General features: G+C 74.2%; 46 protein-coding genes and 1 pseudogene (2 of these 47 running past the window's edge). 30 read left to right on the forward strand and 17 right to left on the reverse strand.

The window, feature by feature from the left end:
- The 3 genes from ACHZ99_RS17910 to ACHZ99_RS17920 all read right to left on the reverse strand — a co-directional run.
- A protein-coding gene (locus ACHZ99_RS17910; RefSeq protein ID WP_420305602.1) for an AfsR/SARP family transcriptional regulator crosses the window boundary here: on the reverse strand, positions 1–1279 show its beginning. Its footprint begins 2195 nt before the window's first position; the window shows 1279 of its 3474 coding nt (coding positions 1–1279); it begins with the start codon at positions 1277–1279; its stop codon lies beyond the left edge, outside the window.
- A 97-nt stretch (positions 1280–1376) separates the two neighbouring features.
- A complete protein-coding gene (locus ACHZ99_RS17915; protein WP_420305603.1) occupies positions 1377–2231 on the reverse strand; it encodes a geranyl diphosphate 2-C-methyltransferase in 855 nt (284 codons plus the stop codon).
- Between the two features lie 179 nt (positions 2232–2410).
- Positions 2411–3592 carry a family 2 encapsulin nanocompartment cargo protein terpene cyclase gene (locus tag ACHZ99_RS17920; RefSeq protein ID WP_420305604.1) on the reverse strand — a complete coding sequence of 394 codons (1182 nt, stop codon included), beginning with the start codon at positions 3590–3592 and terminating at the stop codon, positions 2411–2413.
- Between the two features lie 251 nt (positions 3593–3843).
- Here ACHZ99_RS17920 and ACHZ99_RS17925 point away from each other — a divergent pair, with 251 nt between their 5' ends.
- Both ACHZ99_RS17925 and ACHZ99_RS17930 read left to right on the forward strand, forming a co-directional pair.
- Entirely contained in the window at positions 3844–4467 is a 624-nt protein-coding gene (locus ACHZ99_RS17925) for a TetR/AcrR family transcriptional regulator (RefSeq protein WP_420305605.1), read from the forward strand.
- A gap of 55 nt (positions 4468–4522) precedes the next feature.
- Positions 4523–6040 carry an MFS transporter gene (locus tag ACHZ99_RS17930; protein WP_420305606.1) on the forward strand — a complete coding sequence of 506 codons (1518 nt, stop codon included), beginning with the start codon at positions 4523–4525 and terminating at the stop codon, positions 6038–6040.
- Between the two features lie 50 nt (positions 6041–6090).
- Here ACHZ99_RS17930 and ACHZ99_RS17935 read toward each other — a convergent pair whose 3' ends face one another.
- The 3 genes from ACHZ99_RS17935 to ACHZ99_RS17945 form a co-directional block, all read right to left on the reverse strand.
- On the reverse strand, positions 6091–7059 hold the full coding sequence (locus ACHZ99_RS17935) for a zinc-binding dehydrogenase (protein ID WP_420305607.1): 969 nt from the start codon (positions 7057–7059) through the stop codon (positions 6091–6093).
- A gap of 157 nt (positions 7060–7216) precedes the next feature.
- Positions 7217–8329, reverse strand: coding sequence for a flotillin family protein (locus ACHZ99_RS17940; protein ID WP_420305608.1), 1113 nt, complete (start codon positions 8327–8329; stop codon positions 7217–7219).
- A gap of 10 nt (positions 8330–8339) precedes the next feature.
- Positions 8340–8588 (reverse strand): hypothetical protein, encoded by a 249-nt coding sequence (locus ACHZ99_RS17945; RefSeq protein WP_420305609.1) that lies wholly within the window; start codon positions 8586–8588, stop codon positions 8340–8342.
- A gap of 148 nt (positions 8589–8736) precedes the next feature.
- Between ACHZ99_RS17945 and nth the strand changes: the two genes are divergently transcribed.
- From nth to ACHZ99_RS17960, 3 genes are all read left to right on the forward strand, one after another.
- Positions 8737–9567 carry an endonuclease III gene (nth, locus tag ACHZ99_RS17950; protein WP_420305610.1) on the forward strand — a complete coding sequence of 277 codons (831 nt, stop codon included), beginning with the start codon at positions 8737–8739 and terminating at the stop codon, positions 9565–9567.
- Between the two features lie 251 nt (positions 9568–9818).
- Positions 9819–10460 (forward strand): NUDIX hydrolase, encoded by a 642-nt coding sequence (locus ACHZ99_RS17955; protein ID WP_420305683.1) that lies wholly within the window; start codon positions 9819–9821, stop codon positions 10458–10460.
- Positions 10461–10472: 12 nt separating this feature from the next.
- A complete protein-coding gene (locus ACHZ99_RS17960) occupies positions 10473–11672 on the forward strand; it encodes a MarP family serine protease (RefSeq protein WP_420305611.1) in 1200 nt (399 codons plus the stop codon).
- A 323-nt stretch (positions 11673–11995) separates the two neighbouring features.
- On the opposite strand, the gene ACHZ99_RS17965 is transcribed toward ACHZ99_RS17960, so the two are convergent.
- The 5 genes from ACHZ99_RS17965 to ACHZ99_RS17985 all read right to left on the reverse strand — a co-directional run bounded on the left by ACHZ99_RS17965 (position 11996) and on the right by ACHZ99_RS17985 (position 19818).
- On the reverse strand, positions 11996–12922 hold the full coding sequence (locus ACHZ99_RS17965; RefSeq protein ID WP_420305612.1) for an alpha/beta fold hydrolase: 927 nt from the start codon (positions 12920–12922) through the stop codon (positions 11996–11998).
- The gene (locus ACHZ99_RS17970) at positions 12919–13419 is read right to left on the reverse strand and encodes a phage holin family protein (protein WP_420305684.1); all 501 of its coding nucleotides are present in this window, start codon (positions 13417–13419) and stop codon (positions 12919–12921) included. Before ACHZ99_RS17970 ends, ACHZ99_RS17965 begins: the two co-directional genes overlap by 4 nt.
- A 116-nt stretch (positions 13420–13535) precedes the next feature.
- Positions 13536–14936, reverse strand: coding sequence for a Na+/H+ antiporter NhaA (gene nhaA, locus ACHZ99_RS17975; protein ID WP_420305613.1), 1401 nt, complete (start codon positions 14934–14936; stop codon positions 13536–13538).
- 308 nt (positions 14937–15244) lie between these two features.
- On the reverse strand, positions 15245–17200 hold the full coding sequence (gene acs / locus ACHZ99_RS17980) for an acetate--CoA ligase (protein WP_420305614.1): 1956 nt from the start codon (positions 17198–17200) through the stop codon (positions 15245–15247).
- Positions 17201–17334: 134 nt separating this feature from the next.
- Positions 17335–19818 (reverse strand): SulP family inorganic anion transporter, encoded by a 2484-nt coding sequence (locus tag ACHZ99_RS17985; protein ID WP_420305615.1) that lies wholly within the window; start codon positions 19816–19818, stop codon positions 17335–17337.
- Positions 19819–20248: 430 nt separating this feature from the next.
- Between ACHZ99_RS17985 and ACHZ99_RS17990 the strand changes: the two genes are divergently transcribed.
- The gene (locus ACHZ99_RS17990; RefSeq protein WP_420305616.1) at positions 20249–21424 is read left to right on the forward strand and encodes a hypothetical protein; all 1176 of its coding nucleotides are present in this window, start codon (positions 20249–20251) and stop codon (positions 21422–21424) included.
- Here ACHZ99_RS17990 and ACHZ99_RS17995 read toward each other — a convergent pair.
- Positions 21412–22422: an ATP-binding protein gene (locus ACHZ99_RS17995; RefSeq protein ID WP_420305617.1), complete on the reverse strand. Its 1011-nt coding sequence runs from the start codon at positions 22420–22422 to the stop codon at positions 21412–21414. The two genes, ACHZ99_RS17990 and ACHZ99_RS17995, sit on opposite strands and share 13 nt — an antisense overlap.
- An 86-nt stretch (positions 22423–22508) precedes the next feature.
- Between ACHZ99_RS17995 and ACHZ99_RS18000 the strand changes: the two genes are divergently transcribed.
- Entirely contained in the window at positions 22509–23414 is a 906-nt protein-coding gene (locus ACHZ99_RS18000) for an oxidoreductase (protein ID WP_420305618.1), read from the forward strand.
- A 380-nt stretch (positions 23415–23794) separates the two neighbouring features.
- Here ACHZ99_RS18000 and ACHZ99_RS18005 read toward each other — a convergent pair whose 3' ends face one another.
- Complete coding sequence (locus tag ACHZ99_RS18005; protein ID WP_420305619.1) at positions 23795–24628, reverse strand: HAD family hydrolase; 834 nt, start codon at positions 24626–24628, stop codon at positions 23795–23797.
- Between the two features lie 645 nt (positions 24629–25273).
- On the opposite strand from ACHZ99_RS18005, the gene ssd reads away from it, so the two are divergent.
- The 8 genes and pseudogenes from ssd (at position 25274) to ACHZ99_RS18045 (ending at position 31757) form a co-directional block, all read left to right on the forward strand.
- A complete protein-coding gene (gene ssd, locus ACHZ99_RS18010) occupies positions 25274–26341 on the forward strand; it encodes a septum site-determining protein Ssd (RefSeq protein ID WP_420305620.1) in 1068 nt (355 codons plus the stop codon).
- Between the two features lie 254 nt (positions 26342–26595).
- A complete protein-coding gene (locus ACHZ99_RS18015; protein WP_420305685.1) occupies positions 26596–27741 on the forward strand; it encodes a TadA family conjugal transfer-associated ATPase in 1146 nt (381 codons plus the stop codon).
- Positions 27738–28595 carry a type II secretion system F family protein gene (locus tag ACHZ99_RS18020; RefSeq protein ID WP_420305621.1) on the forward strand — a complete coding sequence of 286 codons (858 nt, stop codon included), beginning with the start codon at positions 27738–27740 and terminating at the stop codon, positions 28593–28595. The genes ACHZ99_RS18015 and ACHZ99_RS18020 overlap by 4 nt, the downstream gene beginning before the upstream one ends.
- Positions 28579–29400, forward strand: coding sequence for a type II secretion system F family protein (locus ACHZ99_RS18025; RefSeq protein ID WP_420305622.1), 822 nt, complete (start codon positions 28579–28581; stop codon positions 29398–29400). Before ACHZ99_RS18020 ends, ACHZ99_RS18025 begins: the two co-directional genes overlap by 17 nt.
- Positions 29401–29438: 38 nt before the next feature.
- The gene (locus ACHZ99_RS18030) at positions 29439–29639 is read left to right on the forward strand and encodes a DUF4244 domain-containing protein (RefSeq protein WP_420305686.1); all 201 of its coding nucleotides are present in this window, start codon (positions 29439–29441) and stop codon (positions 29637–29639) included.
- A gap of 202 nt (positions 29640–29841) precedes the next feature.
- Positions 29842–30165, forward strand: coding sequence for a TadE family type IV pilus minor pilin (locus ACHZ99_RS18035; protein WP_420305623.1), 324 nt, complete (start codon positions 29842–29844; stop codon positions 30163–30165).
- A gap of 52 nt (positions 30166–30217) precedes the next feature.
- Positions 30218–30415 (forward strand): annotated as a pseudogene (locus ACHZ99_RS18040) (Rv3654c family TadE-like protein); the annotation flags it as partial.
- Between the two features lie 355 nt (positions 30416–30770).
- Complete coding sequence (locus ACHZ99_RS18045; protein WP_420305624.1) at positions 30771–31757, forward strand: aldo/keto reductase; 987 nt, start codon at positions 30771–30773, stop codon at positions 31755–31757.
- Between the two features lie 147 nt (positions 31758–31904).
- Here the strand turns inward: ACHZ99_RS18045 and ACHZ99_RS18050 are convergent, their stop codons facing one another.
- Positions 31905–34601, reverse strand: coding sequence for a DEAD/DEAH box helicase (locus tag ACHZ99_RS18050; protein ID WP_420305625.1), 2697 nt, complete (start codon positions 34599–34601; stop codon positions 31905–31907).
- Positions 34602–34759: 158 nt separating this feature from the next.
- Between ACHZ99_RS18050 and bldG the strand changes: the two genes are divergently transcribed.
- The 5 genes from bldG to ACHZ99_RS18075 all read left to right on the forward strand — a co-directional run bounded on the left by bldG (position 34760) and on the right by ACHZ99_RS18075 (position 41158).
- Positions 34760–35101 carry an anti-sigma factor antagonist BldG gene (gene bldG / locus ACHZ99_RS18055; protein WP_018835875.1) on the forward strand — a complete coding sequence of 114 codons (342 nt, stop codon included), beginning with the start codon at positions 34760–34762 and terminating at the stop codon, positions 35099–35101.
- Between the two features lie 120 nt (positions 35102–35221).
- Positions 35222–35698, forward strand: a complete 477-nt coding sequence (locus tag ACHZ99_RS18060) for an ATP-binding protein (RefSeq protein WP_420305626.1) — start codon at positions 35222–35224, stop codon at positions 35696–35698.
- A gap of 601 nt (positions 35699–36299) precedes the next feature.
- The gene (locus ACHZ99_RS18065; protein ID WP_420305627.1) at positions 36300–38702 is read left to right on the forward strand and encodes a sodium-translocating pyrophosphatase; all 2403 of its coding nucleotides are present in this window, start codon (positions 36300–36302) and stop codon (positions 38700–38702) included.
- Positions 38703–38882: 180 nt separating this feature from the next.
- Positions 38883–39446 (forward strand): small secreted protein, encoded by a 564-nt coding sequence (locus ACHZ99_RS18070; RefSeq protein WP_420305628.1) that lies wholly within the window; start codon positions 38883–38885, stop codon positions 39444–39446.
- Between the two features lie 53 nt (positions 39447–39499).
- Positions 39500–41158 (forward strand): DUF7059 domain-containing protein, encoded by a 1659-nt coding sequence (locus ACHZ99_RS18075; RefSeq protein ID WP_420305629.1) that lies wholly within the window; start codon positions 39500–39502, stop codon positions 41156–41158.
- Positions 41159–41185: 27 nt separating this feature from the next.
- Here the strand turns inward: ACHZ99_RS18075 and ACHZ99_RS18080 are convergent, their stop codons facing one another.
- Positions 41186–41575 carry a DUF2752 domain-containing protein gene (locus tag ACHZ99_RS18080; RefSeq protein ID WP_420305687.1) on the reverse strand — a complete coding sequence of 130 codons (390 nt, stop codon included), beginning with the start codon at positions 41573–41575 and terminating at the stop codon, positions 41186–41188.
- A gap of 139 nt (positions 41576–41714) precedes the next feature.
- Complete coding sequence (locus ACHZ99_RS18085; RefSeq protein ID WP_420305630.1) at positions 41715–42185, reverse strand: TM2 domain-containing protein; 471 nt, start codon at positions 42183–42185, stop codon at positions 41715–41717.
- Positions 42186–42570: 385 nt separating this feature from the next.
- On the opposite strand from ACHZ99_RS18085, the gene topA reads away from it, so the two are divergent.
- Together topA and tmk are read left to right on the forward strand one after the other, a co-directional pair.
- Entirely contained in the window at positions 42571–45423 is a 2853-nt protein-coding gene (gene topA / locus ACHZ99_RS18090; RefSeq protein ID WP_420305631.1) for a type I DNA topoisomerase, read from the forward strand.
- Between the two features lie 279 nt (positions 45424–45702).
- Entirely contained in the window at positions 45703–48648 is a 2946-nt protein-coding gene (gene tmk, locus ACHZ99_RS18095) for a dTMP kinase (RefSeq protein WP_420305632.1), read from the forward strand.
- 482 nt (positions 48649–49130) lie between these two features.
- Here the strand turns inward: tmk and ACHZ99_RS18100 are convergent, their stop codons facing one another.
- On the reverse strand, positions 49131–49637 hold the full coding sequence (locus ACHZ99_RS18100) for a 2,4'-dihydroxyacetophenone dioxygenase family protein (RefSeq protein ID WP_420305633.1): 507 nt from the start codon (positions 49635–49637) through the stop codon (positions 49131–49133).
- A 204-nt stretch (positions 49638–49841) separates the two neighbouring features.
- On the opposite strand from ACHZ99_RS18100, the gene ACHZ99_RS18105 reads away from it, so the two are divergent.
- From ACHZ99_RS18105 to ACHZ99_RS18140, 8 genes are all read left to right on the forward strand, one after another.
- Positions 49842–50786: a LysR family transcriptional regulator gene (locus ACHZ99_RS18105; protein ID WP_420305634.1), complete on the forward strand. Its 945-nt coding sequence runs from the start codon at positions 49842–49844 to the stop codon at positions 50784–50786.
- A 155-nt stretch (positions 50787–50941) separates the two neighbouring features.
- Positions 50942–51712, forward strand: a complete 771-nt coding sequence (locus ACHZ99_RS18110) for an SDR family oxidoreductase (protein ID WP_420305635.1) — start codon at positions 50942–50944, stop codon at positions 51710–51712.
- 49 nt (positions 51713–51761) lie between these two features.
- The gene (locus tag ACHZ99_RS18115; protein WP_420305636.1) at positions 51762–52418 is read left to right on the forward strand and encodes an RraA family protein; all 657 of its coding nucleotides are present in this window, start codon (positions 51762–51764) and stop codon (positions 52416–52418) included.
- Positions 52419–52509: 91 nt separating this feature from the next.
- Positions 52510–53466, forward strand: a complete 957-nt coding sequence (locus ACHZ99_RS18120) for a sugar kinase (protein WP_420305637.1) — start codon at positions 52510–52512, stop codon at positions 53464–53466.
- Between the two features lie 22 nt (positions 53467–53488).
- Entirely contained in the window at positions 53489–54634 is a 1146-nt protein-coding gene (locus ACHZ99_RS18125) for an ABC transporter substrate-binding protein (RefSeq protein ID WP_420305638.1), read from the forward strand.
- Complete coding sequence (locus tag ACHZ99_RS18130) at positions 54622–55530, forward strand: ABC transporter permease (RefSeq protein WP_420305639.1); 909 nt, start codon at positions 54622–54624, stop codon at positions 55528–55530. The genes ACHZ99_RS18125 and ACHZ99_RS18130 overlap by 13 nt, the downstream gene beginning before the upstream one ends.
- On the forward strand, positions 55530–56432 hold the full coding sequence (locus tag ACHZ99_RS18135) for an ABC transporter permease (protein ID WP_420305640.1): 903 nt from the start codon (positions 55530–55532) through the stop codon (positions 56430–56432). The genes ACHZ99_RS18130 and ACHZ99_RS18135 overlap by 1 nt, the downstream gene beginning before the upstream one ends.
- On the forward strand, positions 56429–56974 hold the 5' portion of the coding sequence (locus ACHZ99_RS18140; RefSeq protein ID WP_420305641.1) for an ABC transporter ATP-binding protein. It continues 279 nt past the right edge of the window; 546 of the gene's 825 nt are visible here — the first part of the coding sequence; it begins with the start codon at positions 56429–56431; the stop codon falls past the right edge of the window. Before ACHZ99_RS18135 ends, ACHZ99_RS18140 begins: the two co-directional genes overlap by 4 nt.

Below are 56974 nucleotides of genomic sequence, written 5' to 3' on the forward strand. Positions count from 1 at the left end.
CGGATGAGACGAGGTGCTCGCAGTTGTCGAGGACGAGGGTGGTGGGCGCGGCGGCGAGGGTGTCGGTGAGCCGGGTCAGGACGTCGCGCGGGGGGAGGTGGCGGTTGTCGAGTACGGCGGTCTCGCGCTGGCCGAGGGCGCCGAGCACGGCGAGGGGCACGTCGTCGCCGCCGGTCACCGGCGCGAGTTCGACGAGCCAGACGCCGCCGGGGGAGGTGTCGAGCAGCGTTTCGGCGACGGTCGTGGCGAGGCGGGTCTTGCCGGCGCCGCCGGGGCCGGTGAGGGTGACGAGCCGGGAGCCGCCGAGCAGCGCGCGCACCCGGCGCAGCTCGTCGTCGCGGCCGACGAAGCTGGTGAGGGCGGCGCGCAGGTTGGTACGGGCCGGGGGCGCGGGTTCGTCGGGGGCGTCGACGCCGCCCGGCCCGGTGGTGGCCGTACGGTACGGGCCGCCCGCGCGGCCGGCGCCGCCCGAGCCGCCGACGCCGCCCGGCTCATGCGAACCGCCCGGCCCGCCCGCACCACCCCGCCCCGCCGCGTCGCCCCGCAGCACCGCCACGTGCAGCTCCCGCAGCCCCTCCGACGGATCCACGCCCAGCTCCTCCGCCAGCAGCGCGCGGTACTCCTCGTACGCCGCCAGCGCCTCCGGCTGCCGCCCCGCCGCGCACAGCGCGCGGATCAGCAGTGCGCGCGGGCGCTCGCGCAGCGGGTGCGCCGTCGTGAGCGCCTCCAGCTCGGGGACCGCGGCATCCGGACGCGCGTCCGCCGGGCCGCCCGCGGCGAGGCCCGCCTCGGCGCGGTCCTCGGTCGCCGTCAGCCGCAGCTCCTCCAGCCGGTGCGCGGGCGCCGTCGCGAACGGCGCGTCCGCCACGTCCGCGAGCGCCGGCCCCCGCCACAGCGCCAGCGCCTCGTCCAGCCGCCGCCGCGCGGCCGCGGGGTCGCCCGCCGCCAGCGCCGCACGCCCGGCGTGCGCCAGCCGCTCGAAGCGCACGGCGTCCACCGCCTCCGGCGGCACCGCGAGGCGGTAGCCGGCGGGCCCGTACCCGATGGCGTCGGCCCGGCCGAGGGCGCGGCGGAGCCGGGAGACGAGGGATTGCAGCGCGTTGCCGGGGTCGGCGGGGACGGCGTCGCCCCAGAGGCCGTCGGCAAGCAGCGCCGTGCCGACGTACCGGCCGGGGTCGAGCGCGAGCCGGACGAGCAGGGCGCGCAGCCGGCCGCCGGCGATCTCCACCGGCACCCCGTCGACCGCCGCCTCAAGCGGACCCAGCACTCCGACGCGCACGCAGGCCAGCCTCTCACGTACCCCGTGAGCGGCCGATTTCCCTTTACCCGCCCCTGAACCACGGGGCCCTTCCCGGGCCGGACCCGACCGGGCCCGGTCAGACCCGGTCCGCGGCGATCAGCAGGTACTGGAAGCTGCCGCTGCGGTAGGCCGTGAGGAACGCCTCCTCGATTCCCGTGGCCACCGACGACTGCGCCCGCAACTCCCAGTACGGGATCGTCGCCTCCGTCAGGTCGATGACCTCCGCGGGCACGAGCCGGTGCGCCGCCAGCTCCTTGAAGTACGTCGACCGCGGGTGGACGTTGCAGATGTAGTGCGCGTTGATCTGGCTGACGGCGCGGGACGGCAGCCCGTACGCGTCGTTGTAGCAGCCGGTGATGGTCACGTACCGGCCGCCGCGCGTGAGCAGCCGGGAGTGCTCCTCGAAGAGCTGCGCCAGCTCCACGTACATGGTGCTCTCGTTGTTCCAGATGCCGCGGAACGCGCCCTTCTCGAAGCCCGTGTCGAGCATGTTCTTGAGGTGGAACCGCACGGCGCCGCCCAGCGCGCGGCGCTGCACCTGGTCGTTGGCGAAGGAGACCTGGGACTGCGAGATGGAGATGCCGTCGACGCGGCAGCCGAACCGCTCGTGCGCCATGAAGCTCGTGCCGCCGCGGCCCGAGCCGGCGTCCAGCAGCCGGGCGGCGGCGTCGGGCTCGCCGAGGTGGTCCAGCAGGAGCGTGGCCTGCGCGGTCTCCAGGCGGTGCATCTCCGCGATGATCCGCGCCTCCCGGGTCTCCTCCGGGCCCTCCAGCACGGACCGGTCGACCTCGCCGATGCCGTAGTGGTGGTGGTACGTCCCGCTGACGTCCCCGAGCCGCAGGTTGACCGGGTCCTTCTCCCGGTTCCAGTAGTCGGCGACGGAGTGCTGGTAGGGGCTGGTGAGGACGTTCGTGTCGGCGGGTGCCGCCATGGGCGTTCTCCTTCTGAGGGCGTGCCGAAGCGTGTTGCGGCTGCTGAGGTGGGGTCGGGCGCGCGCCGTGGTCGGAGGCGCGCGGGACGGGTCGGCTGACGGATCGACGGGCGGGTCGACGGACGGGTGGGGCGGGCCGGGGCCGGGAGAGGGCCGGGAGGGGGGCGGACGCGCGCGCGTCAGCGAGGCTGATAGCGCGCGCTGGTGGCGTGCCACTCCCCGCACCCGCCCATCCAGGCCCACACCCCGGCCAGGAAGCGGCCGAGCTGTGGCGAGCCGGCCGCCGTCAGGGCCGCGGCCTCCGTCTCGTAGGTGTGCATCAGCTCGTCGTGGATCAGGGCCGTCCGGTCCACCGCCTCCTGGAGGGTGCAGCCTTCCTCGGCGACGATCAGGTTGGGCAGGTTGGTGTCGGTGGGGTCTTCCTTCCCCATCGAGTACAGGTCGTTGAGGAGCACGCTCGCGGTGCCGGCGTAGAGGTACGTGCGGCGGACCCGGGCGTCGGCGAACTCGTCGGGCGGCAGCTCGTACCCGCCGACCGGGTCCGTGAGGACCATGCAGGGGAAGAACGCGTTCTCGTAGCGGTGCAGCAGGTACTCCCACACCGCGGGGGTGCGCTCCGAGGCGCGCCACTCGGCCTCCTGGCCGTACGCGACGAACATGACCGCCAACTCGTGCCGCAGGCGGGCGACCTGGGTGGGGCTCGCGTACCGCGAGAGGTGGGCGAGGGCGGAGCGGAAGGCGCGCAGCACCGGCTCGCGCTGGACCGTCTCCTCGAACCGCGGCAGGTAGCGCGCGGGCAGGCGCACGGGGTCGACGACGGCGTGCGCCAGCGCCAGCCGCGGGCCGAGCAGGGCGGGGTCCGGGTCGTCCCCCTCGTCCACCCAGTGATCGTCGACGGACCACTCCGACAGGCCGCACTTGGCGGCGGCCAGCAGCCGGTCGGGGTCGTCGCAGTCGGGGTGGGCGAGCATGAAGAGGCGGCCGAACTGGTGGGAGCGCAGCCGCTCGATGCGGCCGGTGAAGATGCCGATCTCCTCGGCCCACTCGACCAGGCGCTCGTTGACCTCCTCGCCGAGCGCGGGGTCGTCGCGGAGGGCGCCGGGGCAGTGCAGCGGCGGGATGCGGACACCGCCGCGCTCGGTGCCCCCGTCGGGCGGGTCCGCGGGCGCGGGGCCGTCCCCCGGGGGCGGCGCGGCGGGGGAGCCGGCGCCGGGCCCGGCCCCCGGCGGTGCGGCCTCCGGCGCGTACCCCGGCAGCGGGCGGGCGGCGGCGGTGCCGAGGCCGGTGGGGCCGGTGGCCAGGAGGGCGCGGAACACGTCGGTCGCTGCCTCGGTCGTTGCTCCGGTCGTTGCTCCGGTCATGCGCGGCACCCGGTCTCCGCTTGAGCCGGCGGGGAGATCGTCATACCCCGACGCTAGGCAGCTGCGCGGAGTGCGGCAATCGCTCGAAAGAGTAGGCATAAAAGGGGGATTGGCAGGGTGGAGGGGCGTTCGCGAAACTCGCCGGGTGGAACGGTTGCGTTTCTCCCGCCCGCGATCTAGCGTGAAAGTACGAAACCGTTCCGTACGATAACGGCCCGGACGGCAGGGGCCGGCGACGACAAGGACAAGCCATGCCCGGCAGGAACGTCGACCAGCTCCCCGGCCAGACCTCCGACGCCCGGATCCGCCGCCCCCGGATGACCCCCGAGCGCGAGCGTGAGCTGCTCGAAGCCGTGCTGGGCGTGCTGCGCGAGGCGGGGTACGAGGCGCTGTCGATGGACCTCGTCGCGACGCGCGCGCGGTGCAGCAAGGCAACCCTGTACCGGCAGTGGCACAGCAAGGCGGAGATGGTCGCCGCCGCGATGATCGCGAACCGGCCCGTGGACCCCGAGGCGGTCGACACCGGCTCGCTCCGCGGTGACCTGCTCACCCTCGTCGAGGAGCTGTCCGCCACCGCGGAGAAGGACACCGCGCTGATCGCGGCGATACATCACGCCGCGCTCACCGACACCGACCTCGCCGCCACCCTGCACACCTCGCTCGCGGAGTACGAGTTCACGCACCTGTCCGCGCTGCTCGACCGGGCGGTGGAGCGCGGCGAGCTGGAACGGCGCCCGGGCGCCGCCGAGTTCCTGCCCCAGATGCTCTTCGGCGCGGTCGTCACCCGCCCGCTGATCGACGGGGCGTACGCCGACGCCACCTACCTCGTCCGGTTCGTCGACCTGGTGGTGCTGCCGGCGCTGCGCCACTCCTGAGCCCTGCCCGTACGGCACCCGCCACCCGGCCGCCCGACCCCACACGGAGCCCGCCATGTCCCGTACCCGCGCCGAGGCCGCGAGCGGCCCCGGCCCGACAGGCCCCGACGACACCTCCCACGCCGAGCGCGCCCACCGCCACCGCTGGCTGATCCTCGGCGTCCTCGGCCTCGCCCAGCTGATGGTCGTCCTCGACGTGACCATCGTGAACATCGCCCTGCCGTCCGCCCAGGCCGACCTCGGCTTCTCCGACGGCGACCGGCAGTGGGTGGTCACGGCGTACTCGCTGGCGTTCGGCAGCCTCCTGCTCCTCGGCGGCCGCATCGCCGACCTCTTCGGCCGCAAGGTCACCTTCCTCGCCGGCCTCGTCGGCTTCGCCGCGGCCTCCGCCGTGGCCGGCGCCGCCGTGAACTTCGACATGCTCATCGTCGCCCGCGCCCTCCAGGGCGCGTTCGGCGCGCTCCTCGCCCCCTCCGCGCTGTCGCTGCTGACGACGACGTTCACCGACCCGGGCGAGCGGGCGAAGGCGTTCAGCGTCTACGGCGCCGTGTCCGGCGCGGGCGGCGCCATCGGGCTGCTGCTGGGCGGCGTGCTCACCGAGTACCTGGACTGGCGCTGGACGCTGTACGTGAACCTGGTCTTCGCCGCCGTCGCCTTCGCCGGCGCCGTCGCGCTGCTGGCCCGTACCGCGCGCGACCGCAGCGTCACGCTCGACGTGCCCGGCACGGCCCTGGTCACCGCCGGCCTGTTCGCCGTCGTCTACGGCTTCTCCAACGCCGAGCACCAGGACTGGGGCGCGCCCGCCACCTGGGGGCTGCTGATCGTCGGCGGCGTGCTGCTCGCCGCGTTCGCCTGGTGGCAGACCCGCAGCCCGCACCCGCTGCTGCCGATGCGCATCGTCGCCGACCGCAACCGGGGCGCGTCCTTCCTCGGCATGCTGATCGCCTCCGGCGGCATGTTCGGCGTCTTCCTGTTCCTCACGTACTACCTGCAGACCGGCCTGGACTACACCCCGATCGAGTCCGGCCTCGCCTTTCTGCCGATGGTCGGCGGCCTGGTGATCGCCGCGACGCTCGCGACCAACGTCGCCGTGCCGCGCATCGGGCCGCGGCTGGTGGTGCCGGTGGGCATGGCGATCGCGACCGCCGGCCTGGTGTGGATGACGACGCTGGACCTGAGCAGCTCGTACGCGGGCCACATCCTGCCGATGACCGTGGTGGCCGGCTTCGGGCTCGGGCTGGTCGTGGCGGCGGCCATGAGCCTGGGCACGCTCGGCGTCTCGGTGCACGACGCGGGCGTGGCCTCCGCGACCGTCAACGCCATGCAGCAGGTCGGCGGCTCCATCGGCATCGCCCTGCTCAACACCCTGTCGGCCAGCGCCGCCACCGACTACCTGTCCGGGCGCGACCCCAGGGACCCGGCCGTGCGGGCGCAGGCGGCGCTGGAGAGCTACCACACCGCGTTCTGGTGGTCGGCGGGCATCTTCGCCGTCGGCGCCGTGGTGACCGTGCTCCTGTACCGGCGGGGGGCGCCCAAGGAACTGTCGGGCGGGGCGCCCACGATCCACATGTGAGCCCCGCCCGCGCCCGGTTCACGCGCCCGCGCGCCCGCGTGTTCCCGCGCTCAGACGACGAGCAGCGACTTGCCCACCGTCGCGCGCCGTGCGAGCGAGGCGTGCGCGTCCTCGGCGCGCGCCAGCGGGTAGGTCGCGCCGATCACCGGCCGGATGCGGCCCGCGGCGGCGAGGTCGAGGGCCTCGACGAGCGCGGCGTGCGCCACGGACGGCGCGGGCGGCCCGCCCGCCAGGAGGTTCGTCGCCCGTACGCCCCGCTCCTCCGCCGTGCGCTGGTCGATGTCGGCGAGGCTGCCGTCGGACGTTCCGTACGTCACGAACCGGCCGCCCCGCGCCACCGTCCCGAACACCGCCTGGCCCAGCTCGCCCCCGGCGCCGTCGAAGGCCAGGTGGACGCCGTCGCCGCCGGCGGCCTCGCGGACCCGCTGCTGCCAGCCGTCCTCGGAGTAGTCGACGGCGTGCTCCGCGCCCAGTTCGCGGGCGAGGGCGAGCTTGCGCTCCCCGCGCGCCGCCGCGACGACGCGCGCCCCGGCGCCCCGCGCCAGTTGCAGCACGAGCGAGCCCGCCCCGCCGGCCGCCGCCGCGACCAGCACTGTCTCGCCCTTGTGCGGCTCCGCGGCGCGGGTGAGGAGCACCGCGGTGGTGCCGTCGTGCAGCACGGCCGCCGCCTCGGCGAAGCCGAGCCCGTCGGGGATCGCGGCGATCTTCGACTCGTCGGCGACGATCTGCTCCGCGTACCCCCCGGACCCCTGCGCGACGACGCGCCGCCCGACCCACGCCTCGTCGACGCCCTCCCCGACGGCCAGCACCGTCCCGGCACCGCCGCCGCCGGGCACGTACGGGGGCCGCACCGGGAAGTACTCGCCGCCCCAGCCGCTGCGCAGCAGGGTGTCCAGGAAGATGACGTCGGCCACCGCCAGCTTCACCACGACCTGCCCGGGCCCGGCCACCGGCTCGGGCACGTCCGCCGGCGTGAGTACCTCGGGCCCGCCGAACTCCCGTATTTCGATCGCACGCACCGCGACCACGCTCCTGTTCAGATTGGCTACCTGGCCAAACGTAAAAGTTGAACAAGGGTTCAGGTCAATCCGCCCGCCCGGCCTCCCCGGCCGTACGAGACGGCGGCCGGGGAGGCCGGGCGGGCGGGCCGGGGCCGGCACCCGGCGGGCGGCGCGTCTAGCGACCCGCCTGTTCGTCGACCGCGGCCCGGGGCTGGGGCATCGTGTTCCGGACCGAGTCCAGGATGGTCAGCCCCTGGCCGACCAGCCCCGCGGTGAGCTGGCCGAGGCCGTCGGCCCCGTTGAGCACGTTGATGTTCGCGCCCTTCAGCCCGGCCGCGGCCTTCTCGACGATCTTCGGCAGCTGGTCGATCAACTGCTGGTCCAGCGCCACCCGTTCGTGCGAGGACGCCGCCTCGGCCTGGATCTTCATCCTCTCCGCCTCGGCCAGGGCCAGCACCCGGACCCGTTCGGCCTCCGCCTCCGCGGGCTTGACCACCTCGGCCTGCAACTCCTGCTGCCGCAGCCGGGCCGCGCGCTCGGCCAGCTCGGTCTGCGCGGCGAGCACGTCCTGCTGGGCGTGCGCCTGCGCGAGCGGTCCGGACTGCGCCGCCTCCGCCTCGACCCGGCTGACCTCGGCCTGGTACTGCGCCCGCAGGATGGAGGTCTCCCGGGCGTACTCGGCCTGCCGCCGCGCGGACTCCTGCTCCGCCTCGGACGCCTTCTGCGCCGCCTGCGCCTCGGCGATCTTCGCCTCGCGCTGGATGGCCGCCTGGTGCGGCGCGGACATCGCCCGGATGTAGCCGGTGTCGCCGTCGTCGATCGACTGGATCTGGAAGGAGTCGACGATCAGGCCGATCCGGCCCATCTCGCTCTTGGAGGTCTCCACCACCTCGGAAGCGAGCTTCTGCCGCTCGGTGACGATCTCCTCGACGGTCATCGAACCGATGATCGCGCGGAGGTGGCCGGCGAAGATCCGCCCGGTCAGCACCGACATCTCCTTCTGCTCGGAGAGGAAGCGCTGTCCGGCGTTGACGATGCTCTCGATGTCGTTGCCGACCTTGAAGGCGATCACCGCCCGCACCGTCAGCGGGATGCCCTGCCTGGTCACGCAGTGTTCGGCGACCTCCGCCTCGTGCATCGCGAGCGACAGGAAGCGGGTCTTGCGGAAGATCGGTAATACGAACTTGCCGTGTCCGACGATGACGCGGAACGGTGCGCCGTCCCGCCGGCGCCTGCCGCCCGACACCAGCATGGCCCGGTCGGGGGCCGGAACGCGATAGCCGAACATGCCTACCTCCTCAATCGACGGGACCGACGTCGGTCAGCTCGTCCAGCGGGTCGGTCCACGCGATCACGGTGACCTGACGGCCTCCGCAGTCCTCGGTGACCAGCACCTCCGCCCTCTCGGGCAGCGGCTCGGCGGACCAGGCGAGAAAGGTCTCGGAACCGCCCCTGACGCGCACCAGGACCTCGCCCGGGCCGGCGGAGCCACGGGTGGCGGTGACGAGAACGCCGAGACGGCCGATCACGGCGTCGTCAGGCACCATCGATGGATCCCCCTCCATCACCCTGCTCGCGGCGGTCATGCGTACCCTACTCACGACGACGGCCCCTCAATCTTCGTTTCATCCCCTCGGGAGGGGGCCCGGGCGGTTTCCCTCCTGGGTGTCGGTGGCGGCCCGTAGGCTGGCCCCTATGGCGAAGAGTGGCGAGGCAGCGCCCGCGGCCGGGGGCCGCGCGGTGGTGCGCAGGGCGAAACCGGCTCCGACGCGGACGGGGCTGGTGCGGCAGGCGCGGCGGATCTACCGCGAGCTGGCCGAGGTGTATCCGTACGCGCACCCGGAGCTGGACTTCGAGAACCCGTACCAGCTCCTCATCGCCACGGTGCTGTCCGCCCAGACCACCGACCTCCGGGTGAACCAGACGACGCCGGCCCTCTTCGCGGCGTACCCGACGCCCGAGGACCTGGCCGCGGCCAACCCGGAGGAGGTCGAGGAGCTGATCCGGCCGACCGGCTTCTTCCGCGCCAAGACCAAGTCGATCATGGGCCTGTCGCAGGCCCTCCGGGACGACTTCGGCGGCGAGGTCCCCGGGAACCTGAAAGACCTGGTCACGCTGCCGGGCGTGGGCCGGAAGACGGCGTTCGTCGTCCTCGGCAACGCCTTCGGGGTCCCCGGCATCACGGTCGACACGCACTTCGGCCGGCTGGTGCGGCGCTGGAAGTGGACCGAGCAGACCGACCCCGACAAGATCGAGCAGGAGGTCGGGTCCCTCTTCCCGAAGAAGGACTGGACGATGCTCTCGCACTACGTGATCTTCCACGGCCGGCGCATCTGCCACGCCCGCAAGCCCGCCTGCGGCGCCTGCCCCATCGCCCCGCTCTGCCCGGCGTACGGCGAGGGGGAGACGGATCCGGCGAAGGCGGAGAAGCTGCTGAAGTACGAGAAGGGCGGCATGCCGGGGCAGCGCCTCAAGCCGCCGCCGGACTACCCCGGCAAGCCCGCGCCCCCGCTGGGAGCCGCATGACGCGCGCACGCGAGATGCGCGGCGGCCCGGGGGCGCCCGCGGGTACGGGGACGGGTGGGGCGCGCGGTGAAGCGGACGGGGGCGCGCGGAGTGACGCCGGGGGCGCGGACTCCGCCCGTACGCCGCCGGGTTCGGCCGGTACGCCGGCGGGGCCGGCCCGTACGTCCGCGGACCCGGCGCGTACGCCGGCGGCTCCGGCCCGTACCGACCCGGAAGCCGCCCGCACCCCCACGGCCGTCAGCGACGCCGGGCTGCCCGGCTGGCTGACGCCCGTCGCCGACGCGGCCCGTACCGTACGGCCCGAGCAGCTGAGCCGCTTCCTCCCGGCCGACGGCGATGGCGGCCGGCCCGCCGCCGTCCTCGTCCTCTTCTCCGACGGTGACCACGGCCCCGAGCTGCTGCTCACCGAGCGCGCCAGCTCGTTGCGCTCGCACGCCGGCCAGCCCTCCTTCCCCGGCGGCGCCCTGGACCCCGGGGACGGCGACCCCGAGGGCGACGGGCCCGTGCGCGCCGCGCTGCGCGAGGCGCAGGAGGAGACCGGGCTCGACCCCGCGGGCGTGCAGGTGTTCTCCGTGCTCCCCCGGCTCTACATCCCGGTCAGCGGCTTCGTCGTCTCGCCCGTGCTGGGCTGGTGGCGCGAGCCCAGCCCCGTCGGCGTCGTCGACCCGGCCGAGACGGCGCGGGTGTTCAGCGTCACCGTGGCGGATCTCACCGACCCGGCGAACCGGGCCATGGCCGTGCATCCGCGCGGCCACCTGGGCCCCGCGTTCCTCGTCGGGTCCGCGTTGGTCTGGGGTTTCACCGCCGGCGTGATCGACCGCATCCTGCACCTGGCCGGGTGGGAGCGCCCGTGGGATCGCGAACGCCGGGTGCCGCTCGACTGGCACGCATGAGACGGTGACCGGGTGAACGTGCTGGACATCCTGCTGGTGGCGGCGGCCGTGTGGTTCGCCGTGGTCGGCTACCGCCAGGGCTTCGTGGTCGGCGTGCTGTCCGTCTGCGGCTTCGTCGGCGGCGGGCTGCTGGCCATCTATCTGCTGCCGGTCATCTGGGATTTGCTGACCGACGGCGCCGCCCTCGGCCCGACGGCCGCGTTCGGCGCCATTGTCCTGGTGCTCATAGCGGCGTCCGTGGGCCAGGGCCTCACCACCCACCTCGGCAACCAGCTGCGGCAGTACATCACCTGGTCCCCCGCCCGCTCCCTCGATGCCACCGGCGGCGCGCTGGTCAACGTGGTGGCGCTGCTGCTCGTCGCCTGGCTGCTCGGCACGGCGCTGGCGTCGACGACGCTGCCGACCGTCGCCCGCGAGGTGCGCGCGTCGAAGGTGCTGGGCGGCGTGGCCGAGGTGATGCCGAAGAGCGCCGACACCTGGTTCGGCGAGTTCAGCTCGGTGCTCTCGGAGAACCGCTTCCCGCAGGTCTTCGCGCCGTTCCAGGGCGAGCAGATCACGAACGTCCCGGCGCCCGACCCCGCGCTGACGGGCAGCCCGGTGGTGGCGCGGGCCCAGAAGAGCATCGTCAAGGTCGTCGGCACCGCCGAGTCCTGCGGCAAGGTGCTGGAGGGCACCGGCTTCGTCTTCGCGCCGGAGCGCGTGATGACCAACGCGCACGTCGTCGGCGGCGTCGACGAGCCCACCGTGCAGATCGGCGGCGAGGGCCCGCTCTACGACGGCGAGGTCGTGCTCTACGACTGGGAGCGGGACATCGCCGTGCTGGAGGTCCCCGGCCTGGATGCCCCCGCCCTGCCGTTCGACCAGGACGACGCCGGGCGCGGCGACGACGCCATCGTCGCCGGCTTCCCGGAGAACGGCGGCTTCGATGTCCGGGCGGCGCGCGTACGCGACCGCATAACGGCCAACGGCCCGGACATCTACCGCCGCGGCACGGTCAACCGCGACGTCTACTCGCTCTACACCCTCGTCCGCCAGGGCAACTCCGGCGGCCCGCTGCTCACCCCGGAGGGCGCCGTCGTGGGCGTCATCTTCGCCCGGTCCATGGACGACCCGGACACCGGCTACGCGCTGACCGTCGACGAGGTCCGGGACGACATCGAACGCGGTCGCACGGCGTCGCGGCAGGTGGACAGCGACAGCTGTGCCATGTGAGGCGGCGGGACGGCGGCCCCCGGGGGCGCTCAGTGCACGCGGCGCAACCGGGCGCTCATCCAGCGGGCCCGGCGGCGGAGAATGTGCGGGATCCCCAGACGGAGGTCCACTTCACGATGCGCCGCGGCGCCCGGGAGCGGTCTGGCGTCCGGGGCGGGGGCGCGGTGGGTGCCTACGTCGTTGTAGTCATGCGTCCAACCCATACCCCGGATCCTCCCCTCACCGGGCGGCCGGTAATCGCCCTTTCGCGTGCCAATCGGCCTATGCGGGACGCAATTGACATGTGCAGTTTCACCTGAGGGCGCGCCGGGGCGGGGTGCGGTTCAGCGGTCGGGCTCGGGATCCCGTAGCCAGTTGACGAGTTCGGCGGTGAACGCGACCGGGTCCTCTTCGTGCGGGAAGTGCCCCAGACCGTCGAAAAGCCGCCACCGGTACGGCGCTTCCACGTACGCGACCGACCCCGCCATGCTCCGCGCCCGCATCACCGGATCGAGGGACCCGTGCAGATGCAGCACCGGCACCCGCACCGGCAGCCTCATCCGGCGGTAGAACTGCACGCCGTCCGGCCGCCCCAGCGACCGTACGAGCCAGCGGTACGGCTCCACCGAGCAGTGCGCCGTCGACGGTACGGCCATCGCCCGCCGGTAGACCTCCAGCGTCTTGTCGTCCGGCTGCCGCGGCCCCGACCAGGAGCGGATGAGCCGGCCCGTCAAGGCGGCGCCGTCGGCGACCAGTTGCCGCTCGGGCAGCCAGGGGCGCTGGGCGCTCCAGACGAAGGAGCCCGCGGCGCTCTGCCGCGGGTCGGTGAGCATCGCGGCGCGCCAGCGGCGCGGGTGCGGCATCGCCGAGACGGTCAGCCGGCGCACCAGCTTGGGCCGCATCACGGCCGCCGTCCAGGCGAGGTAGCCGCCGAGGTCGTGGCCGACGAGGGCGGCGTCCGGCTCGCCGAGGGAGCGGATCACGCCGGTGACGTCGAGGGCGAGGTTCGCCGGGTCGTAGCCCCGGGGCGTACGGTCGCTGCCGCCGACGCCGCGGAGGTCCATGGCCACCGCGCGGTACCCGGCCTCGGCGAGGGCGGGCAGCTGGTGCCGCCAGGTCCACCAGAACTGCGGGAACCCGTGCAGCAGCAGGACCAGCGGCCCTTCGCCCATCTCCGCGATGTGGAAGCGGGCGCCGTTCGCCGCGACGTCCCTGTGGGCCCAGGGGCCCTCGATATGGACCGCCGGGTCGACTGGCGACGGTGCCGTCATGACTCCGAGCGTGCCACGTCCGCGGCCGGCTTGCGTCGGTCCACCGGATGACCTCGGCCGCGCAGGGAGTCGGAGATGACGGTGGCGGTCTCCTTGGCGGAGTTCATCGCGCGCTCGGGCTTGCTCATCTTGCGCATCTTGGCGATGCCCCAGACGGCGACGACCCCGCCGAGGAGCAGGTGGACGCCGAAGACGATGAGGAACGACCAGCCGAGGGCGAGGCCCAGCGCGTGCAGCCCGTAGGCGGCGGCGAAGCTGAGCACCGGGATGCCGAAGAGGACCAGCACCGCGGCGATGCCGAGCGCCGCGCCGCCGGCGCCGGCCCGCTTGATGTCCTCCCGGGTCTCGGCCTTGAGCAGGGCGATCTCGTCGTGGACGAGCGCGCTCAGGTCGGAGGTGGCGGTCGAGACGAGCTGTCCGAGGCTCTGCTGCGTGTCGAGGTGGGCGTCGGCGCCGCCGGTGTCGCCCGCGTCCACGATGACGGTGCCCTTCGCCATGGTGACTCCCGCCGCGCCGGCCTTCGTCGTCGTGCTCGCGTCCGCGGCCGTCCGGTTACCTGCCGCACCGTTGCCGGCTGCGCTCATCGTCCGTCCCTTCGACGCCTGACGTCACATCATGCCCGACCGTCCTCCGGATCGCCGGGCGGGTGCCGCATTTCGGCACGCCTGCGGTGCTCGGCGGCCTTTTCCTCGTAGATGACGGCCATCCGGAGGTGGTACTCCGGATCCTCCTGCTGATACATGTCCGGTATGCCGTCGCGGTCTTCGTCGCGCTCGTCCTCCGCCGCGAGCACCCGGTAGCGATTATCGCGGATCTTGAGCATGACGCACGCGAGCACGGCGGCGATGAGCGAGCCCGTCAGCACCGCCGCCTTGGTCTCCTCGGCGAGGCCGGCGTCGTCGGTGAAGGCCAGTTCGCTGATGAGCAGGGAGACGGTGAACCCTATGCCGGCCAGCGTCGCGACGGAGAACACGTCGGGCCAGGACAGCGCCGGGTTCAGCTCCGCCCGGGTGAAGCGGACGGCGAGCCGGGAGCCGAGGGTGATGCCGACGGTCTTGCCGATGACGAGGCCGAGCACGACCCCGAGCGGCTCGGGGTCGGTGAACACGCCGGCCATCGAGTCGGCGTTCACGGACACGCCCGCCGCGAAGAACGCGAAGACGGGCACGGCGAGCCCGGCGGAGAGCGGGCGGATCTGGTGCTCGATGCGCTCGCCGGGCGAGACCTCTTCGCCCGGCCGGGTGGTGACGCGCAGCATCAGGCCCATGGCGACGCCCGCGATGGTGGCGTGTACGCCGCTGGCGTGCATGAGTGCCCAGATGACCAGGGCCAGCGGGACGTACACGTACCAGCCGCGGATGTTCAGCCGCTGGAGGAGCCAGAAGAGGGCGAGGCCGGCGATGGCGAAGCCGAGGGCGACGAGGTTGATGCTGGCGGTGAAGAAGACCGCGATGATCAGGATCGCGAAGAGGTCGTCCACGACGGCCAGCGTCAGCAGGAAGGCGCGCAGCGCGGCGGGCAGGTGGCTGCCGATGACCGCGAGCACGGCGAGGGCGAAGGCGATGTCGGTGGCGGTGGGGATGGCCCAGCCGCCGAGGTCGCCGCCGCCGGCGGCGTTGACGGCGACGTAGACGGCGGCGGGGGCGGCCATGCCGCAGACCGCGGCGATGATCGGCAGCGCGGCGGCCCGCGGGTCGCGCAGCTCGCCGTCGACGAGCTCGCGCTTGAGCTCGACGCCGACGACGAAGAAGAAGACCGTCAGCAGCCCGTCCTGGGCCCAGTGGGTGAGGTCGAGGTGGAGGTCGAGCGAGGAGGGGCCGAAGGTGAAGTTCCTGATGTCCTCGTAGGTGCCGCTGAGGGCGCTGTTCGCGAAGATGAGGGCGATGACGGCCGCGGCCAGCAGGATGAGTCCGCCGACGGTCTCCGTGCGCAGGGCCTCGGTGAGGAACTTGCTCTCTTTGAGGGACGGCCGGCGCAGGAACTGGGACTGCTGGGGGCGCTGGGGCGCGGTCACGAAGAAGCCTCCCGGGCGGTGGACGGCGGATACACGAGTGCAGTGTGCCGACCAGACTTCCCGGCGCGCCTCAGGGTCTTATCGCTTTATTTACGTGTCTCCGCCACCCTACAGGGCTACGCCGATTGATCAACCGGTGCTCAGATGAGGGACCAAAGGGGCATAAGGCGCGTACGGGCAGGGCCGGACGGCAGCGGCGGCGCGCACCGCATGGCAGGGCGGCGGCAGGCGCGGCATGCCTGCCGCCGCCCTGCCGCCGCCCTGTCGCGGCCCGTGGTGTCCGGGCCGCCGCTGCCGCTGCGCCCTTCTCAGTCCTCCGACGCCGCGTTCGGCAGCTTGGCCTGGATGAGGTCCATGACCGTGGTGTCCGTCAGCGTCGTGACGTCGCCCATCTCGCGGTTCTCGGCGACGTCCCGCAGCAGCCGCCGCATGATCTTGCCGGAGCGGGTCTTGGGCAGCTCCGCGACCGGCAGGATCCGCTTGGGCTTGGCGATCGGGCCGAGGGCCTTCGCCACATGCGCCCGCAGCTCCTCCACCAGCCCGTCCGCCTCCTCCGCGCCCCCGCGCAGGATCACGAAGGCGACGATGGCCTGCGTGGTCTGGGGGTCGGTGGCGCCGACGACCGCGGCCTCGGCGACCTTGGGGTGCGCGACGAGGGCGGACTCCACCTCGGTGGTCGAGATGTTGTGCCCGGAGACGAGCATCACGTCGTCGACCCGGCCCAGCAGCCAGATGTCGCCGTCGTCGTCCTTCTTCGCGCCGTCGCCCGCGAAGTACCGGCCCTCGAAGCGGGACCAGTACGTGTCCTTGTAGCGCTGGTCGTCGCCCCAGATGGTGCGCAGCATCGACGGCCACGGCTCGGTGAGCACCAGGTATCCGCCGGAGCCGTCCGGCACCTCGCGCGCCTCGTCGTCGACCACGGTCGCCTGGATGCCGGGCAGCGGCACCTGCGCGGAGCCGGGCTTGGTGCTCGTCACCCCGGGCAGCGGGCTGATCATGATGCCGCCCGTCTCGGTCTGCCACCAGGTGTCCACCACCGGGGTGCGGCCGCCGCCGATGTGCTCCCGGTACCAGATCCAGGCCTCGGGGTTGATCGGCTCGCCGACCGAGCCGAGCAGCCGCAGGCTGCTCAGGTCGAACTTCGCCGGGATGGCGTCGCCCCACTTCATGCAGGCGCGGATCGCGGTGGGCGCGGTGTAGAAGATCGAGACCTTGTACTTCTGGACGACCTCCCACCAGCGGCCCTGGTGCGGGGTGTCGGGCGTGCCCTCGTAGAGCACCTGGGTGGCGCCGTTGGAGAGCGGGCCGTACACGATGTACGAGTGGCCGGTGACCCAGCCGACGTCGGCCGTGCACCAGAACACGTCGGTCTCGGGCTTGAGGTCGAAGACGGCGTGGTGCGTGTACGACACCTGGGTGAGATAGCCGCCGGTGGTGTGCAGGATGCCCTTGGGCCTGCCCGTCGTGCCCGAGGTGTAGAGGATGAAGAGCGGGTGCTCGGCGGGGAACGCCTCGGGGGTGTGGGTCTCCTCCTGCCGGTCGACGACGTCGTGCCACCACACGTCGCGGCCCTCGGTCCAGGCGACCTCCTGGCCCGTACGGCGCACCACCAGGACGTTGCGCACCTGGTCGGTGCGCTGCACGGCCTCGTCGACCGCGGGCTTCAGGGCGGACGGCTTGCCGCGCCGGTACCCGCCGTCGGCGGTGATGACCACGCGCGCGTCCGCGTCCGCGATCCGGGTGGCGAGCGCGTCGGCGGAGAAGCCGCCGAAGACGACCGAGTGGGGCGCGCCGATCCGGGCGCACGCCAGCATGGCGACGACGGTCTCGGGGATCATCGGCATGTAGATGGCGACCCGGTCGCCCGTCTGCACGCCCAGCTCCACCAGCGCGTTCGCCGCCTTGGCGACGTCCCGCTGGAGCTCGGCGTAGGTGATCGAGCGGGAGTCGCCCGGCTCGCCCTCGAAGTGGATCGCGACGCGGTCGCCGAGGCCGGCCTCGACGTGCCGGTCCACGCAGTTGTACGCGACGTTGAGCGAGCCGTCCTCGAACCACTTCGCGAAGGGCGGGTTCGACCAGTCGAGCGTCTTGGTGGGCTCGGTGGCCCAGCTGAGCCTCCGGGCCTGCTCCGCCCAGAAGCCCAGCCGGTCCGCACGGGCCTGCTCGTACGCCTCCGCCGTAACGTTCGCGTGTGCGGCCAGCTCGGCTGGCGGCTCGAACCGGCGTTCCTCCTTGAGCAGGTTGGCCAGGCTTTCGTTGCTCACGACATCTCCCTTTCCCAGGATGTCCGCCTCAGTCCCTGGCCTAGCTCATCAGTCGCGGGGAGGGCGTGACAAGGGCCTGGGGACAAAATGGTTTAGACCTGTGGGTAAGTGCGGGCCCGGTGTGCCGGCGGGCATCACGCCGGGGCGGTCTGCTGCTGCCGCCCGGCGGGCTCGGGGCGTACCGCGGTGAAGTCGCCCCGGGCGCCCAGCACATAGGTCTGCGCCTCGCCGACGTGGAAGTACATGCCGTGCAGGCTCAGCGAGCCGTCGGCCAGCCGGCGGCGCACGCCCGGGTGCCGGCGCAGCTGGTCGAGCTGCTGCGCGACATTGGCCAGGCTCACCCGCTCGGCGTCGTCCGCGTACGGCCGGGAGGTGATGCGGGGGCCGCCGGCGCGGGCGCGCGCCAGGCTCGGCAGCGCGTGGCGCAGCCAGCGGCTCAGCGGCGTGGGCGCTACGTCGCCGGGGGCGGATCCGGCGGCCGCGTGCGCGGCCTCCTCGTCGAGCAGCGCCTGCATCCCGCCGCAGCCGGAGTGCCCGCAGACGGTGATCGACTCCACCCGCAGCACCTCGACCGCGAACTCGATCGCCGCCGCGACGGAGTCGTCGGGCGGGGCGGCCCCCGCGGCGCCGGGGCGGGCGCCGGTCCCGCCGCCGCTCCCGCCGCCCTCGTCCGGCAGCGGCACCAGGTTGCCCACGTTCCGTACCGTGAACAGATCGCCCGGCCCGCTCGACGTGATCATGCTGGGGACCACGCGCGAGTCGGAGCAGGTGAGGAACAGCTGCGTGGGCTGCTGCCCCTCGCGCGCCAGCCGCGCCAGCTCCTCGCGCAGCCGCGGCGCGGTGTTGCGCTGGAAGTTGCTGATGCCGCTGAGCAGCCGGTGCGCCGGGGCGGGCCGCTCCGGCGAGGTGACGCAGCAGTGGTTGCGCCACGGCGTCCAGGGGTGGCAGTGGTGCGCCGTGCCCGGCTCGGCGATGCGTCGGCCCGTGGCCGCGGTCAGCTCCGCGGCGCCGCCGTGCGCGATGTGCGCGCGGCGCCACTCCTGGAGCGTCTCGTACGCGGCGTGGTCCATGAACGAGCCGGTCAGCTCCACCTCCGCCGTCGCGCCCTGCGGCACCTGCGCGAGCACCCGGCTCAGCCGCGGCACGGCCAGGAAGGTGAGCTGCCCGCGCACCCGCACGCGGTACGTGTCCGCCCGTACGCCCCCGCTCGCCCCGGTGCCCGCGCCCGCCTCCGGCCCGCGCCGCTCCAGCGTCACCCGCGTACGGGACAGCCGGTGCAGCGACACCGCCACCGCCACCGCGATGCCCACGGCGACCCCCTCCAGCACGCCCAGCACCACGACGCCGGCCAGGGTCGCCGCGTACACGATGATCTCCCGGTGCCGCCGCACCGACCGCACGTGGCTGATCTTCACCATCTGGATGCCGACCACCATCACCAGCGCCCCCAGCGCCGCCAGCGGGATCAGCTCCAGCATCCCCACCAGCAGCAGCGCGGCCAGCACCACCCACACCCCGTGCAGCACGGCCGACCCGCGGCCGACCGCCCCCGCCGCGACGTTCGCCGAGCTGCGCACCGCGACCCCGGCCACCGGCAGCCCGCCGAGCAGCCCCGAGACGACGTTGCCGGCGCCCTGCGCGCGCAGCTCCTTGTCGAGGTCGGCGCGCGGCACCGGCATGCCGCCTTCCCTCGCCGCCGCCAGCTTGTCGATCGCCACCGCGGACAGCAGCGACTGCACGCTCGCCACCAGCGCCACCGTCAGCACCGCGGACGCCAGCCCCAGCACGGGCCCGTCGGGCGTCGACGGGAGCGCGTGGCTGCTCCACGACGGCAGGTCGACGCGCGGCAGACGCAGGTCGGAGAGGGCGGCGAAGCAGGTCGCGAGCACGACGGCGGCCAGCGCGCCCGGTACGTACCGCAGCGGCCCCGCGCGCCGCCCGCGCAGCCACGGCCAGCCGAGGAGCACGACGATGACGACGGCGCTCACCGACACCGCCCCCGGGTCCAGGTCGGCGAACCGGGCGGGCAGGTCCAGGGCGTTGGCGACGGGTGAGCTCTGCGGGCTGCCGCCGAGGACGATGTGCAGCTGGGCCAGCGCGATCGTCGCGCCGATGCCGGCGAGCATGCCGTGCACGATGGCCGGGCTGACCGCCAGCGCGGACCGGGCCACCCGGAGCGAGCCGAGCGCGAGCTGCGCGAGGCCGGCGAGGGCGGTGATGGCGCAGGTGGTGCGCCAGCCGTACTGCTGGATGAGGTCGGCGGTGACCACGGTCAGCCCGGCGGCGGGCCCGCTGACCTGGAGCGGCGCCCCACTGATCAGCCCGACGACGATGCCGCCCACGGCCGCGGACAGCAGCCCGGCCTGCAACGGGGCGCCGGTCGCGAGCGCGATGCCGAGGGAGAGCGGCAGGGCGATCAGGAAGACGGTGACGGAGGCGGAGAGGTCGGCGACGAGGGGGTTGCGGGGAGCGGCGGGGCGCGGGTCTTCGGCGGGTTCCGTGGGCGCCGGTTCGTGGTCCGTACCGCGTTCCGGATCGTGGTCCGTATCGGGATCCGGGGCCTTCGCCTGCTCGGCGGAAGCGCTTCCGGGGGGCGGTGTCGGGCGTCCTGCGGGCATGTGGCGTCTCCTCGGTGCGGAGGGGGCGTCGTGCAGCACGGGCACACGGCTGACGTCACTCTCAGTGACGGTACGGTGACACTCAAGAGCGGGTAAATGAATCGTAATGCCACGTAAAGACTGGGCGAAGCCCTTTCCGCCGGCCGGACCACTTCTCCCATCCATCGAGTGAAGGCCGGAAGATAATCTGAATTTCTGGTTATCCCTCTTTCTGAGCGCGCCGGCGAGAAATCACGCGCGCATTCGGCCATTCGAGTCAGCGCGTCCCTGGCGGCGCCGGGAAGAGGTGGGAGATTTGTTCGGAACATGGCGGGCGACCATGGGAATCTGCGGTGTCCTCGCACTGGGGGGAGTGGCGGTCGCGGGCTGTTCCCCCGGCACGGGGCCGGACGATTCGGCGGACGACGCGGCGCCCGGAAACGGCCGGCCGATGAAGCTCATCGGCGACGGCTCCACCGCCTACACCGGCGCCCAGCCCAACCAGCCCACCGTCAGCCGGATGAAGGCGGGCACCGAGCCGCCGCAGTTCGTCGTCTTCTCCTGGGACGGCGCCGGCGAGGACGGCCAGCGGCTCTTCTCCCACTTTCGCAAGGTGGCGCGGGAGAACGACGCGTCCATGACGTACTTCCTCAGCGGCGTCTACGTCCTCCCCCGGGACAAACGCATGGAGTACGCGCCCCCCGGCCACGCCCGCGGCGCCTCCGACATCGGCTACCTGGACGACGAGGAGATCAGCGCCACCCTGGAGCAGGTGGGCGGCGCCTGGCTGGAGGGCAGCGAGATCGGCACCCACTTCAACGGCCACTTCTGCGGCCGCACGGGCGTCGCGAGCTGGTCGAAGGAGGACTGGAAGAGCGAGATCGCCCAGGCCAAGCAGTTCGTGAAGGAGTGGAAGACGAACACCGGCCGGAAGAAGGCGGATCCGCTCCCCTTCGACTACGAACGGGAGCTGGTCGGCGGCCGGGCGCCCTGCCTGGAGGGGCAGAAGAACCTCCTCAAGGCGGCCGCGGAGATGGGTTTCCGCTATGACACCAGCGGTGTCAGCAGTCAGGTGTGGCCGGAGAAGAAGGAGGGCATCTGGGATCTGTCGCTCCAGGAGGTCCCGTTCCCCGGCCGCTCCTTTGAAGTCGTGAGCATGGACTACAACTTCATGGCCAACCAGTCGGGCACCGCCTATGCGCCACCCGCGCAGCACGCGGCCTTCGAACGGCAGATGCGCGAGGGGCTACTGGCGGGTTTCGAGCGCGCGTACCGCGGCAACCGCGCGCCCCTCATCATCGGAAACCACTTCGAGAGCTGGAACGGCGGCGCGTACATGCGTGCCGTGGAGGACACCATCGAGACCATCTGCCCCAAGGAGGACGTGCACTGCGTCTCGTTCCGGCAGCTGGTCGACTGGCTGGACGCCCAGGACCCGGGGACGCTGGCACGGCTGCGCACGCTGGACGTGGGCGAGCGGCCGAAGAAGGGCTGGGAGAAGTTCCTGTCGGCCTCGGCGACTTCCGCGCAGCGGGGGAACGCGCGGCGGGCCGCCGCGGAGCCGGCGGGGTCCGCTCGGAAGGACCACGCCGGCACGGCGGACGCCAAGGGAGGTCAGGCGGGCTGAGGCGCGGCGGCGGCGCTCGGCACGGCCGCGGGCGGGGTCTCGCCCAGAACGAAGCCGGGGTCGATCTGGTCCGTCAGATCGGCCCCGGCCCTGGCGTTGCCCCAGCCCTCCGCGTTCTTGCGGTGGAAGTGCACCATCTGGGCCGTGTAGCGGGCCCAGTCGCGCCGCTCGTACGACGCGTCCACGGCCCCGTACATCTCCCGCAGCACCCGCGCCGCCGGCTCCTCCAGCCCCGCGAACGCCGGCGGACGGCCCTTCTCCATCGCCCGCACCCAGTCGGAGTGCGGGAAGGCGGCCAGCAGGTCCGCCCCCACCTCCGCGCGCAGGAACTCCAGGTCCTCCGGGCCCTGCACCTTGTTCCCGACGACGCGCAGCGCGACGTCGAAGTCGCGCGCGTACTCCTTGTACTGCCGGTAGACGGAGACGCCCTTGCGGGTGGGCTCCGCGACGAGGAACGTCATGTCGAAGCGCGTGAACATCCCGGAGGCGAAGGAGTCGCTGCCCGCCGTCATGTCGACGACGACGTACTCCTCGCGCCCGTCGACCAGGTGGTTCAGGCACAGCTCCACCGCGCCGGTCTTGGAGTGGTAGCAGGCGACGCCGAGGTCGGCCTCGGTGAACGGGCCGGTGACCATGAGGCGTACGGAGCCGTTGTCCAGCCGCACGGGGCGCGCGCACGCGTCGTACACCGGGTTGTCCCCGGTGACCGAGAGCAGGCGGGAGCCGGTGCCGGGGGGCGTCGTCTTGATCATGGCGGCGGCGTCCGCGATACGCGGGTTGGCGCCGCGGAGGTGTTCCTTGATGAGCGGCAGGTGCGCCCCGAGCGCCGGCAGCCGGGCGGCCTCCTCCTCGTCGAGCCCGAGGGCGGCGCCCAGGTGCTGGTTGATGTCCGCGTCGACGGCGAGCACGGGGCGGCCCGTGCCGGCGAGCTGCCGGACGAAGAGGGACGACAGGGTGGTCTTGCCGCTGCCGCCCTTTCCCACGAAAGCGATCTTCATGTTCAAGTACGGTAGCGGGATCACGGCCCGGGATCAGGGAAAGGGCTGGGAAAGTCCACTCCATCGGGTTGCGTAGGCTCGTGGCCATGACGAGCGCGACGGACCCGCTGGCGGCCCTGACCACCCTCCCGGGAGTCGAGGAGGCGGTGTCCTCTGTACGGAGGTCGGTCGACGGCGTCTACGGGCACCGGGTCATGCGGCGGCGCAGCACGGAGGTGTCGGCGGAGGCGGCGCTGCGCGGGGCGCGGGCGTCGGCGGCGCTGTCGGGGGCGGACTGGGCGCTGGAGGAGGTACGGCGGCGCAGCGACTTCTCCGCGCCGGGGGAGCCGCGGACGGTGGGCGGGGCGCTGCGGGTGAGCGCGGAGGCGGGGCAACTGCTGAGCGCGTGGCGGCAGTCGCCGATGCGGGTGCTGGCGCGGCTGCACGTGGTGGCGTCGGGGGGAGCCGGGGCCGCGGATGCGGACGCGGGCGCGGGCTCGGCTGCGGGCTCGGGCGCCGGCGCGGCGGAGGGGGGCGCCGGGCAGGACGGCGCCGGCGACGCGGTCGGGCGGCCCCGGCTGGCGGGCGAGAGCGTCGTGGAGCCGGGCGTGGCGCTGCCGCCGCCGCCGGACGCCGACGAGACGGCGGCGCGGCTGGACGCGCTGGGGGCCCTGGTGGTCGCGGGCTCCTCCGCTCCGGCGCTGGTCATGGCGGCGGTGGTGCACGGCGAGCTGCTCGCGCTGCGCCCGTTCCGTACCGGAAACGGCCTGGTCGCGCGGGCCGCCGAGCGGATCGTGCTGGTCTCCGGCGGGCTGGACCCGAAGGGGGTCTGCCCGGCCGAGGTGGGGCACGCGGAGCAGGGGCGGGAGGCGTACGAGGCGGCGCTCACGGGCTACGCGGCCGGGACGCCGGAGGGCGTCGGCGGGTGGATCGCGCACTGCGGGCGGGCCGTCGGGCTGGGGGCGCGGGAGAGCACGGCGGTGTGCGAGGCGCTTCAGCGGGGGGCGGCGTAGCGGCGTCCGGACGGGGGCTTCAGCACAGAGTTGCGGCGGCACCCCGGGGGCACCGCCGCCATCTCATGTCCGCCGGGGTACCAGTGCGTGCACTTCTCTTTGCCCATCAGGCCCGGACCTCGCCGGTTCCTGGTGCGGCGGTCCCTATTCGAGGGATCGGCGTCGCGTGGGTTCCCGACTTCCATGTGCGGTCCGTGGGGCCGTCGTTGCTGGGGGATCCTCCGCGGATGCCCTGGCTCTCGCGGGCCGTAATCCCTTTGTACTCCTGTGTGCGGTGAGAGGGAAGCCCGGCGCTCAGATATTTACTTTCGCCTGCAAAAGCTGACGAACGTTCTTAATGGTGTGAAACGGAATGCTTGCAGGTCAGGGTCGACGAACCGTCATGCGGCCGTCTGGACGCGGCGGCGGTACGTGTACCAGACCACCCCGGCCGCGGTCGCCGCCGCCAGCCCCGCGGCGGCCGCGGCGAGCACCGGCCGGGAGGGCAGCGTGAACTGCGGCAGCCGCTGCTTCAGCCGTACCGGACGGGCGAACGACAGCACCGGCCAGCCGCGCCCCTCCGCCTCGCGGCGCAGCGCCCGGTCGGGGTTCACGGCGCACGGGTGGCCGACGGTCTCCAGCAGGGGTACGTCCGTGATCGAGTCGCTGTACGCGTACGAGCGGGCGAGGTCGTACCCCTCGGCGTCGGCCAGCGCGCGCACCGCCTCCGCCTTGGCGGGGCCGTAGGCGTAGTACTCGATGTCGCCGGTGTAGCGGCCGGCCTCGACGACCATGCGGGTGGCGATCGTGCGGTCCGCGCTGAGCAGCTCGCCGATGGGCTCGACGACCTCGGCGCCCGAGCTGCTGACGATGACGACGTCGCGGCCGGCGAGGTGGTGGTCCTCGATGAGGGAGGCGGCCTCGTCGTAGATGATCGGGTCGATGAGGTCGTGGAGGGTCTCGGCGACGATGTCGCTCACCTGGGCCACGTTCCAGCCGCGGCAGAGGTTGGAGAGGTAGGCGCGCATGCGCTCCGTCTGCTCGTGGTCGGCTCCGCCCAGAAGGTAGATGAACTGCGAGTAGGCGGACCGGAGCACCGCTCTCCGGTTGATCAGCCCGCCGTGGTAGAACGACCGGCTGAAGGTCAGCGTGCTCGACTTCGCAATGACCGTCTTGTCCAGATCGAAGAAGGCGGCCGTCCTGGGCAACGAGTGGTTTTCCACGAGTGCGAGCATAGGCGCCCACCATTCGGCGTAAGGTGTGGCGCGTGGGTTTGCCTGAGAAGGCTCTCGGGTACACCATGGAAGTCACGGATCGTTCGCGACCGTGCTAACCCGGACCGGCTCCTCCCCCCCCGAGTCGGCCGTGGGGACGACCCCCGCTCTCCCCCCCGGCGGGGGTCGTCGCATGTCCGGACTTCGGCATTCCCGCTTTTTTCCGGCCGCGTCGGATCTTCTTCCGCTCTTCCCGGTCGCTCCTTGCTTCGAGCCGCCCTTCGGGCCGTCTTCATCGCTGTCGTGGAAGTAGACGTATCACCGTCGGTAACCGTTGCCCTCCATCCGCACGCTCCTCCGAACGGGTGACGGAGTTGTCCACAACTGGCGGGTTGTCCCCAGTTCTTGTCCAAGATCCACGAGCGGCGGGCGGCCGGGGCACCGTGGGGGTCGGAAGCGGGTCCGGCGCCGCCGCGGACGGCGGTGGCGCGGGCCCGGGGCGGACGGCGTGCCGGAGGGCGCGGCGGCGGACACGGGGGAGGCGGCGTGAGGGGCCGGGTGCAGGGTGGCGGGAGCCGGGCCGGAGCCGGAGCCGACGGCGCGGGCGTCGGCGGTGCCGGAGGCGGCGGTGCCGGTGCCGGTGTCGATGGCGGCGGCGGCCGGCCGTTGGTCGTCACGGAGGACGAGGAGCTGCTGGACGACCTGTTGCGGCTGTGCGCCGCTGCGGGGACGCAGGCGGAGGTGTCGCACGCGCCGGGGCGGCAGGACTGGGCCGCGGCGCCGCTGGTGCTGGTCGGGGACGACAGCGCCGGGCGGCTGACCGCGGCGGGGCCGGCCCGGCGGAGCGGGGTGCTGCTGGTCGGCCGGGACCAGGGCGATCCGGGGATGTGGCAGCGGGCGATCGCGGTCGGGGCGGAGCAGGTGCTCGTGCTGCCGGCGGAGGAGACGGCGCTGGTGGACCGGATCGCCGACGCCGCGGAGGGAGCCGGCGCGCAGGCCCGCACGGTGGGCGTGGTCGGCGGCCGGGGCGGCGCCGGGGCGTCGACGCTGGCCTGCGCGCTCGCGGTGACGGCGGCGCGGGCCGGGCAGCGGACGGTGCTGGTCGACGCGGATCCGCTGGGCGGCGGTCTCGACGTGCTGCTCGGCGGGGAGGACGCGGAGGGCCTGCGCTGGCCCGCCCTCGCCTCGTCGCGGGGGCGGATCGGCGGGGCCGCGCTGGAGGAGTCGCTGCCGCGGCTGCACGGCCTGCGGCTGCTGAGCTGGGACCGGAGCGGGGGCACGGCGGCGGTGCCCGTGGCGCCGGCGGCGGCGCGGTCGGTGCTGGCCGCGGCCCGCCGGCGGGGCGGGGTGGTCGTGGTCGACCTGCCGCGGCGGGTGGACGAGCCGGTGGCGGAGGCGCTGGCCCAGCTGGACGTGGGGCTGCTGGTGGTGCCGGCCGAGCTGCGTGCGGTGGCGGCGGCGCACCGGGTGGCGGACTCGGTGCGGACGGTCCTGGGCGACCTGCGGGTGGTGGTCCGCGGGTCGGCGCGCGGCGGTCTCGCCGCCGAGGACGTCGCCGAGCTGCTGGAACTGCCGCTGGCCGGCGAACTCCCCGCGGAGCCGGGCCTGCCGCGGGCCGCCGAGTCCGGCACGCCTCCCCCGGGCGGCCGCCCGCGTACGCCGCTGTCCCGCTTCTGTACGGAGTTCTGGACCCGGGCGCTGCCGGGTGCGGGCGCGAAGGGCGGGGCGGTATGAGCGGCGGTGGGAACGGCGGTGTGACCCGTGCGGAACGGGTCGCCGGCGGCCGGGTCACGGGGGGACCGGCTCCGGCCGTACCGGCGCGCGGCCGGGGCGGCGGGGCCGGCGCGCGAATCGACGCGACTGTCCCGGCCCGTACGGCCGGTGGGCAGGGCGGCCTGCCGCCGCGGTCCGGGCAGGTGCCTCCCGGGCCGGCGCCCGGCCGGGCAGGCCCGGGTGCGCCGGGGCGCCCCGGCGCGGTGTCCGGGCAGCTGGTGCGGGCCGTGCGGCGGCGGCTGGCGGAGAGCGGCGGCGAGCCGACGCCCGCCGGGGTGGCCGCCGCGCTGCGCCGGGAGGGTCGGCTGCTGGGCGACACCGAGGTGCTGGCCGTCGTGGGCGCGTTGCGTTCGGAGATGGTCGGCAGCGGGCCGCTGGAGCCGCTGCTGGCCCGGCCGGACGTCACCGACGTGCTCGTCACCGCGCCGGACGAGGTCTGGGTGGACACCGGAGCCGGTCTGGAGCGGGCCGGCGTGCGGTTCGCGGACGCCGGTGAGGTGCGGCGCCTCGCGCAGCGCCTCGCCGCCGTCGCCGGGCGGCGGCTCGACGACGCCCGCCCCTGGGTCGACGCCCGGCTGCCCGACGGCACCCGGCTGCACGCCGTGCTGCCGCCGGTCGCCGTGGGCTCGGCCTGCCTGTCGCTGCGGGTGGTGCGGCGCCGCGCGTTCAGCCTCGCGGAGCTGGCCGCCGCCGGCACGGTGCCGCCGGGCGGTGCGCGGCTCCTGCGCGGACTCCTCGACGCCCGGCTGTCGTTCCTCGTCAGCGGGGGCACGGGCAGTGGGAAGACGACGCTGCTGAGCGCGCTGCTGTCGCTGGTCCGGCGGGACGAGCGGATCGTGCTGGCGGAGGAGTCGGCGGAGCTGCGGCCGGACCACCCCCACGTCGTACGGCTCGAAGCCCGCCCCGCGAACCAGGAGGGCGTCGGCGAGGTGACGCTCCAGGACCTCGTGCGGCAGGCGCTGCGGATGCGTCCGGACCGTCTGGTCGTGGGCGAGGCCCGGGGCCGCGAGGTCGTCGATCTCCTGGCCGCCATGAACACCGGCCACGAGGGCGGCGCTTGCACGATCCACGCCAACGCGGCGGGCGACGTGCCCGCGCGGCTGGAGGCGCTGGGCGCGGCCGCCGGGCTCGACCGGCCCGCCCTGCACAGCCAGTTGGCGGCGGCGGTGTCGGTCCTGCTGCACCTGGTGCGGGACCGGCGGGGGCGCCGGCGCATCGCGGAGGTGCACGTGCTGGAGCGCGACGGCGGGGGCCTGGTGACGGCGGTGCCCGCGGCGGTGTGGGCGCCCGGCGGGTTCGCGCGGCGGGCCGGGTGGCCGCGCTTGGAGCGGCTGCTGGAGCGGGGCGGGGGAGCGGAGTGAGCGGGGAGGTGACGGCGGTGGCGCCGGTGTACGGGGCGGCGTTGTGCGCGGGGGCGGCCGTGGTGCTGGCCGGCGGACGGAGGCCCGCGGTGCGGCGGGCCCGGGCGCTGTTCGGAGCGCCGGGGAGCGCGGCGCGGACCGGGCCGCTTGGGCGGGTGGCCGGTGCCGTACGGACCCGGGGCGCGCGGCGGGAGTGGTGGTGCGTGCCCGCCGGGGCCGCGGTGGGGCTGCTGGGCGCGTCCTGGCTGCCGTTGCTCGCGGGAGCGGCGGCGGTGCCGCTGGTGCGGCGGCGGCTGCGCGGCCGGGAGCGGCGCGCCGCGGAGGATCGCCGGGCGGCGGCCGTGATCGAGCTGTGCGCGGCGGTGTCGGGCGGGCTGCGGGCCGGCCGCCAGCCGGCGGAGGCGCTGCTCGCCGCGGCGCCGGGCGGCCCGGCGGGTGGCCCCGAGGTGCTGGCCGCCGCCCGGTTCGGCGGCGACGTGCCGGCTGCCCTGCGCGGGGCGGCCGGCGAGGCCGGGGCGCAGGGGCTGGCCGGCGTCGCCGCCTGCTGGCAGGCGGCCGCGGGCGGCGGCGCCGGTCTCGCGGACGGGCTGGACCGGGTCGCGGCGGCGCTGCGCGCGGAGCGGGACGAACGGGACGAGCTGCGGGCCCAGTTGGCCGGTCCGCGGGCGACGGCCCTGCTGCTGGCCCTGCTGCCCGTCTTCGGGCTGCTGATGGGCACGGCGCTGGGCGCGTCGCCGCTGCGGGTGCTGCTGCACACGCCGGCGGGGCTGCTCTGCCTCGCGGCGGGCTGCCTGCTGGAGTGGGCGGGGCTGGCCTGGACCGGCCGGATCGTGCGGGGTGCGCATGCGCGCTGAGTTCATCCACAGCCTGTGGACGGCGATGTCCGTCCTGGCCGCCGCGTACGGCGCGGCGGACGCGGCCCGCGCGTCCTGGCGCGCCCGCGCCCGGCGTCGCCGGCTGCCCGCCGTGCTGGGCCCGCTGGCGCCGTCCGCACCGCCGCCGTGGGCCGGTCGGCCGGGCGGCGGGCGGGAGTGGGCCGCGGGACACCTTCGGGCGGCGGCGGTGCGGTGGGGCCCGGGCCTGCTCGCGGGGGCCGCGGTGCTCATCTTCGTGGGCGGCGCGGCCGGCGCCGTGGCGGGACTCGCCGCCGCGTACGGCATACGGCGGTGGCAGCGCCGGACCGCCACCGTCGCACGCCGCGACGCCGGCGTACGCACCGGGGCCGACCTCGCCCTGGCCGCCGACCTCGTCGCCGCCTGCCTCGCGGCCGGCGCCGGGCCGCGGGAGGCCGCCGCGGAGGTGGGCCGCTCGCTGGGCGGCCCGGTCGGGGACCGCCTCGCGCAGGGTGCCGCGGAGCTGCGTCTCGGCGGCGACCCGCGCGCGGCCTGGGCGCCCCTCGCGGAGATACCGGGCGCCGCGCGCCTCGCCGGGTGGCTGGAGCAGGCGGGCCAGACCGGGGTGCCGGTGGTCGACGCGGTCTCCCGGCTGGCGGCCGAGTGCCGGGCGGAGGAGAACCGGGCGGCGGCGGCCCGCGCCCGCCGGGCCGGGGTCGGGGTGGCGGGCCCGCTGGGGCTGTGCTTCCTGCCCGCGTTCCTGGCGGTCGGGGTGGCGCCGGTGGTGATGGGCCTGGCGGCGCAGCTGCTGGGCGGCAACGGATGACGGACACGTACACGTACACGGAGACACGGGGGTGTGAGATGGCCGGCTGGTTTGTCCGGAGAGTGCGCGGGCGCGCACGGAGGCTCGGCGGGGACGCGGGGATGACGACATCGGAGTACGCCGTGGGCACCATCGCGGCGGTCGGGTTCGCGGGGGTGCTGTACAAGGTGGTGACGAGCGATGCGGTCAGCGGCACGTTGCAGGCGGTGGTGGAACGTGCGCTCGACGTCCCGTTCTGACGGGCGGCCGCCGCGGGCCGCGCGTCCCGCCGCCGCGCGGCCGGGAGGGCGGGCCCGCGTACGGGCCGTCCGCCCGCCCGGGCACGCGCCGGCGGGGCCGGACCCGGCGCGGCGTTCACCGGCGCCCGGGTGGCGCCCCGGGCACGCGCCCGCGCGGCCGGGGCCGCGGCCTGCCCGCCCGCCGGGGCGGGGCGACGCCGGGGTGGTGACCGCGGAGGCGGCGGTGGCCCTGCCCGCGCTGGTGTTGCTCGCCCTCGGGCTGATCTGGGCGATCATGGCCGCGGCCGCGCAGATCCAGTGCGTCGACGCCGCCCGCGCGGGGGCGCGGGCGGCGGCCCGTGGCGAGCCCGCCGCCGGCGTCCGCGGCGCCGCCCTGGCCGCGGCTCCGCGCGGCGCGACCGTGTCGGTCGGCCGGGACGGCGACCTGGTGCGGGTACGGGTGCGGGCGGCGGCCCCCGGACCGGGGCCGCTGTCCCTCGGCCTCGGAGGGGAGGCGGTCGCCCTTGCGGAGGAGACCGTTCGATGACCGGGGCGGGGCGACGGTGTGGTCGGCGCTGACGTGCTTCGCGCTGTGCGCGGTGTTCGCGGCGGCGCTGAGCCTGGGGCAGGCGGTGCACGCCCGGCACCGCGCGGGCGGCGCGGCCGACCTCGCCGCGCTGGCGGCGGCGGAACGGGCGCTGCTCGGCGAGGCGGCGGCCTGCACCGCGGCCCGCCGGGTGGCGAAGGCGCAGGGTGCCCGGCTGCTGCGGTGCGCCGTGGCGGGGGAGGTCGCGGACGTCGTGGCGGCGGCCCGTACCGGCCGCTTCACCGCCGAGGTCCGCTCCCGCGCGGGCCCGCCGTCCGAGCCCGCCTCCCGCGCCGGACCCCGGCCCCCGGCCGGATTCCGTGCCCGGGCGGAGGAGGCGGTGCCGGTCGGCGTGGGCGTCCTCGCCGCCCGGGGCGGGGCCCCGGTCCTGCGGCGGCGCTCCGCCGCCTGCCGGTCGTGCACCGGCCGCTGGGCCGCCCGCGAGCGCTCCTCATGCCACCTCCGGCAGCCGCCGTGCGCGGCTCGCGGGGCTGGCGCCGGGGTTGCGGTAGAGCGTGCTCCAGCCCGCACACTCCGCCCGTGGCCGACACAGGAAAGGACTCCGTATGAAGTACCGCACGATCGGCGCAGACCCGCGGCACCGCCGCGAGGTCAGCGTGCTCAGCCTGGGCGCGATGCTGTTCGGCACCGCGACCGACGAGGAGACGTCGTTCGCGATCCTCGACCGCTACGTCGAGGCCGGTGGCACGTTCGTCGACACCTCCGACAACTACGCGTTCTGGGTCAACGGCCGCCAGGGCGGCGAGAGCGAGAGCCTGCTCGGGCGGTGGCGGCGCAGCCGCGGCATCGGGGACGAGGTGGTCATCGCGACCAAGCTCGGCGCCCGGCCGCTCGCGCCCGGCACCTCCTACGTCGACAACGCCGAGGGCCTGTCTGCGAAGGTGATCCGGCAGTCCGCGGCGGAGAGCCGGCAGCGGCTCGGGGTGGAGAAGCTGGACGTCCTGTACGCGCACATCGACGACATGGGGGTGCCGCAGGAGGAGACCGTCGAGGCGTTCGGCGCGCTGGTGGCGGAGGGCTCCGTCGGGCTGCTGGGGGTGAGCAACCAGTGGGTCTGGCGCGTGGAGCGGGCCCGGGCCCTGGCGGCGGCGCGCGGCCTCGCCGGGTACGAGCTGTTGCAGTACCACCACACCTACCTGCGCCGGCGCACCGACCGTCCCAGCGAGATAGACCCGGACGGCTCGCCGGGCGGCGCGGACGGGGCGCTGCTCAGCTACGTACGCCACAACCCCGGGCTCACGCTCGTGGCGTACTCGCCGCTGCTGGCCGGCGGCTACGTCCGCGCGGACAAGCCGCTGGGGCACGAGCTGGACCACCCGGGTACCCCGGCACGGCTGGAGGCGCTGCGGGCGGTGGCCCGGGAGGCGGATGCCACCGTGAACCAGGTGGTGCTGTCCTGGCTGATGGGCGGGGAGGTGCCGGTCCTGCCGCTGGTCGGTGCCTCGTCGGTGGCGCAGCTGGACGAGAGCCTGGCGGCGGTGGACCTGGAGCTGACGGCGGACCAGCGGGCGCGGCTCGACGCCGCCGGCTGAGCGCGGCGGCGGCGGGCCGGGCGGTTGCGGCGGGCGGGGCGGGCGCGGCGGGCGCTGGTGGTTGCGGCGGCGCGGCGGGCTGGTGGTTGTGGCCGGGCGGCGGGCGCGGCCGTACGGGGGCGAGCGGATGCTCCGTACGCGGCCGGGTCAGGCCCCGGCCGCCTCCCCGGCACCCTTCCCGGCCGCTTCGGCGGCCGGGGACTCGGCCTCCGGTCCCGGCGGTCCCGGCGGCCCGGGCTCCGGCCTCGGGCCCGGCACCCGCTCCGGCACCTGCTCCGGGTCCCGCTCCGCGCCCGCCAGCAGCGTCGTCAGCAGCCGCAGCGCCGCCGCCTTGTCCAGCGGGTCGTTCCCGTTGCCGCACTTCGGGGACTGCACGCAGGACGGACAGCCCGTGTCGCACTCGCAGGAGGCGATCGCCGAGCGGGTCGCGGCGAGCCAGTCGCGGGCGACGCCGAAGGCCCGTTCGGCGAAGCCCGCGCCGCCGGGGTGGCCGTCGTAGACGAAGACCGTCGGCAGCAGCGTGTCGCCGTGCAGCGGCACGGAGACCCCGCCGATGTCCCAGCGGTCGCACGTGGCGAAGAGCGGCAGCATGCCGATGGCGGCGTGCTCCGCGGCGTGCAGGGCGCCGCCCAGCTGGTCCTGGGCGACGTCCGCCGCGTCCAGCTGGTCGTCGGTGACGGTCCACCAGACGGCGCGGGTGCGCAGGGTCCGCGGCGGCAGGTCGAGCTTCGTCTCGCCCATGATCTCGCCGGTGATCAGCCGGCGGCGCAGGAAGGAGACCACGTGGTTGGTGACCTCCACCGACCCGAAGCACAGCCGCGCGTCCCCCCACGGGACCTCGCGCTCGGTCTCCAGCACGGAGACGGAGGTGGTGTCGCGGGCGACGGTGGTGAACGGGGGGTCGGCGCGCTCCACGAGCGCCACGTTGTCCTCCAGGTCCAGGGTGCGGACGACGTAGGTACGGCCCTGGTGGAGGTGGACGGCGCCCTCGTGGACGGTGGTGTGGGACGCCGCGGCGTCGACGGTGCCGAGCAGCCGTCCGGTGCCGTCCTCCACGACGTCGACGGGACGGCCGCCCCCGCCGCGGATGTCGGTGAGGTCGCAGGCGCGTTCCCGCCGGGTCCAGTGCCAGGCGGCCCCCGGCCCGGCGCCGCCGCGGCGGCGCAGCAGCCCGCGGTCGGCGAGCTGCGGCAGCAGCCCGGCGGCCCCGGCGCCGAAGAGCGCGGTGCCGCCGGTGAAGTCGGCGTCGGTCAGCGGCAGTTCGGCGGCGGCGGCGCAGAGGTGCGGGGCGAGGACGTACGGGTTGTCCGGGTCCAGCACGGTGGACTCGACCGGCCGGCGGAAGAGCGCCTCCGGATGGTGCACCAGGTACGTGTCCAGCGGGTCGTCCCGCGCGACGAGCACCGCCAGCGCGCCCTGCCCGGACCGCCCCGCGCGGCCGGCCTGCTGCCAGAGCGAGGCCCGGGTGCCCGGGTAGCCGGCGAGCAGCACGGCGTCCAGCCCCGACACGTCCACGCCCAGCTCCAGCGCGGACGTCGCGGCCAGCCCCAGCAGTTCGCCGGACTGCAACGCGGCCTCCAGGTCCCGCCGTTCGTCCGCCAGGTAGCCGCCGCGGTAGGCGGCGACGCGGTCCGCGAGCGCCCGGTCGACGGCCGCCAGCCGGTCCTGGGCGATCATGGCGACCAGCTCCGCGCCCCGCCGGGAGCGGACGAAGGCGACGGTCCGTACGCCCCCCACCGCCAGGTCCGTCAGCAGCTCCGCGCACTCCGCCGTGGCCGTGCGCCGCACCGGCGCGCCCCGCTCGCCGTGCAGCTCCGTCAGCGGCGGCTCCCACAGGGCGAACGCGACCTCCCCGCGCGGCGACGCGTCGTCGGTGACCTCCGCCACGGGCCGCCCGGTCAGCCGCTCCGCCGACCGCCCCGGCTCGGCCGCGGTGGCGGAGGCGAGGAGGAACACCGGGTCCGCGCCGTAGCGGGCGCAGAGCCGGCGCAGCCGCCGGACGACCTGGGCGACGTGCGAGCCGAAGACGCCGCGGTAGGTGTGGCACTCGTCGATCACGACGTACCGCAGGGCGCGCAGGAAGGAGGACCACCGGGAGTGGCCGGGAAGTATGCCGCGGTGCAGCATGTCGGGGTTGGTGAGGACGAGGTTGGCGTAGAGGCGGACCCACTCGCGCTCCTCGGCGGCCGTGTCGCCGTCGTAGACGGCCGGGCGGACTGCCTTGCCGAGCGGGGCGGCCAGCGCCTTGACCGCGCGCAGCTGGTCGGCGGCCAGCGCCTTCGTCGGCGCCACGTACAGGGCGGTCGCGCCCCGCCCGTTGGCGGCCTCGGAGCCGTCGAGCGCCGCGCTGAGGACGGGGGCCAGATACGCCAGCGACTTGCCCGACGCCGTGCCGGTGGCCGCGATCACCGACTCGCCCGCGAGCGCGTGCGCGGCCATCTCGGCCTGGTGGGCCCACGGCCGCGCGATCCCGGCGGCCTCGACGGCGGCCACCACCTCCGGCCGGATGCCCGCAGGCCAATCGGCATGCCGCCCGCCGCGCGGGGGCAGGTGCTCCGTATGGGTGATGCGAGCGGCGCGGTCCTCCCGGGCGGCGAGCCGGTGCAGCGCGGTGCGCGGCGCGACGTGCGCCGTGCCGCCCGCGGGGGCGTACGCCGCCGTGCGGTGCGCCGCGCCGTCCGGCGGTCCGGCCGATCCCGCCGGTCCCACCGGTCCGTCCGGTGGTTCCACCGGTGGTCCGGGCGCTGTGCCGTGGGGTGCGCCGGGGCGCGGGCCGGGCCGGGCGCCGTCGGCGCCGCGAGCCGCTCCGGGCTCGTTCGCGTCCCCCCACTCGTTCACGTCCATCGGCACGAGTGTGTCACCGATGCGACGGACAATGCCCCCAAGGCGTCGTGCACGCCCCGGGGGAAGTGATTGAATGCCATGGCGGATGCCGATCCGTCTCCGGCCGGACGGCGGGGGACGACCGGGGCAGCCGCTCGCTGAAAGGTGCTGGAGGATCCGTGGACCTGTCCCTGTCGACTCGTACCGTGGGCGACCGCACGGTCGTCGAAGTAGGTGGCGAGATTGATGTGTATACCGCCCCCAAGCTGCGCGAGCAGCTGGTCGAGCTGGTCAACGACGGCAGCTACCACCTGGTCGTCGACATGGAGCGGGTCGACTTCCTCGACTCCACCGGTCTGGGCGTCCTCGTCGGCGGGCTGAAGCGGGTGCGGGCCCACGAGGGCTCGCTCCGGCTGGTCTGCAACCAGGAGCGCATTTTGAAGATCTTCCGTATCACGGGCCTGACCAAGGTGTTCCCCATCCACACCTCGGTCGACGAAGCCGTCGCCGCGAAGGACTGACACAGGCGCCAGACATGGCGGAGGGACCGGGCCGTGCGCCGGGTCCCTCTGCGGTTGGCTCCGGTACGGATGCTTCCCGTGCCGACACGGGATGGCGTGGGATGACGTGAAGGGGATGGCATGCCCACCGTTGAATTGCGCTTCAGTGCCCTTCCCGAGCACGTCCGCACGGCCCGCCTGGTGGCGGCCGCGGTGGCGCGCCGGGCCGGTGTGGACGAGGCGGTGCTCGACGAGGTGCGTCTCGCCGTCGGCGAAGCCTGTCTGCGGGCCGTGGGGCTGCACCAGCACAACGGGCTGTCGGGACCGGTGCGGGTGGTGCTCACCGAGGAGGAGAAGAAGTTCTCCATCGAGGTCGGCGACGACGCGCCGACGGCCCCCGGTCACGTACCCGCCGCCCGCAGCACCGCGGAGACCCACCCGAACCCCGACGGCGACGGGTCGGCGGCCGCCGCGCCCGGCGACGACGCCGATGTCGACGACGAGATGGGCCTCGCGGTCATCAGCGGCCTGGTTGACGACGTCGAGGTGACCGCGGGCGAGTCCGGCGGCACGATCCGGATGAGCTGGCCGGCCGCCACCGCCGCGGCCGGCTCCTGACGGCCCGCCGACACCCCCGCCCCCGCCCGGCGACCCGCCCCGCCCGGCGCCCCTGCCCCCTCCGACACTCCCGCCCCGTCCGGCACGCCGCCCGCGACCGCGCTCCCGGCATCCCGCCCGGGACCGCGCTCCCGGCCACCCCTCCCGCAACGCGCCCGGTCGGCTCGGGCCCGCCGGCGCCCCCGCTCCCGGTCGACTCCGGCCAACTGTCGATCTGTCCACTTCGGCGCCCGGCCGCGCCCTCCCGTGTCCGGCCCGCCCCGCCCCGTAGCGCTCCAGCCGCGCCCCTTGACCCGCGCATTTCAAGATCAAGCCGCTTCTGAGCAGCGATTTCTTCGCGCGCCGAGATCATTTTCCCGCCATAGCCGCGGCCTTCCCGCATCCCTCTTTCGAGCGAATTGGCAGGCGCCCCGCGCGGCGTTGATCGTCGTCGGAGCCGAATTCCCCGGGGGACGCTCTGTTTTGATCTAGTTCCGCTCCCTACAATCCGTCCACAACTTGCAGCTCAGGACGCCTGAGCGCTGCGGCCGCCCAAACCCCGACCGCCGATACCGCAGTCGGGGCTGCCGCGCGCCCATGTGCCGTACGTCAAGGAGGACGAATGGCGGGGCATTTCACCCCACTACAGCAGGACCACCTACTGGCCGTGGAACTCACCAGCGGCAACCGTGCCATCGTGGCGATCATCGCCGTGGTCGCGGTCGCCGCACTCGCGGTCGCCGTGGTGCTGCTCCGTCAGGTACTCGCCGCCGGCGAGGGCACGGACAATATGAAGAAGATCGCGGCGGCGGTGCAGGAAGGCGCGAACGCCTATCTGTACCGCCAGTTGCGCACCATCGGCGTGTTCGCCGTGGTGGTGTTCTTCCTGCTCATGCTGCTGCCCGCCGACGACTGGTCGGAGCGGGCCGGACGCTCGATCTTCTTCCTGGTGGGCGCCGCGTTCTCGGCCGCGACCGGCTACATCGGCATGTGGCTCGCGGTCCGCAGCAACGTGCGCGTGGCGGCCGCCGCGCGCGCCGCCACCCCCCGCGAGGGCGAGCCCGCCAAGGACCTCACCGCGGTCAGTCACGAGGCCACCAAGCTCGCGTTCCGCACCGGCGGCGTGGTCGGCATGTTCACCGTCGGCCTCGGCCTGCTCGGCGCCTGCTGCGTCGTGCTCGTCTACGCGGCCGACGCGCCCAAGGTGCTGGAGGGCTTCGGCCTCGGCGCCGCGCTCATCGCGATGTTCATGAGGGTCGGCGGCGGCATCTTCACCAAGGCGGCCGACGTCGGCGCCGACCTCGTCGGGAAGGTCGAGCAGGGCATTCCCGAGGACGACCCGCGCAACGCCGCCACCATCGCCGACAACGTCGGCGACAACGTCGGCGACTGCGCCGGCATGGCGGCCGACCTCTTCGAGTCGTACGCCGTCACCCTGGTCGCCGCGCTCATCCTGGGCAAGGTCGCCCTGGGCGACGCCGGCCTCGCGTTCCCGCTGATCGTCCCCGCGATCGGGGTCGTCACCGCCATGATCGGTGTGTTCGTCGTCGCGCCGCGGGCCAGTGACCGCAGCGGCATGACCGCGATCAACCGCGGCTTCTTCATCTCCGCGGTGATCTCCTTGGTGATGGTGGCCGTCGCCGTCTTCGCGTACCTCCCCTCGTCGTACGCGGACCTCGACGGCGTCGGCGCCGGCATCGCCGAGCACGACGGCAACCCGCAGGTGCTCGCGCTCGTCGCGGTCGCCATCGGCATCGTGCTGGCCGCCGTCATCCAGCAGCTCACCGGCTACTTCACCGAGACGAACCGCCGCCCCGTCAAGGACATCGGCAAGACCTCCCTGACCGGCCCGGCGACGGTGGTGCTCTCCGGCATCTCCATCGGCCTGGAGTCCGCCGTCTACACCGCGGTGCTCATCGGCCTCAGCGTCTACGGCGCGTTCCTGCTCGGCGGTACGTCCGTCATGCTGGCGCTCTTCGCGGTCGCCCTGGCCGGCACCGGCCTGCTGACCACCGTCGGCGTCATCGTCGCGATGGACACCTTCGGCCCGGTCTCCGACAACGCCCAGGGCATCGCCGAGATGTCCGGGGACGTCGAGGGCGACGGCGCCCAGGTCCTCACCAACCTGGACGCGGTCGGCAACACCACCAAGGCCATCACCAAGGGCATCGCCATCGCCACCGCGGTCCTCGCGGCGGCGGCGCTCTTCGGCTCGTACCGCGACGCGGTCAACGAGGCGGTGGCCGAGGCGAGCAACGTCGGCGATCCACTCGGGCTCAGTCTGGACATCGGGCAGCCGAACAACCTCGTCGGCCTCATCTTCGGCGCCGCGGTCGTCTTCCTCTTCTCCGGTCTGGCGATCAACGCCGTGTCGCGCTCCGCGGGCGCGGTGGTCTTCGAGGTGCGCCGGCAGTTCCGCGAGCGCCCGGGGATCATGGACTACACGGAGGAGCCGGAGTACGGCAAGGTCGTCGACATCTGCACCCGGGACGCGCTGCGCGAGCTGCGTACGCCCGGTCTGCTCGCCGTCATGGCGCCGATCGCGGTCGGCTTCACCCTCGGGGTCGGCGCGCTGGCCTCGTTCCTCGCCGGCGCCATCGGCGCGGGCGTGCTGATGGCGGTCTTCCTGGCCAACTCGGGCGGCGCCTGGGACAACGCCAAGAAGCTCGTCGAGGACGGCCACCACGGCGGCAAGGGCAGCGAGGCGCACGCCGCCACGGTGATCGGCGACACGGTCGGCGACCCGTTCAAGGACACCGCGGGACCGGCGATCAACCCGCTGCTGAAGGTCATGAACCTGGTGGCGCTGCTGATCGCGCCGGCGGTGGTGAAGTTCTCCTACGGAGACGACTCGAACGTCGGCGTACGGATCGTCATCGCGGGGGCGGCCATCGCGATCATCGCCGGCGCCGTGTACATCTCCAAGCGCCGGGGCATCGCCGTCGGCGACGACCAGGCGGAGGGCACCGCGGCCTCGGAAACGACGCCGAAGTCGTCCACCGACCCGGCGGTGGTCAACAGCTGAGACCGGGGCACGGCACCGCACCCCGCCGGCCGGGAGGCGAGACCGCTCCCGGCCGGCGGGGTGCGGTGGTTCACGGGCGTGGCAAATGGTGCACCACGCGGCGTGCGGCCTCGGGGATTCGTCGTACCGGCGGGGTGCCGGTGTATGTTCCGGGTGTCTCAGTCTCGAAGGGATGATCCGGTGAACAAGACGCTTGCCGCCGCCCTGGCCGGTGCCGCGGTCACGCTGGTCGTGGCGACCGGCTGCGGCGAGGACAACGACGCGGAGGTCCGGGAGTGGGCGGGCTCGCTCTGCGACCGGATCCAGCCGGAGCTGCAGAAGCGCGACCAGGCCAACCTCGCGATCAGCGAGGCGACCACCGAGAAGGACCCCCGGAAGGTGCAGGAGACGGACGCGAAGGCGTTCGGTGAGATCTCCGAGGCGTACACGGCCATGAGCAAGGCCGTGAACAAGGTGGGCGCGCCGCCCGTCGACGACGGCAAGAACACCCACGGCGGGGCCGTGACCGAGCTGGAGCGGGTGGCCGCGGCGTACGCGGACCTCCAGAAGCAGGTGGAGGACCTGGACGTCAAGGACCAGGCGGCGTTCGCGGAGGGCCTGCGGGAACTGGCGGGCGAGGCGGACAAGATCAGCAAGAGCGGCGACGAGGCGCTGAACAAGCTGCAGGCGGGCGAGATCGGCGAGGCGCTGGCCGAGCAGCAGGGCTGCCAGAAGCCGAAGGCGAAGCCTTCGCAGAAGGCGTAGCGGGGTTCCGGGTTCCGGGTGCTGGGCCGCGCGCCCGCGGCGGCGGCAGCACAATGGTGCCCGTGAGCGCCACCGACGACCTCCCCCGCCCCGGCCGCACCCGCCCCGACCTCAGCCGCCTCGGGCTGCCCCGCCCCGGCCGCGCCGCCGGGCTGCGCGCGGCGCTGCTGGCCGCGGACTTCACCGCCGACGGCCTGCTGGAGCTGCTGGGCGCCCCCGCCTACGCGGCCCTCGCCCGCGGCGAGACCGTGCCCGCGGAGCGCGCGACCCGGTGGCCGCCGGGCGGCACGCCGCCGGCCTCCGCCACCCTGACCCGGCTCTTCCTCCTCCAGCACGCCGTCCCGCGCGCCCACGCGGAGGCGGTGCTGCCGCTGGCGGCGTGCCTCGCGGACGGCTGGCTGCGCGCGGACGGCGAGGCGGTACGGGCCGTGGTGGACGTCCGGCCGTACGGCGGGCCGGCGGGCCAGGACTGGTGGATCGTCTCCGACCTCGGGTGCGCGGTGGGCGGCGCGGCGGGCGCGGCGGCCGGTGCGTACGGGGACGGCGCCCCGGGTGCGTACGGGGACGGCGCCTCCGGGAACGGTGCCCCGCCCGCCGCCGGCACCACCCCGGCCGCCGGCCTCGTCCTCGGCGTCGGCGGCGCCTCCACGACCCTCGCCGGCCTCACCGTGCCCCTCGACGGCGGGCGGGTGCTCGACCTCGGCACCGGCTCCGGGATCCAGGCGCTGCACGCCGGCGCCCGCGCCGACGCCGTCACCGCCACCGACGTCAACCCGCGCGCCCTCGCCTGCGCCCGGCTCACGCTCGCGCTCTCCGGGGCGCGCGATGCCGACCTGCGCGCCGGTTCGCTCTTCGAGCCGGTGGCCGGCGAGCGGTACGACCTGATCGTCTCCAACCCGCCGTTCGTCATCTCCCCCGCCGCCCGGCTGACGTACCGCGACGGCGGCATGGCCGGCGACGAGCTGTGCCGCACCCTCGTCCGCGAGGCCGCCGACCACCTCGCCGACGGCGGCTACTGCCAGCTCCTCGCCAACTGGCAGCACGTCGAGGACGAGGACTGGCGCGAGCGCGTCGCGGGCTGGGTGCCGCCGGGCTGCGACGCCTGGATCGTGCAGCGTGAGGTGCAGGACGTCACGCAGTACGCGGAGCTGTGGCTGCGCGACGCGGGCGACCACGCCGACCGGGCCGCCTACGCCGCCCGGTACGACGACTGGCTCGACGCCTTCGCCGCCGCCCGCACCCGCGCCGTCGGCTTCGGCTGGATCACCCTGCGGCGTACGGACGCGGCGGACCCCGCGGTCACCGTCGAGGACTGGCCGCACGCCGTCGAGCAGCCGCTCGGCGAGGCCGTCGTCGAGCACTTCGCGCGGCAGGACTTCCTGCGCCGCAACGACGACGCGGCGCTGCTGGCGACGACGTTCCGGCTGGCGGACGACGTGGTGCAGGAGCAGGTGGGACGGCCCGGCGAGGAGGACCCGGAGCACGTGGTGCTGCGCCGGCAGCGGGGGATGCTGCGGGCGCAGCGGGCGGACACGGTCGCGGCGGGGTTCGCGGGCGCGTGCGACGGCACGCTGCCGGCGGGCGTCATCCTGGACGCGATCGCGCAGGTGCTGGAGGAGGACCCGGCGGCGCTGCGGGAACGCACGCCCGGCGTGATCCGGCTGCTGGTGGAGCAGGGCTTCCTGGCGCCCGTCCAAGCCGCGCCGTCCTGAGCCGCGCCGGCCGAGCCCCGGAGCGGCTCAGCCGGCCACGTTCCGTACGACCGCCCACGCCACCGCCACGCCCAGCACCACCGCCGTGCCGCGCCGGCCGAAGGACGGGGTCCAGCGGCGGCCGCGCAGGCCCTCGGAGAGCCAGCGGCCGTACAGCACCGCCGCGAACGGCAGGCCGAGCACCAGCATCAGCGCGTTGTCGTGGAAGGCGGCGCCGAGGTCGCCGTGGAGGAGGTCGTAAACCATGCGGGTAGCGCCGCATGCCGGGCAGTCCAGGCCGGTGGCCCAGTTGAAGGGGCACCGGGGCAGCCAGTGTCCCGGGTCGTGGGGGTTGGTGCCGTAGAGGTACGCCGCGCCCGCGGCCCCGGCCGCCGCCAGGGCGAGGGGTGCGGCGGCGGGCCTGCGCCACAGGCGCAGACCCCGGCGTGCGGGCCGTACGCTCCCGCGCCGTCCGCCCTCCGCTGCCGTCGGGGTCGCGGTACCCGCCGTCTCCGGTCGCGGGGAAACGGGAGACGGCGGGTCCGGGTGCCCCGGGGACGCCGGAGGACCGACGACGTCAGGAGCGGAGGACGCGGCCCTTGGCATCGGTCTTGTCGTCGCTGACGAGGATCATGATGCCGTCGATCAGAGCCCAGATGCCGACGCCGCCGCAGGTGAGGAGCTGGGCGATGGCCATGCCGGTGTGCCCGGTGTAGAAGCGGCCGATGCCCAGCGTGCCGATGAAGAGCTGCAGCACGCCCGCGACGATCTTGGACTTGTCGGAGTAGGGGCGGCCGTGCGGGTCGTACCCGTACGGGGCGTTCGGGTCGTAGCCGCCGGCCGCCGCGGCCGGGGCCTGCGGGAGGCCGCCGGGCTGGGCGCCCGGGTAGCCGTAGCCGGGCTGCTGGCCGGGCTGCTGCGCGTACGGGTTCTGGTTCGGGTCCTGCTGGCCGTACTGCGGATAGCCGTAACCCGGCTGACCCGGCTGACCCGGCTGGCCCTGCTGTCCGGGCTGCTGGCCGTAAGGGTTCTGATTCGGATCGGACACTGGTACGTCCCCCCGGTCGGATGTCTGGAGTGGTGGGCTCCGAACCGGTCTCGCGACACGGCTCGGACGCCCATACTCCCATCTGTAGTACTGGACGTTGTCAAGGGGCTGCGCGATACAGACCGCGGCGACCGGAATGTGCCCTGTGCGGGAGCTAGGCGGCTTGTCGGGTTACCGTTCGAGTGGCGCCCCGGGTTTTAGCCGCTTGACACGGGGGCGGGTTGTACCGTCACACTCCGCAGCAACGCCCAGCACAGCGACGTACGACCGCACAGCCACCCACAAGAGTGCCCACAAGGCCACCGATATCGACCCCCGGCAAGATCGCCGCGAATCCCCCCACCAGATCGCTGCCAGCTTCCGACCGGAGAAGAGAGAGCTGAAGTTGTCCGCCACCAGCAAGTCCCGCCGACTCGTCATCGTGGAGTCGTCTACCAAGGCGAAGACGATCAAGGGCTATCTGGGCCCCGGCTACGAGGTCGAGGCGAGCGTCGGGCACATCCGCGATCTCCCGAACGGCGCCGCCGAGGTGCCGGCCAAATACAAGGGAGAGCCCTGGGCGCGGCTCGGGGTGAATGTCGATCATGACTTCGAGCCGCTGTATGTGGTGAACAGCGACAAGAAGCAACAGGTCAGCAAGTTGAAGAAACTGCTGGCCGAGTCGGACGAGCTGTATCTCGCGACGGACGAGGACCGCGAGGGCGAGGCGATCGCCTGGCATCTGCTGGAGGTGCTGAAGCCCAAGGTGCCGGTGCACCGGATGGTCTTCCACGAGATCACCAAGGACGCGATCCGCCAGGCCGTCGCCAACCCGCGGGCGCTGGACAAGAAGCTCGTCGACGCCCAGGAGACGCGCCGCATCCTCGACCGGCTGTACGGGTACGAGGTCTCGCCGGTGCTGTGGAAGAAGGTCATGCCCCGGCTGTCGGCCGGCCGGGTGCAGTCCGTCGCCACCCGCCTCGTCGTCGAGCGGGAGCGCGAGCGCATCGCGTTCCGCTCCGCCGAGTACTGGGACCTGGCCGGCGTCTTCTCCACCGGCCGGGCCGGCGACGCCACCGACCCGCGCAACTTCGGCGCCAAGCTCTCCGCCGTCGACGGCCGGCGCATCGCCCAGGGCCGTGACTTCGGCCCGGACGGGCTGCTCAAGAGCGGCTCGGCCGAGGTGCTGCATCTCAGTGAAGAGAACGCCCGCGCGCTGGCCGCCGCGCTCCAGGGCGCGTCGTTCGCGGTACGGAGCGTGGAGGCGAAGCCGTACCGGCGTTCGCCGTCCGCCCCGTTCCGTACCACGACCATGCAGCAGGAGGCGTCCCGCAAGCTGGGCCTCGGCGCCAAGGCCACCATGCAGGTGGCGCAGCGGCTGTACGAGAACGGCTTCATCTCCTATATGAGGACCGACTCCACCACGCTGTCGGACACCGCGGTCGCCGCCGCCCGGGCGCAGGTCACGCAGCTGTACGGCAGCGACTACCTGCCGGACCGGCCGCGCATCTACGCGGGCAAGGTCAAGAACGCCCAGGAGGCGCACGAGGCGATCCGCCCCTCCGGCGACCGCTTCCGCACGCCGGCGGAGACGGGGCTGACCGGCACCGAGTTCCGGCTGTACGAGCTGATCTGGATGCGTACGGTCGCGTCGCAGATGAAGGACGCCACCGGGCAGTCGGTGACGGTGAAGCTGGGCGGCGCCTCCGCGGCCGGAGGCGGGGAGTGGAACGGGCGGGACGCCGAGTTCACCGCGTCCGGCCGGGTCATCACCTTCCACGGCTTCATGAAGGCGTACGTCGAGGGCTCCGACGACCCCTCCGCCGACCTCGACAACCGCGACCGGCCGCTGCCGCAGCTCGCCGAGGGCGACCGGCTGACCGCCGAGGAGATCACCGCGGACGGGCACGCCACCAAGCCGCCCGCCCGCTACACCGAGGCGACGCTGGTCAAGGAGCTGGAGGAGCGGGAGATCGGCCGCCCGTCCACGTACGCCTCGATCATCGGCACGATCCTGGACCGCGGCTACGTCTTCAAGAAGGGCACGGCCCTGGTGCCGTCCTTCCTCTCCTTCGCGGTCGTCGGCCTGATGGAGAAGCACTTCGGGCGCTACATCGACTACGACTTCACCGCCAAGATGGAGGACGACCTCGACCGCATCGCGCGCGGCGAGGCCGAGGCGGTGCCGTGGCTGCGGCGCTTCTACTTCGGCACGGACGACGTGGCCACCGCGGTCGGGGAGCGGGCCGGCGCCGACCACCTCGCGGGGCTGAAGGAGCTGGTCACCGACCTGGGCGCGATCGACGCCCGGGAGGTCTCCACGTTCCCGGTGGGCGAGGGGATCGTGCTGCGCGTCGGCCGCTACGGGCCGTACGTGGAGCGCGGCGAGCGGGACACCGAGGACCACCGGCGCGCGGACGTGCCGGACTCGCTGCCGCCGGACGAGCTGACCGTCGAGCTGGCCGAGGAGCTGCTCGCCAAGCCCAGCGGGGCGTACGAGCTGGGCACCGACCCGGACAGCGGGCACGAGATCGTTGCCAAGGACGGGCGCTACGGGCCGTACGTGACCGAGGTGCTGCCCGAGGGCACGCCGAAGACCGGCAAGAACGCGGTGAAGCCGCGCACGGCGTCGCTGTTCAAGTCGATGTCCCTGGACACGGTGACGCTGGCGGACGCGCTGAAGCTGCTGTCGCTGCCGCGGGTGGTGGGCACCGACCCGGAGAGCGGCACGGAGATCACCGCGCAGAACGGGCGCTTCGGCCCGTACCTGAAGAAGGGCACGGACTCGCGCTCGCTCCAGAGCGAGGAGCAGATCTTCACGGTGACGCTGGAAGAGGCGCTGGCGCTCTACGCCCAGCCCAAGCAGCGCGGGCGGGCCGCGGCGAAGCCGCCGCTGAAGGAGCTGGGCGAGGACCCGGCGAGCGGGAAGCCGGTGGTGGTCAAGGACGGGCGCTTCGGGCCGTACGTGACGGACGGCGAGACGAACGCGACGCTGCGGCGCGGCGACGAACCGGAGTCGATCACGCCGGAGCGCGGGTTCGAGCTGCTGGCGGAGAAGCGGGCGAAGGGGCCGGCGAAGAAGACCGCGAAGAAGACGGCGGCGAAGAAGGCCCCCGCGAAGAAGGCTCCCGCGAAGAAGGCGCCGGCCAAGAAGGCGGCCGCGAAGAAGACGGCGGCGAAGAAGACGGCCGCGGCGAAGAAGGCGACGACGAAGAAGTCGGTGTCGGCGAAGGCGGACGTGCCGGACGACGAGGCATAGGGGGTCTGGGGGCAGAGCCTCCGGGATCTTCTCGCTTCCGGCCCCGTCGGACCCGGCGTCGGTTGTCCGGGGCGGAGCCTCCGGCTCCTTACGACCTCCGTTCCCGGCGGATCCGCCCGGGGGTCCACGCCTGTGCGTACGGCTTGCGAGCCCCGCTTCCCTGCCCGGAGGGCGCCCCGCGGAGGCCGCGGATTGTCCACAACCGGCCGGTAATCCACAGAACCGGGCAAGTGTTCGTGCGGAGCTCGCCGGTCCGGCTCGTCCCGCTAGGCTGACGACATGCGAGCCGACCAGCCCACGACAGCGCCGGACCCCACCGAGAGCCTTGTCGCGGACTCGCGCGAGCGCGCCCTACGGGCGCTGTTGCGCGTGCCGTCACTGAGGCGGATGTGGGGCGCCCATCTCACCAGTGCCACCGCGGACGCGCTGGCGCTGCTCGTGCTCGTGCTGCTCGCGCTCCAGGCGGGGCTCGCGGCCGAGTCGTTCGGCGGCGGCTATCGCGGCGCCGCGGTCACGGTCAGCGTGGTCCTCGCGATCCGCCTGCTGTCGACGGTCGTCTTCGGCGCGGTGCTGCTGGGCCCGCTCGGGTCGCTGCTCTCCGGGTCCGGGGCGCTGGACCGGCGCTGGACGATGGTCGGCGCGGACGTGGTGCGCGCGGGGCTGCTCATCGTCGCCCCGCTGTGGATCGACTGGACGCCGGACTCCGCGCTGACCTGGATCCTCGTCACCGTCTTCGCCGTCGGCGCGGCCGAGCGGGTGTGGGTCGTCGCCAAGGACAGCGTCGCCCCCGCGCTGCTGCCCGCGCCGCCGCCCGAGGGCGCGGCGATAAGGCCGCTGCCCGACCACGGCGCCGCGCTGCGCCGCCTGTCGCTGCGCACGGGGTACGGGGCACTGCCGCTCGGCGCCGCCGCGCTGCTGGTCACCGCGTGGATCGGCCGGCTGCTGGGCTCCTGGTTCGACTGGTTCGACGGGCACCCGGGCGCGGTCGGCTCCTACCTGGCCGCCGGGCTCTTCGCGGCGTCGGTCTCGGTGCTGTTCTTCATGGAGCTGCCGGACGGCGGGGCGCGGGCCCGCTCGCCGCTGGAGGGCCTGCGCCGGCCGCGCGGCCCGGAGAGCGGCCCGGACCGGGGGCGTACCGGCGCGATCGGGCTGCTGGTCGCCGCCTGCGCGGCCGCGGCCGCCGCGGTCGCCGCGTCCGTGGCCCTCGCCGTCCTCCAGGCGCAGGAGGCGTACGACATCGACGGCACCATCGCGTACGCGCTGCTGGTGCTGGCCGTCACCGCCGGGCCGGTGCTCGGCGTGCGGACCGCGCCGCGGGTGCTGCCCGCGCTGTCGCGGCGCCGGCTGCTGGCGCTGGCCGTCGGCGTCACCGGGGTCGGGCTGCTGCTCGTCGGCCTGGTGGCCGACGCGGCGACCGGGGTGCTGTGCGCGCTGCTGGCCGGGACCGCGGCGGGCGTCGCCGCCGCCACCGGGCACGCGCTGCTGGAGCAGGAGACCGAGGACGCCCGCAGGCCCCGCCTCGTCGACCATCTGCACGCCGTCTCGCGGGTGGCCGTCGCGCTCGCGCTGATCGGCGCGCCGCTGCTCGCCGCCGCCATCGGCCGGCACCGGCTGGAGGCGGGCGACCTGGTCTTCGCGCACGGCGGCGCCGCCTTCACGTACATGCTGGCGGGCGCGCTGCTGCTGCCGGTGGCCGTGCTGGTGCTGGTGCGCACCGACGACCGGCAGGGCGTGCCGCTCCGGGTCGACCTGCGGCAGGCGATGCGCGGCGCGGACCCGGCGGAGGCGCTGTCGCCGAGCGGGTTCTTCATCGCCGTCGAGGGCGGCGACGGAGCCGGGAAGTCCACCCAGGTCGAGGCGCTGGCGCAGTGGATCAGGGACAAGGGCCACGAGGTCGTCGTCACCCGCGAGCCCGGCGCCACCTCCATCGGGCAGCGGCTGCGCTCCATCCTGCTGGACGTCTCCACCGCCGGGATCTCGCACCGCGCGGAGGCCCTGCTGTACGCCGCGGACCGCGCCGAGCACGTGGACGGCCTGGTCCGGCCCGCGCTGGAGCGCGGCGCGGTAGTCATCACCGACCGGTACATCGACTCCTCCGTCGCGTACCAGGGCGGCGGGCGCGAGCTGGCGCCGACCGAGGTGGCCCGCATCAACCGCTGGGCCACGGGCGGGCTGGTGCCGCAGCTGACGGTGCTGCTCGACATCGCGCCGGAGACGGCGCGGGAGCGGTTCACCGAGGCGCCGGACCGGCTGGAGTCGGAGCCGCCGGAGTTCCACGAGCGGGTGCGCGCCGGATTCCTGGCGCTGGCCGCCGCGGACCCGGGGCGCTATCTGGTGGTCGACGCCGGCCAGGACCCCGCGGTCGTGACCACCGCGGTGCGGCACCGGCTGGACCAGGTCCTCCCGCTGTCCGCGCAGGAGGTGCGCGCGCAGGAGGAGGCCCGCCGCAAGGCCGAGGAGGAGCGCAAGCGCCGGGAGGCCGAGGAGGCCGCGCGCAGGGCCGAGGAGGAGCGGCTGGAGCGGGAGCGGCAGGAGCAGCTGGAGCGGCTGCGGCGCGAGGAGGAGGAGCGCAAGCGGCGCGAGATCGAGGAGGCCAAGCGGCTGGAGGCCGAGCGCGAGGCCGAGCTGGCCCGGCAGCGCGCGGAGGAGGCCCGCCGCCAGGCGGAGGAGGAGCGCGAGCGCCGGGAGGCGGAGGAGGCCGCCCGCCGCGCCGAGGAGGAGCGGGTCCGCCGGCAGGCCGAGGAGGAGGCGCGGCTGCGCCAGGAGGCCGAGGAGCGCCGCAAGGAGAAGCAGCGCAAGGCGGAGGAGGCGCTGCTGCGCGCGGAGCAGGAGCGGCTGGCGGCGGAGGCGGCGGCCGCGGAGGCCGCGGCCGCGGCGCCGAACGACACCACGCAGCCGCTGCCGGTCACCGGCGCGGACGGCTCGGACGGATCCGACGGCTCGGACAGCGCGGACGGCTCGGACGACGCGGACATGCAGGAGACGTCCCAGCTGCCGCGGGTCGTCCCGGACGAGGCGGAGACCCGCGTCATACCGCAGGTCCCGGACCCGGACGCGGAGGAGACCCTCCAGGTCCCCCAGGTCCCGGCCCCGGAGGACCCCGACCCCCGCCGCCGCGCCCGCCCGGAGTGGGCGGAGGAGACCCCGCTGGACGACCTCCCGACGCTGGCCGACGAACTGCTCGGCCCGCGCACGGAGGAAGACCACGACGACCGCCACCGCTGACCCCCTGCGGGGGGGGCGGCGGATGGCGTGGGGCACGCCGGCGCCGGTCGGGCCGGGGTGCTCTGCCGGGCGCGGCGGCTGAGGGAGAAGCGGGACGAGGAGAGCGCCGTGAAGCCCCCGGCGTACGCGGCGCTCCGCGCCGCCGGTGGCTTCCGCCGGTGGCTTCCGCCGGTGGCTTCCGCCGGTGGCTGGCGTCCGTGACGTAGGTGCCGCTGCGACCGTGGTCGTGTAGGCGACGTACGCGCCGTTACGGCAGCGGCGTACGTGCGTTGGCGACATTCGTGTGTCCGTGGCGTAGGCGCACCGGCGGCGCGACGGGTGTCCGCGGCCTACGTTCGGACCCGGCCTCCGGGCCCCGGCCCCCGGCCTCCGGCGCCGCCACGGCCGTGGCGCGTCGACCCGGCCGCCTCCAGGCCCACGACGCCGCGTCCCCCGCCGCGCCGTCCCGCCCCGCTGCACCCCGCCGCGCCGCCCGCAGGGCGTCAGCGGATGAACTGCTCCACGTACCCCGCCCCCAGCCCGTTGCCCGCGTAGTGCGCGCGGGCCATGTCGATCTTGGTGAACACGTCCTCGTACCCGGTGTTCCGGTTCTCCTCGTCCAGGTAGACCATCGCGCCGCTGATGTTGAAGAACGTCACCATCTCCGCGCAGTCCTCCGGCACCGCCAGCGTGTGGATCTCGCCCGGCGGCTCGTAGACGAAGTGCCCCTCCTCGGCCACCCACGGGTGCTCGTAGTAGTGCCACTTGCCCTTGATCACGTATCCGAAGACCGCGCCCGGGTGCCGGTGCCGGGAGACGATGCCGGCCGCGGTGACCTTCAACAGGTTGCACCACTGGCCCGTCACCGTATTGAAGAGCAGCGGCCGGAACCACACGTTGGGGGCCTGCGGCACCCACACGCGTTCGTCCTCCGGGACGGCGGCGACGGCGAGTTCGGGCGGCAGCGACGTGGTCGCCGCGACGACGGCGGGGGCTACTTCATTGGCCATCCTCCAACGAAGCCACTCCGTCCGAATGCTGGTCAAGGGCCGACTTTCGAATAGCGGCATTCGCGGGGCGGATATGGCTGTCACGAGCATTACGCGCTGCACGACTGTTGCCCCCGGGTAGTCCGCAACTTAGCCTGAGGACGGCTGTTGATCACTGGTGTTTGGGCTGGAAGACGCGCTGATTCGGTGCGGGGTGAGGGCTGGATGTTGAACCCGGATGTCAGGCTGGAATGGTTCGTCTCGTTCCTCGCGGTCATCGAAACCGGGAGCTTCGTCGCCGCCGCGGAGTCCACAAAGCGCTCCCAGCCCCGGGTCAGCATGCACGTCGCCGCGCTGGAGCGGGAGATCGGCCTGCCGCTCTTCGACCGCCGCAAGCGGCCTGTGGAGCTGACCGAGGCCGGCGTCGTCCTCGCCGACCACGCCCACGAGATCCTCCGCGCGCTGGAGTCCGCCGAGGCCGCCATGGCCCCCTGGCGCAGCGGCGCCCGCGGCGTGGTGACGCTCGGGTCGTACCCGAGCGCGAGCGCCGCGTTCGTGCCCGCCCTGTTGCAGGACCTGGCGCGGATGAGTCCCGAGGTGCGGGTGGTGCTGGTGGAGCGGTCGACGCTGGAGCTGGACGACGCCCTCACCTCCGGCGCCGTCGACGTCTACCTGCGCCCGATGTCGCCCCCGCCGTCCTCCGCCTCCGTGCGCAGCCGGCTGCTGTGGGGCGAGTCCCTGGTCGCCATCCACCCCAGCGAGCACCCGCTGTCCGAGGTGCCCGACCCGCTGCCCGTCGACGCCGTCGCCGAGCACCCGATCGTCTCGATCGGCCGGCTCGACGCCCCGGAGACCCCGGACTTCGAGACGTACCGGACCTTCCGCGACTGCGGCCACGAGATCGAGCCCGTGCAGGCCACCAACCAGCCGCAGACGCTGGTGTCGATGGTCCGCCAGGGCATCGGGGTCGGCGTGACCAACTCGCTGGCCGCCCAGGTCGCGGAGGTCGACGGCGTCCGCGTACGGCGGCTGAAGGGCGCCCCGGAGCGGCGCGTGGCGGTCTGCTGGGACTCCTCGCGCCCGCTCACGCCGTCGGCCCGTACGCTGCTGCGCGCCATCGTCCGGGCCCGGATCCCGGCCGGCACCCACGCGGTGCCCGCCGCGGTGTGAGACGGCCGTGCATACGCCTGCGTCCGCCGCGGCCCGGCACATCAGCTTTGCGAATACTGTCATAAGCGATTCAGTCTTAACGCCCCAGCAGACGGCTTCTAATGTTTGCGTTGCCGGAACCATGCACGGCTGGGACCGAAGAAGGGAGAGGGGCGTTGACGGAGGAGTCTGATTCCCGGACCGGGGATCTGCGCGGCCGTTGTGCGCTCATTACGGGAGCGGGCAGCGGAATCGGGCGCGCGGTCGCGCTCGGACTCGCCGCCGTCGGCGCCGACTTGGTATTGCTGTCGGAGCGCGACAATCTCGATCCGGTGGCCCAAGAGGCCAAGGAATTGGGTGCTTCCGTCACTCGCGTGCACGTCGACCTCACCGATGCGGGGGCCCGCAGAGGTGAGATCCGCAGCCTCGTCGAGAGATTCGACCTGGACATTCTGGTCAACAATTCGGGGCTCATTCGCCGGGCCCCGGCCGCGGAATTCCAGGACGCCGACTGGTATGACGTCGTGGAGTTGAACCTGCACGCCGCATTCGAGCTGACCCGGGCCATCGGCGCGGGGATGCTGGAGCGCGGTCACGGCAAGGTCATCAACATCGCGTCGGTGCTCAGCTTTCAGGGCGGGATGTACGTCCCGTCGTACACGTCGAGCAAGCACGCCCTGGTCGGGCTGACCCGTGCGCTGGCCAACGAGTGGGCCGGCCGCGGCGTCAACGTCAACGCCGTCGCGCCCGGCTACATCGACACCGCCGTGACCTCGGAGCTGCGCGCCGACGGCATCCGCAGCAGCGAGATCCTCGCCCGCATCCCGGCCGGCCGGTGGGGCCGCCCCGCCGACATCGCCGGACCCGTGGTGTTCCTCGCCTCCCCCGCCGCCGACTACGTCCACGGCCATGTGCTGGCCGTGGACGGCGGCTGGCTGTCGCGTTGAGCCCGCGCCGCGACACGCAACGCACGTACCAGATCGGAGCCAACACGAGATGACGACGACCACCATCCCGCCGGAGACCATCGCGGCCTTCCACGGCATAGCCACCGCCTCGGTGGCGGACGCGGTGGAGCAGAAGGGCGTACGGGGCTACCTCACCGGGGGCATCAGAGCGATGCTGCCCGGGAAGCTGGTGGGCCCCGCGGTGACGGTGCAGGAGGTGCCCGCCCAGGTGTCGGAGCCGCCCACGCACGCGCTGCGCGCCATCGACGAGTCGGACCCGGGCAGCGTCATCTGCATCGCCGCGGGCGGCGCCGACGTCGCCGTGTGGGGCGGGCTGATGGCGGCCGGCGCCGTCGCGAACAAGATCGCCGGCGCGGTCCTGGACGCGGCCGTACGGGACGTCGAGGAGATCCGCCGCGACTACCCCGAACTCCCCATCTACGCCCGCGGCGCCGTCCCGGCCACCACCGTCGGCCGCTACCGGACCGTCTCGCTCAACGAGCCGGTCGAGGTCGGCGGCGTGGCCGTCAGCCCCGGCGACCTGATCGTCGCCGACAGCGACGGCGTCGTCTGCGTGCCGCGGGAGCTGGTCGCCGAGGTGCTGGAGATGGCCACCGACATCGAGAAGCGGGAGCGCGAGCAGACCCGGCTCATCCGCGAGTCCGGCTCGTTGCAGGGCGGGCTGGAGAAGTACCAGCGGATCTGACGGCGGCCGGCGGCGACGACGGCCGGGACCGGGACGACCGGGACCCCGGGACGCCCGGGGCGACCGGGACCAAGAGAACGAACAGGACGACATGGACCAGGACATCCTCGCGATCGGCGAGCCGCTGCTGGAGTTCAACGCCCGCGCCGAGGCCGGCCGGGAGCCGGTCGGGCCGGACGACGACTTCGCCGTCGGCTTCGGCGGCGACTCGTCGAACTTCGCCGTGGCCGCGCAGCGCTCCGGCGCGCGCACCGGGTACGTCACCCGCATCGGCGACGACGACTTCGGCGACGCCCTGCTGCGGCTGTGGCGGCGGGAGGGCGTCGGCACCGACCACGTCGTCCGGGAGGCCGGCGGGCGTACCGGGATCTACTTCATCTCCCGTACGCCCGAGGCCAGCAGGTTCACGTACTACCGCGCGGACTCGCCGGCCAGCCGGCTCGCCCCGGCCGACGTGCCGGCCGGGGCGGTCGCGCGGGCCCGCCTGCTGCACGTCACCGGGATCACCCAGGCGATCAGCGCCTCCGCCTGCGACGCGGCGTTTCACGCCATGGAACTGGCCCGCGCCGGCGGCACGCTGATCAGCTACGACCCCAACTACCGCCCCGCGCTCTGGCCCGTCGAACGGGCCCGCGCGGTGGTCATGCGCAGCGTGGAGCTGTGCGACGTGGCGCTGCCGAACCTGGAGGAGGGCAGGCTGCTCACCGGCCTGCACGAGCCCCGGGAGGTCCTCGACGCCTTCGTGCGCCGCGGCCCCGGCATCGTCGTACTCAAGATGGGCGACCAGGGCGCCCTGCTGGCCCACGAGGGCACCGTGACCCGCATTCCGCCCCACCAGGTGCGGGCCGTCGACCCCTCCGGGGCCGGCGACACCTTCGACGGCGCGTTCGCGGCCCGGCTCCTGGAGGGTGCCGTACCGCGTGAGGCGGCCCGCTACGCGGCCGTCGCCGCCGCGCTGACCACCACCGGACCGGGAGCGGTCCTGCCGATTCCGCGCTCGACCGCGGTGGAGGCGCTGCTCCCCGGCGCTCCCACACCAGCCCCGTAGCCGTACGGATCAGGAGAGACTCATGTTTCGCGCAACACGTCACATAGCCGTGGCGGCGGCTTGTTCGGGAGCCCTGCTGCTCGCCGCCTGCGGCGGCGACTCGACCGTGGACGACGACGTCAGCGGTACCGGCGGCGGAGGCGGACCCGAGCCGACCAAGCTCTCCGCCGGATACGTCTCCGCCATCGACCAGATCGGCCTGCCGGCCGGCGTCGAGGCGGGGTACTTCGACGAGCAGAACCTCAACGTGACGCTCAAGGAGCCCTACCCCACCGGCGTGGACGCGCTGAACGCGCTGCAGGCCGGCGAGGTCGACGTGATCCAGGTCGGCACCCCGGCCATCGCCGCCGCCCAGAAGGGCATCGACCTCGTACTCGTCGGCAACTACACCGGCTCGTCCACGCAGCGCAGCATCGACGAGACGATGGCCGTGGTCGCCGGCGGCGACTCCGGCGTCGACGGCGAGGACCTGTCGACCCTGCGCGGCAAGCGCATCGGCGTCTCCGAGGGCTCCATCAACCACCTCTACCTGCTGGGCCTGCTGGAGGAGGCCGGGCTGAAGACCGGCGACGTCGAAATCGTCAACACCGCGCCGCCGGACATGGCGGTCGCGCTGGAGACCGGCGGCATCGACGCCGGGATCGTCTGGGACCCGTGGCCGATCACGATGACCGAGCAGGTCGACGGCGCCGAGGAGGTGCTGCGCGGCGGCGGCTACATCCCGTTCGTCGGCTACTCCGTCACCACGCGCGAGTACGCCGAGCAGAACCCGGACGTCGTCGAGCGGTACCTCACCGCCCGCGCGCAGACCGACCAGTGGATGCGCGAGAACCCCGACGACGCCGCCGACTCGGCCACCCGCTGGCTGCCGGGCACCGAGAAGAAGGTCGCCCAGGAGGCCATGCAGTACAACATCAAGCAGCTCGACCCGCGCTTCTCCGCCTGCAACTACCTGGCGCTCGACACCCTCGCCGGCCTGCTGGCCGAACAGGGCAACGTCGAGGAGGGCTTCGACGTCAACAAGTACTTCCAGCCCAAGCCGATCCTCAAGGTGATGAAGGACAACCCCGACCTCTTCGCCGACCTGCCGCCCGTCCCGGACGCCGCGGCGATCGACGGCGGGTACGTCTTCGAGCGCGACGCGGCCGCGGAGGCATGCCCCTCGTGAGCACACCTCCTACTGAGAAGCAGGCCACGGCCGCGGCCGCCCCCGCCAAGGGGCGGCCGCGGCCGGCCGGGCGACCGCCGGGAAAGGCGCGCGGGCGCAAGCGCGGCGCGGCCAACACCCCGGCCGCCCGCGCGGTCTCCGCCCTGTGGTTCCTGACTCCGCTCGCGCTGCTCGTCGTGGTGTGGCTGGTGGCCGTCGCGGTCACCGATCCGCCGCTACGCGTCTTCCCCCAGGTCGGCGACGTGATCTCGGCGCTGGGCGACATGTGGTCCAGCGGCGATCTCTTCGACCACCTCGGCGCGAGCCTGCGCCGGATGGCCGTCGGCGCGGTGATCGCCATCGCCACGGCCCTGCCGTTCGGCATCGCGCTCGGCTCCAGCGCCGCGCTGTCCGCGTTCTTCTCGCCCCTGCTGCGGTTCTCCGTGGCGCTCGCGGGCATCGCGTGGATCCCGGTCGCCACCCTGTGGTTCGGCTACGGCGACAAGGCCGTGATCTTCATCGTGTGGAACGCGATGTTCTTCGCGATCACGTACAACGCGATGCTCGGCGTCCGGCAGATCCCGACCCAGCTGCTGCGCGCCGCGCGCAGCATGGGCACCACCCGGCTGCGGATGTTCTGGGAGGTGCTGCTGCCCGGCGCGCTGCCCAGCGTCGTCACCGGCCTGCGGGTCGGGCTCGGCTACGGCTGGCGCGGGCTGGTCGCCGCCGAGATCATCGCGAGCAACGCGGGCCTCGGCTACGCCCTCTTCCAGGCGCAGAAGTACTTCCAGACCGACGTGATCATCGCCTCGATGGTCATCATCGGCGTGCTCTGGCTGCTGATGGACCGGCTGCTGCTGGCCCCGCTGGAGAAGCGCACGGTGGAGCGCTGGGGCATGACGAAGGCGGGGAGCTGATGTCCTCGAACACGGCTGACACGGCCGACACGGTGAAGTCCGTACGGGGCCCCGCGGGTCGTACGCCCCGCAAGCCCGGCGCGCGCCCGGGGGTCGTGCGCGCCCGGAAGGTCTGGCTCTGGCTCACCCGCCGCCCCTCGTTCCGCACCCTCGGCCCGTTCGTGCCGGTCGTCGCGCTGTGGTGGCTGGTGGCGGAGCTGGGCGTCTTCGACGAGGCGTTCTTCGTCGGCCCGCCGCGGGTGGTCGAGGAGTTCGCCGACCTGATGGAGAAGGGCATCCTGCCCGGCTACCTCACGGACTCGCTGACGCGGCTCGCGTACGGCGTCGGCTTCGGCCTCGCCATCGGGCTGCCGATGGGCTTCGTGGTGGCGATGTTCGCCAAGGTGCGCCGGTTCTTCTGGCCGATCCTGCTCTTCTTCCAGGCGGTCGCCGACATCGCCTGGCTGCCGATCGTGATCGTGTGGTTCGGCTTCAGCCTGACCGCGGTCACCTTCGTGATCGTCTACACGATCGTCTTTCCGCTGATGCTGAGCGTCGTCGCGGGCGTGGAGCAGGTGCCGCGCGAGCTGCTGCGCGCCGCGCGCAGCCTCGGCGCGGGCCGTACGCGGGTGTTCTTCGAGGTCATCCTCCCGGGCGCGCTGCCGTCCGTGGCGGGCGGCGTCCGCACCGGGCTCGGCTACGGCTGGCGGGCCCTGGTCGCCGCCGAGATCATCGTCGGCACCAGCGGCGTCGGTTTCATGATGTTCGACGCCCGCCGGGTGGGCGACATCAGCCAGGTGTTCCTGGGCATGGCAGTGCTGGGAATCCTGTGGTACGCGCTCGACGCCATGGTCCTGGCGCCCTTCGAGCGAGCCACCGTCGAACGGTGGGGCATGGTACGGAGTTTGGAGGCCGACGGATGACGGCGCTGGAGATCACCGGACTGCACAAGAACTACGTCGACGCGTACAGCGGCGAGGAGGTCACCGCCATCGGCGACGTCTCGTTCAGCGTGGACGAGGGCGAGTTCGTCTCCGTGCTCGGCCCGAGCGGCTGCGGCAAGACCACGGTGCTGAACATCGTCGCCGGCTTCGTGAACCTCACGGACGGCTCGGTCGTCGTCGACGGCCAGGCGGTCGGCGGCCCCGGCCCGGACCGCGGCGTGGTGTTCCAGAGCCACGCCCTCTTCCCGTGGAAGACGGTCCTCGGCAACGTGGTCTTCGGGCTGCGCATGAAGGGCGTGCCGCGCGCCGAACGGGACGCGAAGGGCAAGGAGTTCCTGGAGCTGGTCGGGCTCGCCGGCTTCGAGCACAAGTACCCGCACGAGCTGTCCGGCGGCATGCAGCAGCGCCTGGGCGTGGCCCGGGTGCTGGCCAACGAGCCGGCCGTGATGCTGATGGACGAGCCGTTCGCCAGCATCGACGCCCAGACGCGGCGCAAGTTGCAGGAGGACCTGACCCGCATC

Origin of the sequence: Streptomyces sp. MAR4 CNX-425 (assembly GCF_048656465.1) — a bacterium.
GTDB lineage: Bacteria > Actinomycetota > Actinomycetes > Streptomycetales > Streptomycetaceae > Streptomyces.

What these genes read in the sequence shown, in the direction of transcription:
- nth (WP_420305610.1), top strand. Translation starts at nt 8,737, where the DNA reads ATGGCGAAGAGTGGCGAGGCAGCGCCCGCGGCCGGGGGCCGCGCGGTG.
- ACHZ99_RS18075 (WP_420305629.1), top strand. Translation starts at nt 39,500, where the DNA reads ATGGTGCCCGTGAGCGCCACCGACGACCTCCCCCGCCCCGGCCGCACC.
- ACHZ99_RS17970 (WP_420305684.1), bottom strand. Translation starts at nt 13,419, where the DNA reads ATGGCGAAGGGCACCGTCATCGTGGACGCGGGCGACACCGGCGGCGCC.
- ACHZ99_RS17985 (WP_420305615.1), bottom strand. Translation starts at nt 19,818, where the DNA reads ATGCCCGCAGGACGCCCGACACCGCCCCCCGGAAGCGCTTCCGCCGAG.
- ACHZ99_RS17925 (WP_420305605.1), top strand. Translation starts at nt 3,844, where the DNA reads ATGCCCGGCAGGAACGTCGACCAGCTCCCCGGCCAGACCTCCGACGCC.
- ACHZ99_RS18125 (WP_420305638.1), top strand. Translation starts at nt 53,489, where the DNA reads ATGTTTCGCGCAACACGTCACATAGCCGTGGCGGCGGCTTGTTCGGGA.
- ACHZ99_RS17940 (WP_420305608.1), bottom strand. Translation starts at nt 8,329, where the DNA reads ATGTTCGGCTATCGCGTTCCGGCCCCCGACCGGGCCATGCTGGTGTCG.
- ACHZ99_RS17945 (WP_420305609.1), bottom strand. Translation starts at nt 8,588, where the DNA reads ATGGTGCCTGACGACGCCGTGATCGGCCGTCTCGGCGTTCTCGTCACC.
- ACHZ99_RS18120 (WP_420305637.1), top strand. Translation starts at nt 52,510, where the DNA reads ATGGACCAGGACATCCTCGCGATCGGCGAGCCGCTGCTGGAGTTCAAC.
- ACHZ99_RS18060 (WP_420305626.1), top strand. Translation starts at nt 35,222, where the DNA reads ATGCCCACCGTTGAATTGCGCTTCAGTGCCCTTCCCGAGCACGTCCGC.
- tmk (WP_420305632.1), top strand. Translation starts at nt 45,703, where the DNA reads ATGCGAGCCGACCAGCCCACGACAGCGCCGGACCCCACCGAGAGCCTT.
- ACHZ99_RS18115 (WP_420305636.1), top strand. Translation starts at nt 51,762, where the DNA reads ATGACGACGACCACCATCCCGCCGGAGACCATCGCGGCCTTCCACGGC.
- ACHZ99_RS17995 (WP_420305617.1), bottom strand. Translation starts at nt 22,422, where the DNA reads ATGAAGATCGCTTTCGTGGGAAAGGGCGGCAGCGGCAAGACCACCCTG.
- ACHZ99_RS18065 (WP_420305627.1), top strand. Translation starts at nt 36,300, where the DNA reads ATGGCGGGGCATTTCACCCCACTACAGCAGGACCACCTACTGGCCGTG.
- ACHZ99_RS18050 (WP_420305625.1), bottom strand. Translation starts at nt 34,601, where the DNA reads ATGGACGTGAACGAGTGGGGGGACGCGAACGAGCCCGGAGCGGCTCGC.
- ACHZ99_RS18045 (WP_420305624.1), top strand. Translation starts at nt 30,771, where the DNA reads ATGAAGTACCGCACGATCGGCGCAGACCCGCGGCACCGCCGCGAGGTC.
- ACHZ99_RS18030 (WP_420305686.1), top strand. Translation starts at nt 29,439, where the DNA reads ATGGCCGGCTGGTTTGTCCGGAGAGTGCGCGGGCGCGCACGGAGGCTC.
- ACHZ99_RS18005 (WP_420305619.1), bottom strand. Translation starts at nt 24,628, where the DNA reads ATGCTCGCACTCGTGGAAAACCACTCGTTGCCCAGGACGGCCGCCTTC.
- ACHZ99_RS17990 (WP_420305616.1), top strand. Translation starts at nt 20,249, where the DNA reads ATGAAGCTCATCGGCGACGGCTCCACCGCCTACACCGGCGCCCAGCCC.
- ACHZ99_RS18100 (WP_420305633.1), bottom strand. Translation starts at nt 49,637, where the DNA reads ATGGCCAATGAAGTAGCCCCCGCCGTCGTCGCGGCGACCACGTCGCTG.
- ACHZ99_RS18000 (WP_420305618.1), top strand. Translation starts at nt 22,509, where the DNA reads ATGACGAGCGCGACGGACCCGCTGGCGGCCCTGACCACCCTCCCGGGA.
- ACHZ99_RS18105 (WP_420305634.1), top strand. Translation starts at nt 49,842, where the DNA reads ATGTTGAACCCGGATGTCAGGCTGGAATGGTTCGTCTCGTTCCTCGCG.
- ACHZ99_RS17915 (WP_420305603.1), bottom strand. Translation starts at nt 2,231, where the DNA reads ATGGCGGCACCCGCCGACACGAACGTCCTCACCAGCCCCTACCAGCAC.
- ACHZ99_RS18135 (WP_420305640.1), top strand. Translation starts at nt 55,530, where the DNA reads ATGTCCTCGAACACGGCTGACACGGCCGACACGGTGAAGTCCGTACGG.
- ACHZ99_RS17965 (WP_420305612.1), bottom strand. Translation starts at nt 12,922, where the DNA reads ATGACGGCACCGTCGCCAGTCGACCCGGCGGTCCATATCGAGGGCCCC.
- ACHZ99_RS17930 (WP_420305606.1), top strand. Translation starts at nt 4,523, where the DNA reads ATGTCCCGTACCCGCGCCGAGGCCGCGAGCGGCCCCGGCCCGACAGGC.
- ACHZ99_RS18130 (WP_420305639.1), top strand. Translation starts at nt 54,622, where the DNA reads ATGCCCCTCGTGAGCACACCTCCTACTGAGAAGCAGGCCACGGCCGCG.
- ACHZ99_RS17920 (WP_420305604.1), bottom strand. Translation starts at nt 3,592, where the DNA reads ATGACCGGAGCAACGACCGGAGCAACGACCGAGGCAGCGACCGACGTG.